At 73.1% G+C, this 57,671-nt stretch carries 49 protein-coding genes (2 of these 49 only partly in view); 17 read left to right on the top strand and 32 right to left on the bottom strand.

Annotated elements, in window-relative coordinates; translation table 11 throughout:
• From IF55_RS30090 to IF55_RS30120, 7 genes are all read left to right on the top strand, one after another.
• Positions 1-301 carry the 3' portion of a nitroreductase family protein gene (locus IF55_RS30090; protein WP_078645502.1) on the top strand. The gene continues 296 nt to the left of window position 1, outside the view, so only the last 301 of its 597 coding nucleotides appear in the window; its start codon lies beyond the left edge, outside the window; the stop codon is at positions 299-301.
• The gene (locus IF55_RS30095; protein ID WP_030877661.1) at positions 252-590 is read left to right on the top strand and encodes a DUF6092 family protein; all 339 of its coding nucleotides are present in this window, start codon (positions 252-254) and stop codon (positions 588-590) included. Before IF55_RS30090 ends, IF55_RS30095 begins: the two co-directional genes overlap by 50 nt.
• Before the next feature lie 134 nt (positions 591-724).
• A complete protein-coding gene (locus IF55_RS30100) occupies positions 725-2,197 on the top strand; it encodes a DNA-3-methyladenine glycosylase 2 family protein (protein ID WP_030877658.1) in 1,473 nt (490 codons plus the stop codon).
• 117 nt (positions 2,198-2,314) lie between these two features.
• A complete protein-coding gene (locus IF55_RS30105; RefSeq protein ID WP_030877655.1) occupies positions 2,315-2,818 on the top strand; it encodes a methylated-DNA--[protein]-cysteine S-methyltransferase in 504 nt (167 codons plus the stop codon).
• 137 nt (positions 2,819-2,955) lie between these two features.
• On the top strand, positions 2,956-4,434 hold the full coding sequence (locus tag IF55_RS30110) for an FAD-dependent oxidoreductase (protein WP_157854284.1): 1,479 nt from the start codon (positions 2,956-2,958) through the stop codon (positions 4,432-4,434).
• The gene (locus tag IF55_RS40920; RefSeq protein WP_030877649.1) at positions 4,431-5,486 is read left to right on the top strand and encodes a terpene synthase family protein; all 1,056 of its coding nucleotides are present in this window, start codon (positions 4,431-4,433) and stop codon (positions 5,484-5,486) included. The genes IF55_RS30110 and IF55_RS40920 overlap by 4 nt, the downstream gene beginning before the upstream one ends.
• 11 nt (positions 5,487-5,497) lie before the next feature.
• The gene (locus tag IF55_RS30120) at positions 5,498-6,919 is read left to right on the top strand and encodes a cytochrome P450 (RefSeq protein ID WP_063766483.1); all 1,422 of its coding nucleotides are present in this window, start codon (positions 5,498-5,500) and stop codon (positions 6,917-6,919) included.
• 49 nt (positions 6,920-6,968) lie between these two features.
• Here IF55_RS30120 and IF55_RS30125 read toward each other — a convergent pair whose 3' ends face one another.
• Positions 6,969-8,741 carry a BCCT family transporter gene (locus IF55_RS30125; protein WP_078645504.1) on the bottom strand — a complete coding sequence of 591 codons (1,773 nt, stop codon included), beginning with the start codon at positions 8,739-8,741 and terminating at the stop codon, positions 6,969-6,971.
• A 144-nt stretch (positions 8,742-8,885) separates the two neighbouring features.
• Here IF55_RS30125 and IF55_RS30130 point away from each other — a divergent pair, with 144 nt between their 5' ends.
• Positions 8,886-10,043, top strand: a complete 1,158-nt coding sequence (locus IF55_RS30130) for a glycerate kinase (RefSeq protein WP_245661510.1) — start codon at positions 8,886-8,888, stop codon at positions 10,041-10,043.
• A gap of 281 nt (positions 10,044-10,324) precedes the next feature.
• Positions 10,325-11,608 carry a glycosyltransferase 87 family protein gene (locus IF55_RS30135; RefSeq protein ID WP_078645507.1) on the top strand — a complete coding sequence of 428 codons (1,284 nt, stop codon included), beginning with the start codon at positions 10,325-10,327 and terminating at the stop codon, positions 11,606-11,608.
• 190 nt (positions 11,609-11,798) lie between these two features.
• Here the strand turns inward: IF55_RS30135 and pssA are convergent, their stop codons facing one another.
• From pssA to IF55_RS30180, 9 genes are all read right to left on the bottom strand, one after another.
• Positions 11,799-12,680 carry a CDP-diacylglycerol--serine O-phosphatidyltransferase gene (pssA, locus tag IF55_RS30140; protein ID WP_030877638.1) on the bottom strand — a complete coding sequence of 294 codons (882 nt, stop codon included), beginning with the start codon at positions 12,678-12,680 and terminating at the stop codon, positions 11,799-11,801.
• Positions 12,667-13,314 (bottom strand): phosphatidylserine decarboxylase, encoded by a 648-nt coding sequence (locus IF55_RS30145; RefSeq protein ID WP_030877636.1) that lies wholly within the window; start codon positions 13,312-13,314, stop codon positions 12,667-12,669. The genes pssA and IF55_RS30145 overlap by 14 nt, the downstream gene beginning before the upstream one ends.
• A 170-nt stretch (positions 13,315-13,484) precedes the next feature.
• Positions 13,485-14,690, bottom strand: a complete 1,206-nt coding sequence (locus IF55_RS30150) for an acyl-CoA dehydrogenase family protein (protein WP_030877634.1) — start codon at positions 14,688-14,690, stop codon at positions 13,485-13,487.
• Positions 14,691-14,692: 2 nt separating this feature from the next.
• Complete coding sequence (locus IF55_RS30155; protein ID WP_030877632.1) at positions 14,693-15,220, bottom strand: MaoC family dehydratase; 528 nt, start codon at positions 15,218-15,220, stop codon at positions 14,693-14,695.
• Positions 15,221-15,225: 5 nt separating this feature from the next.
• A complete protein-coding gene (locus IF55_RS30160; protein ID WP_030877630.1) occupies positions 15,226-16,185 on the bottom strand; it encodes an HpcH/HpaI aldolase/citrate lyase family protein in 960 nt (319 codons plus the stop codon).
• Entirely contained in the window at positions 16,182-18,194 is a 2,013-nt protein-coding gene (locus IF55_RS30165) for a protein meaA (protein ID WP_030877628.1), read from the bottom strand. The genes IF55_RS30160 and IF55_RS30165 overlap by 4 nt, the downstream gene beginning before the upstream one ends.
• A gap of 92 nt (positions 18,195-18,286) precedes the next feature.
• A complete protein-coding gene (ccrA, locus tag IF55_RS30170; RefSeq protein WP_030877625.1) occupies positions 18,287-19,624 on the bottom strand; it encodes a crotonyl-CoA carboxylase/reductase in 1,338 nt (445 codons plus the stop codon).
• A 406-nt stretch (positions 19,625-20,030) separates the two neighbouring features.
• On the bottom strand, positions 20,031-20,849 hold the full coding sequence (locus IF55_RS30175) for a TetR family transcriptional regulator (protein WP_030877622.1): 819 nt from the start codon (positions 20,847-20,849) through the stop codon (positions 20,031-20,033).
• Positions 20,850-20,961: 112 nt separating this feature from the next.
• Positions 20,962-22,839, bottom strand: coding sequence for a 3-hydroxyacyl-CoA dehydrogenase family protein (locus IF55_RS30180; protein ID WP_078645512.1), 1,878 nt, complete (start codon positions 22,837-22,839; stop codon positions 20,962-20,964).
• Positions 22,840-23,133: 294 nt separating this feature from the next.
• Here IF55_RS30180 and IF55_RS30185 point away from each other — a divergent pair, with 294 nt between their 5' ends.
• Entirely contained in the window at positions 23,134-23,769 is a 636-nt protein-coding gene (locus IF55_RS30185) for a HEAT repeat domain-containing protein (protein ID WP_030877616.1), read from the top strand.
• Here IF55_RS30185 and IF55_RS30190 read toward each other — a convergent pair.
• Genes IF55_RS30190 through IF55_RS30200 form a run of 3 tightly spaced genes read right to left on the bottom strand, consistent with a single transcriptional unit; the run spans position 23,739 to position 25,744 of the window.
• Positions 23,739-24,263, bottom strand: coding sequence for a GNAT family N-acetyltransferase (locus tag IF55_RS30190; protein ID WP_037963113.1), 525 nt, complete (start codon positions 24,261-24,263; stop codon positions 23,739-23,741). The genes IF55_RS30185 and IF55_RS30190 overlap by 31 nt on opposite strands.
• A 40-nt stretch (positions 24,264-24,303) precedes the next feature.
• On the bottom strand, positions 24,304-24,702 hold the full coding sequence (locus tag IF55_RS30195; RefSeq protein ID WP_030877612.1) for a RidA family protein: 399 nt from the start codon (positions 24,700-24,702) through the stop codon (positions 24,304-24,306).
• 13 nt (positions 24,703-24,715) lie between these two features.
• A complete protein-coding gene (locus IF55_RS30200) occupies positions 24,716-25,744 on the bottom strand; it encodes an Rv2578c family radical SAM protein (RefSeq protein WP_030877609.1) in 1,029 nt (342 codons plus the stop codon).
• A 146-nt stretch (positions 25,745-25,890) separates the two neighbouring features.
• On the opposite strand from IF55_RS30200, the gene IF55_RS30205 reads away from it, so the two are divergent.
• The 4 genes from IF55_RS30205 (at position 25,891) to IF55_RS30220 (ending at position 32,688) form a co-directional block, all read left to right on the top strand.
• A complete protein-coding gene (locus IF55_RS30205; RefSeq protein WP_030877607.1) occupies positions 25,891-26,334 on the top strand; it encodes an SRPBCC family protein in 444 nt (147 codons plus the stop codon).
• Between the two features lie 407 nt (positions 26,335-26,741).
• On the top strand, positions 26,742-29,159 hold the full coding sequence (locus tag IF55_RS30210) for an MFS transporter (RefSeq protein WP_030877604.1): 2,418 nt from the start codon (positions 26,742-26,744) through the stop codon (positions 29,157-29,159).
• Positions 29,160-29,306: 147 nt separating this feature from the next.
• A complete protein-coding gene (locus tag IF55_RS30215; RefSeq protein WP_030877601.1) occupies positions 29,307-31,754 on the top strand; it encodes a SpoIIE family protein phosphatase in 2,448 nt (815 codons plus the stop codon).
• Between the two features lie 211 nt (positions 31,755-31,965).
• Positions 31,966-32,688 (top strand): class I SAM-dependent methyltransferase, encoded by a 723-nt coding sequence (locus IF55_RS30220; RefSeq protein WP_030877599.1) that lies wholly within the window; start codon positions 31,966-31,968, stop codon positions 32,686-32,688.
• A 139-nt stretch (positions 32,689-32,827) separates the two neighbouring features.
• On the opposite strand, the gene IF55_RS30225 is transcribed toward IF55_RS30220, so the two are convergent.
• Both IF55_RS30225 and IF55_RS30230 read right to left on the bottom strand, forming a co-directional pair.
• Positions 32,828-33,754 (bottom strand): alpha/beta fold hydrolase, encoded by a 927-nt coding sequence (locus IF55_RS30225; protein WP_030877597.1) that lies wholly within the window; start codon positions 33,752-33,754, stop codon positions 32,828-32,830.
• 167 nt (positions 33,755-33,921) lie between these two features.
• Positions 33,922-34,764 carry a fumarylacetoacetate hydrolase family protein gene (locus tag IF55_RS30230; RefSeq protein WP_030877594.1) on the bottom strand — a complete coding sequence of 281 codons (843 nt, stop codon included), beginning with the start codon at positions 34,762-34,764 and terminating at the stop codon, positions 33,922-33,924.
• Between the two features lie 240 nt (positions 34,765-35,004).
• Between IF55_RS30230 and IF55_RS30235 the strand changes: the two genes are divergently transcribed.
• Complete coding sequence (locus tag IF55_RS30235) at positions 35,005-35,619, top strand: AAA family ATPase (RefSeq protein ID WP_051776101.1); 615 nt, start codon at positions 35,005-35,007, stop codon at positions 35,617-35,619.
• A gap of 93 nt (positions 35,620-35,712) precedes the next feature.
• Here the strand turns inward: IF55_RS30235 and IF55_RS39870 are convergent, their stop codons facing one another.
• From IF55_RS39870 to IF55_RS40925, 5 genes are all read right to left on the bottom strand, one after another.
• Positions 35,713-35,853, bottom strand: coding sequence for a hypothetical protein (locus IF55_RS39870; RefSeq protein ID WP_169767290.1), 141 nt, complete (start codon positions 35,851-35,853; stop codon positions 35,713-35,715).
• Between the two features lie 22 nt (positions 35,854-35,875).
• Positions 35,876-36,292 (bottom strand): glycine-rich domain-containing protein, encoded by a 417-nt coding sequence (locus IF55_RS30240; RefSeq protein ID WP_342668355.1) that lies wholly within the window; start codon positions 36,290-36,292, stop codon positions 35,876-35,878.
• A 289-nt stretch (positions 36,293-36,581) separates the two neighbouring features.
• On the bottom strand, positions 36,582-36,902 hold the full coding sequence (locus IF55_RS30245; RefSeq protein ID WP_030877585.1) for a hypothetical protein: 321 nt from the start codon (positions 36,900-36,902) through the stop codon (positions 36,582-36,584).
• A complete protein-coding gene (locus tag IF55_RS40185; protein ID WP_063764064.1) occupies positions 36,899-37,474 on the bottom strand; it encodes a DUF7848 domain-containing protein in 576 nt (191 codons plus the stop codon). The genes IF55_RS30245 and IF55_RS40185 overlap by 4 nt, the downstream gene beginning before the upstream one ends.
• Before the next feature lie 245 nt (positions 37,475-37,719).
• Positions 37,720-39,801 carry a helix-turn-helix domain-containing protein gene (locus IF55_RS40925; protein WP_245661511.1) on the bottom strand — a complete coding sequence of 694 codons (2,082 nt, stop codon included), beginning with the start codon at positions 39,799-39,801 and terminating at the stop codon, positions 37,720-37,722.
• 106 nt (positions 39,802-39,907) lie between these two features.
• Between IF55_RS40925 and IF55_RS30260 the strand changes: the two genes are divergently transcribed.
• On the top strand, positions 39,908-41,488 hold the full coding sequence (locus tag IF55_RS30260; protein WP_051776097.1) for an MDR family MFS transporter: 1,581 nt from the start codon (positions 39,908-39,910) through the stop codon (positions 41,486-41,488).
• A 69-nt stretch (positions 41,489-41,557) separates the two neighbouring features.
• On the opposite strand, the gene IF55_RS30265 is transcribed toward IF55_RS30260, so the two are convergent.
• From IF55_RS30265 to IF55_RS30320, 12 genes are all read right to left on the bottom strand, one after another.
• Complete coding sequence (locus IF55_RS30265) at positions 41,558-43,846, bottom strand: catalase (protein WP_030877572.1); 2,289 nt, start codon at positions 43,844-43,846, stop codon at positions 41,558-41,560.
• Positions 43,847-44,042: 196 nt separating this feature from the next.
• Positions 44,043-44,708, bottom strand: coding sequence for a histidine phosphatase family protein (locus IF55_RS30270; RefSeq protein WP_037963110.1), 666 nt, complete (start codon positions 44,706-44,708; stop codon positions 44,043-44,045).
• Positions 44,705-45,994 (bottom strand): cytochrome P450, encoded by a 1,290-nt coding sequence (locus IF55_RS30275; protein ID WP_030877567.1) that lies wholly within the window; start codon positions 45,992-45,994, stop codon positions 44,705-44,707. The genes IF55_RS30270 and IF55_RS30275 overlap by 4 nt, the downstream gene beginning before the upstream one ends.
• Positions 45,995-46,046: 52 nt before the next feature.
• On the bottom strand, positions 46,047-47,510 hold the full coding sequence (gene ahcY, locus IF55_RS30280; RefSeq protein WP_030877564.1) for an adenosylhomocysteinase: 1,464 nt from the start codon (positions 47,508-47,510) through the stop codon (positions 46,047-46,049).
• Between the two features lie 76 nt (positions 47,511-47,586).
• Positions 47,587-48,030 (bottom strand): NUDIX hydrolase, encoded by a 444-nt coding sequence (locus IF55_RS30285; protein WP_030877562.1) that lies wholly within the window; start codon positions 48,028-48,030, stop codon positions 47,587-47,589.
• Between the two features lie 33 nt (positions 48,031-48,063).
• Positions 48,064-49,818, bottom strand: coding sequence for a carbamoyltransferase family protein (locus IF55_RS30290; protein WP_048832753.1), 1,755 nt, complete (start codon positions 49,816-49,818; stop codon positions 48,064-48,066).
• Positions 49,818-50,804: a 2-hydroxyacid dehydrogenase gene (locus IF55_RS30295; protein ID WP_048832755.1), complete on the bottom strand. Its 987-nt coding sequence runs from the start codon at positions 50,802-50,804 to the stop codon at positions 49,818-49,820. Before IF55_RS30295 ends, IF55_RS30290 begins: the two co-directional genes overlap by 1 nt.
• Positions 50,801-52,069 (bottom strand): NAD(P)-dependent oxidoreductase, encoded by a 1,269-nt coding sequence (locus IF55_RS30300; protein ID WP_157854282.1) that lies wholly within the window; start codon positions 52,067-52,069, stop codon positions 50,801-50,803. The genes IF55_RS30295 and IF55_RS30300 overlap by 4 nt, the downstream gene beginning before the upstream one ends.
• Entirely contained in the window at positions 52,066-53,286 is a 1,221-nt protein-coding gene (locus tag IF55_RS30305) for an adenosylhomocysteinase (protein WP_030877556.1), read from the bottom strand. Before IF55_RS30305 ends, IF55_RS30300 begins: the two co-directional genes overlap by 4 nt.
• Positions 53,287-53,359: 73 nt before the next feature.
• Positions 53,360-54,418 (bottom strand): radical SAM/SPASM domain-containing protein, encoded by a 1,059-nt coding sequence (locus IF55_RS30310; RefSeq protein WP_063764065.1) that lies wholly within the window; start codon positions 54,416-54,418, stop codon positions 53,360-53,362.
• A 648-nt stretch (positions 54,419-55,066) separates the two neighbouring features.
• Positions 55,067-56,788: an LCP family protein gene (locus tag IF55_RS30315; RefSeq protein ID WP_078645521.1), complete on the bottom strand. Its 1,722-nt coding sequence runs from the start codon at positions 56,786-56,788 to the stop codon at positions 55,067-55,069.
• On the bottom strand, positions 56,781-57,326 hold the full coding sequence (locus tag IF55_RS30320; RefSeq protein WP_048832759.1) for a DUF6542 domain-containing protein: 546 nt from the start codon (positions 57,324-57,326) through the stop codon (positions 56,781-56,783). Before IF55_RS30320 ends, IF55_RS30315 begins: the two co-directional genes overlap by 8 nt.
• A 266-nt stretch (positions 57,327-57,592) precedes the next feature.
• Here IF55_RS30320 and IF55_RS30325 point away from each other — a divergent pair, with 266 nt between their 5' ends.
• Positions 57,593-57,671: the 5' portion of a hypothetical protein gene (locus IF55_RS30325; protein WP_048832761.1), read on the top strand. 269 nt of this gene lie beyond the right edge of the window; only the first 79 of its 348 coding nucleotides appear in the window; the start codon lies at positions 57,593-57,595; its stop codon lies off the right edge, out of view.

The following is a 57,671-nucleotide window of genomic DNA, read 5'->3' on the forward strand; positions in this document are numbered from 1 at the left end:
CGCCGTACGCGAGGACAGCGGACCCACGGACACCGGACTGCTGTGCCTGGCCATGGCCGTACAGAACCTGCTGCTCGCCGCGCACGCCGCCGGCCTCGGCGGCTGCCCCGTCAGCAGCTTCTCCCGTACCGCCGCGCACCGCCTGCTGGCGCTGCCGCCCCACCTCGAACCCGTCCTCCTCGTACCGGTCGGCCACCCCGCGGACCCGGTACGCCCCTCCGCCCGACGCGACCGCGACGAGGTGATCCGCCATGACGTCTGGATATCTCCCGCCCGGGACAGCACCGGACCTGACCGATGACATCGTCCTGCTGGCCGCCTACCTGCTGAGCAGCGGCCACGGGCTGCTGGACGAGCCCGCGGACTACGGCCCGGCCCGCTGCGCCGACGGCGCCCGGCGCGCCCTGGAACTGCTCGACGCGTACGGCGGCGCGGACCCGGCCCTGCTCGGAGTCCGCCGGCGGCTGGAGGACGCGATGTGCGGCTCCATGGCCGACGTGGACCTGCCGACCCTGCTCAGCACGGAGTGCGAGCACATACTGGACGTCATCACGGCCCGCCGCGCGAGCGCGCCCCGCCCGCCCGCCTGATACCCCGGCCGGGACCGGCGGCGGGACGGGCCCCGCGCCGCTCCGTCCCGTCCCGGGCCGCCGGAGCGCCGCCGCCTACGCCCATGTCGGATTTCCGCGAGCCCGCGGCCCCGGCGACGGTCATGCTGGTACGCATGCACACCGACTTCGACCGCTGCGTACGGGCCGTGCGGTCCAAGGACGCCCGCTTCGACGGATGGTTCTTCACCGCCGTCCTGACCACCCGGATCTACTGCCGGCCGAGCTGCCCGGTGGTGCCGCCGAAGGTCGAGAACATGACCTTCTACCCCAGCGCGGCAGCCGCCCAGCAGGCCGGGTTCCGGGCGTGCAAGCGGTGCCGGCCGGACGCGAGCCCGGGATCGCCGGAGTGGAACGAGCGCGCCGACCTCGTCGCCCGGGCCATGCGGCTGATCGGCGACGGAGTGGTGGACCGCGAAGGGGTGCCGGGGCTCGCCGCGCGGCTCGGCTACTCGACGCGGCAGATCGAACGGCAGTTGCTCGCGGAGCTGGGCGCCGGGCCGCAGGCGCTGGCCCGGTCCCAGCGGGCGCAGACCGGGCGGCTGCTCATCGAGACCACCGAACTCCCCATGGGCGACGTCGCGTTCGCCGCCGGGTTCTCCTCCATCCGCACCTTCAACGAGACCGTACGGGAGGTCTTCGCCCTCTCCCCGAGCGAACTGCGCGCCCGCGCCGCCCGCGGCCGGCAGCCGGCCCCGCCCGGGGTGCTCGCGCTGCGCCTGCCCTACCGGGCGCCCCTGTGCCCCGACAACCTCTTCGGCCACCTCGCCGCGACCGCCGTGCCCGGCGTGGAGGAGTGGCGCGACGGCGCGTACCGGCGCACCCTGCGCCTCCCCTACGGGCACGGCACCGTCGAACTGCGCCCCCGGCCCGGCCATATCGGCTGCCGCCTCGCCCTCACCGACCAGCGCGACCTCACCGGCGCGATCAGCCGCTGCCGGCGGCTGCTGGACCTCGACGCCGACCCCGAGGCCGTCGACGACCTGCTGCGCGCCGACGAACGCCTCGCGCCCCTCGTCGACAAGGCCCCCGGGCGGCGCGTGCCGCGCACCGTGGACGCGGACGAGTTCGCCGTACGGGCCGTGCTCGGCCAGCAGGTGTCGACCGCCGCCGCCCGTACGCTCGCCGCACGGCTCGTCACCGCGCACGGCGAGCCGGTCGAGGACCCGGCGGGCGGCCTCACCCGCCTCTTCCCCTCCGCCGAGGCGCTGGCCGCCCTCGACCCCGCCGCCCTCGCCATGCCCGCCGGCCGCCGGGCCACCGTCGTCGCCATGATCGACGCCCTCGCCTCCGGGGAGCTGGCCCTCGGCGTCGGCAGCGACTGGCCGGCGGCCCGCGCCTTCCTCGACGCCACGCCCGGCATCGGGCCCTGGACCACCGAGATCGTCGCCATGCGCGCGCTCGGCGACCCCGACGCCTTCGTCCCGACGGACCTCGGGGTCCGCCGCGCGGCGGTGGAGCTGGGCCTCCCGGCCACCCCGGCCGCCCTCACCCGGCACGCGGCGGCCTGGCGGCCCTGGCGCGCGTACGCCGTCCAGTACCTCTGGTCCGCCGACGACCACGCCATCAACCACCTCCCCGCCGGATGACCTCCCGCGCGTGAGCGCACCGCCCACCGGCCGCCTGTACCGTCGCCTCCTCGCCTCGATATCGACATCGACATCGGCCTCGACCTCGACCTCGACCTCGACCGGAAGATCCACCCCATGCGCGTACACACCCGCCTCGACAGCCCCTACGGCGCCCTCACCCTCGTCGCCGACGACGGGGTCCTGTGCGGCCTCTACATGACCGACCAGCGCCACCGCCCGCCCGAGGAGACCTTCGGCGACCCCGACGACACGCCCTTCACCGAGGTCGTGCGCCAGTTGACCGGCTATTTCGCGGGCGAGATCACCGAGTTCGAGCTGCCGCTGCACCTGGACGGCACGCCGTTCCAGCGCCGCGTCTGGAGCGAGCTCCAGCGCATCCCGTACGGCGAGACCATCTCGTACGGGCAGCTCGCCGACCGCATCGACGCGCCCGGCGCCTCCCGCGCGGTCGGCCTCGCCAACGGCAAGAACCCCATCGGCATCATCGTCCCCTGCCACCGCGTCGTGGGCTCCACCGGCAGCCTCACCGGCTACGGCGGCGGCCTCGACCGCAAGCGGCGGCTCCTCGACTTCGAGCGCGGCATCAGCGCGACGACGGAGCAGGACGCGCTGTTCTGAGGGCCTTGCGCGGCTCCGTCTCCCTCGGCGGCCGTCTACGGCCCCGGCGCGATGGGTAGGCCATCGGTGTACGTCTCCCGCCCCGGGCCGGGCTGCTCGGTCCGGGGCCCTGCCGCACGAGAGGCGGTGGCGAAGGCATGCGCGATGCCGAGGCGGTACGGCCGTCGGGGCTGTCGGGGCCATCGAGTAAGCAGCCGTCGCGTACGGGGCGCGGGCACGCCGTGGTCGTGGGGGGAGGGTACGCGGGGCTCGTCGCGGCCCGGGTCCTCGCCCGCCGCTTCGCGGCGGTGACCGTGCTCGAAGCGGACCGGATCGACCCCGGCCCCGTCCACCGCAAGGGCACCCCGCAGAGCCGCCACCCCCACGCGCTCCTCGCGCGCGGCGCGGACGTCCTCGAAGGGCTCTTCCCCGGCCTGCGGGCCGAACTCGCCGCGAACGGCGCCCCGTTGTCCGACTTCGGCCGCTTCCCCATGCTCTACCCCACGGGCTGGTCCCCGCGCGTCACGACGGGCATCCCCCTAATGACCTTCAGCCGGCCCCTGCTGGACGCCGCCGTCCGCGGCCGGGTGCTGGCCCTGCCCGGCGTCGCCCTCGCCGACCGGACCCGAGTGGAAGGGCTCGTCCTCGATGCCGCGCGCCGACGCGTCATCGGCGTCCGTACGGTCCGTACGGACGAGCGCGCTCAAGCCGGCGCGGCCCCCGCCGCCGGACCCGCCCCAGCCGACGCCGCCCCGGGGGCCGAGCGCGGTCAAGCCGACGCCGCCCCGCCGTCGCCCGGGCCGGGCCGCACCCTCCCCGCCGACCTCGTCGTCATCGCCGCCGGGCGCCACTCCCGCCTGCCCCGGTGGCTGGCCGACGCCGGGCTCCCGGCCCCCGCCGCGCTCAGCGTCGACGCCCGCCTGTCCTACGCCTCCCGCGTCTACCGCCGCGCCGCCGGGCCCGCCCCCGACTGGCAGGCGTCGTTGCAGGCGACCCTCGCGCCGACCACGCGGCGCGGCGGTACGGTCCTGGCGATCGAGGACGGGCGGTGGCTGGTCTGCCTGTTCGGCGCGGACGGCGAGATGGCGCCGACCGACCCCGACGGGTTCGCCGCGTACGCGGCCTCGCTGGCCAATCCGCACATCGGGCAGGTCGTGGCGGCGGCCCGGCCGCTCGGGCCCGTCCACCGGTACGCGGGGCTCGGCGGCCAGTGGCACCGCTACGACCGGCTCCGGCCCTGGCCCGGCGGGCTCGTCGTGCTGGGCGACGCGCTGTGCTCGCTGAACCCGCTGTACGGGCACGGGATGACCGTCGCCGCGATGCAGGCCGTACTGCTGGACCACACGCTCGACCACCCCTTCGACGGCCGTACTTGCCGCCGCTACCAACGGCGTGCCGCGCGCACCCTGCGGTTCCCCTGGCTGCTGGCGTCGAGCCTCGACCTCGGCTGGAGCACGGACCGCGTGCCCCTGTCGGCCGCCCTCGCGCGGCGGGCCCTCGGCCGGTTGCTGCGGCGCGTTCCCGACGATCCCGCCCTGTACCGGCGCTTCCTGAAGGTCCAGCACATGACGGCCTCGCCCGCCACGCTCCTCCTCCCGTCCCTCGGCCGACCGGACGGAGGGCGCGGCGTGACATGACGAACCACCCTGAGGACATCGAGCGGTTGGTCCTCCTGCCCGGCCCGGAACATCCCCTCTACGAACTCCCGCCCCGGCGGGCGGCGAACGCGCGCGCTCTCGACGAGATGGTCGTCGACTGGGCGCGGCGCTACGGCCCGGCGGACGGCCCGGCGGACGGCCCGGCGGCGCCCGAGAGGATGACGGCCGTCCGGGCGGGCGACCTCATCGCGCGCACCTACCCCGGCCTGCGCGCCGACCGCGCCGTGCCGCTCGCGGGCTGGTTCGCCTGGCTCTTCGCCATCGACGACTACTTCGACCACGGCGGCCCGCGCACCCCGGACGGCCACGCCGCCGCCACCCGGAAGGTGCTGGCGGCGCTCCCGACGGCACCGGAGACGGCCGGGCCGGGTGACGCCGATCCGGGCCCGCCGCTGGTGCGCCACATCGCGCACGTATGGCGGCGCATCGCCCCCGGGTGCGGCCTCTGCTGGCGCATGCGGTTCCTCACGCATGTGACGCACTTTCTGAGCGCCTTCCAGTACGAGGAGTTGAACCGGCGTCGGCGCCACACGCCGTCCCTCGACGGCTACGTACAACTGCGCCGCGCTTCCGGCTCCATCACCGCCTGCCTCGATCTGCTGGAGTTCGCCACGGGGTTGGAGGTGCCGCCGCTGCTCCACGAGACGGAGCAGTTGCGGACGATGGCCAACAGGGCCGCCGACGTCGTGGTCTGGGTCAACGACGTGGTGTCGCTGAAGAAGGAACTGGCCATCGGCGAGACCACCAACGGCGTCCTGGTCGTAGGGCGCGAACTCGGCCTGAGCGCACAGGAATCGGTGGACTACATCTACGCCCGCGTCGCCGACGACATCCGGGCGTTCCACGCCGCGGAGGCCGAGCTGGAGCGGATCTGCGCCCGGTGGCTCGGCGTGACGGAGGCGGAGCGCGCGGCGCTGGGCTCCCTCGCGGACGGGATGCGGTGCTGGATGCGCGGAAACCTCGACTGGTCGATACGGTCCGGACGGTACGCCGTCGCCCCCGAGGCGTCCGGGCGCGCCGCCGCCCGGTGAAGGAGGACCCGGTGAGCACGTCACCATTCACCTACGGCGCGGCCCCCGGAGCCCTTCCGGGCCTCGGCCACCTCTGGCCGCTGCTGCGCCGCCCCACCGAATTCCTGGCCGAACTGCCCGCGTACGGCGACCTCGTGGAGATCCGGCTCGGGCGGTCCCGCGCGTACGTGCCGTGCCACCCCGAACTGCTGCGGCGGGTGCTGGCCGACGACCGTACGTACGACAAGGGCGGCGCGTACTACGACCGGGCCCGCGCGATGGCCGGCAACGGCGTCGCCACCTGTCCGCACCGCGACCACCGCAGACAGCGCAGGCTCCTCCAACCAGCTTTTCAGAAAGGTCAGTTGGCCGCGTACGCGGAGGTGATGACGGAGGAGATCGCGGCGCTCACCGACTCCTGGGAGCCGGGTCGGGTCATCGACGCGTACCCCGTCCTGTACGGGCTCTCCTTGCGCACGCTCACCCGCACCCTGTTCGGCACGCGCGTCGACGAGGCGGTCGTCGACGGCATCCGGCGCTCCTTCGAGACGGCGTTCAGCGGGTTCTTCCGCCAGATGTTCATGCCCCCGGCGCTGCGCCGGGCGCCCCTGCCCGCCAACCTCCGCCACCGGCGGGCGCTGCGGCGGCTGCGCGACACCGTGGAGCGGATCGTCGCCTCCCGGCCGCGCGACGGGGCCGACCGCGGCGACCTGCTGTCGGTCATGCTGGCCGCGCGGGACGAGGACGGCGGGCCGGGGCTGTCCGACGCGGAGGTGCACGACCAGGTCGTCACGGTGCTGGCCGCCGGCACGGAGACCGTCGCCGCCACGCTCACCTGGGCCGCCGTGCTGCTGACCCGGCACCCCGCGGAACAGGAGAGGCTGCGCGCCGAGTGCGCGGCCGTCCTCGACGGGCGCCCCGCCCGCTGGGCCGACGTCCCGCGGCTGCCCCGCGCCGAGCGCGTGATCGACGAGACGGTGCGGCTGTACCCGCCGGGGTGGCTGTTCACCCGCGTGACCACCGCCGAGACGGACCTGGCCGGCCGCTCCTTGGCACCCGGTGCCACCGTGGTCGTCAGCCCGGCCCCGGTCCACCGCCACCCCGGCGTCTACCGTGACGCCCTCGCGTTCGACCCGGACCGGTGGCTTCCGGCCCGCGCCGCCGCCCTGCCCCGCGGCGCGTTCGTCGGCTTCGGGGCCGGGGCGCGCAAGTGCGTCGGCGACGCCTACGGCATGGCCGAGTGCGTGATCGCCCTCGCCACGCTCGTCAGCCGCTGGGAACTCGCCGCCGAACCCGGCGCCGACCTGCGGCCCGTACCGCTCGCCGCCTTCTACCGCCCGCGCCGCCTGTCGCTGCGGCTGACCCGCCGTACGGAGCCCGGGGGGCCGGCGAGCGGGGGCCGGGGAGCAGCGAGCGGGGGCCGGGGGACAACGAGCGGGGGCCGCGACGACTGACGGCCAGGGGCGGCCCCTATGAGACCGGGACGGCCAGGGGCGGCGGGCCCTATGAGCCCGGCGGGCGGCCCGTGCCGTCGTCCCGGTCCCGGGCGCTCTCCGCCACCCGGCGCAGCCGCGGGTGGCGCACCGGCCCCTGCTCGGAGACGGCATCGCCGACCATGGCCCGTACCGCGTCGCGCATCCCGTGCAGCGCGTGGTGGCGGGCCGGGCCCGCGCCCGGGTCGTCGCGCAGCTCCTTGATCAGCGACCAGCACAGCGCGAGCATCACCAGCACGAACGGCAGGGCCACCAGGATCGTCGCCGACTGGAGCGAGTCCAGGCCGCCCGCCACCAGCAGGACGGCCGCCACCGCCGCCATCAGCACGCCCCAGCCCACCACCAGCCAGGTCCGCGGGTGCAGCGCGCCCCGGCTGGTGAGCGAGCCCATCACCAGCGAGGCGGAGTCGGCGCTGGTGATGAAGTACGTCATGACCAGCGCCATCGCGATCCACGAGGTGACCGTGGCGATGGGCAGCGCCTCCAGGAGTCCGAACATCGATGCCTCCGCGCCCTCCTTGACGGTCGCGGTCAGATCGGCCGCGCCCGTCATGTCCAGGCGCATCGCGCTGCCGCCCATCACGCAGAACCAGACCACCGTCGCCCCGCTGGGCACCAGCAGCACACCGACCAGGAACTCGCGGATCGTACGGCCGTGGGAGATGCGGGCGATGAAGGTGCCCACGAACGGGGCCCAGGACAGCCACCACGCCCAGTAGAAGATGGTCCAGGCGCCGAGCCACTCCGGGTCCGTGAACGCGCCGGTGCGGCTCGCCAGCGTCACCAGGTCGTGCAGATAGCCGCCGGCGCTCGCCGGGATGGTGTTGAGGATGAAGACGGTGGGGCCGAGCACGAAGACGAAGAGCATCAGGCACGCGGCGAGCACGATGTTGATCGTGGACAGCCACTTGACGCCCTTGTGCAGGCCGGAGAAGGCGGAGAGCACGAAGGCGGCCGACAGCGCGCCGATGATGATGAGTTCGAGGGTCTTGGAGTCCTCGGCCCCGGTGGTGATGTTCAGGCCCTTCGACACCTGGAGGGCGCCCAGCCCCAGGCTGGTCGCCGTGCCGAAGACGGTGGCGAAGACGGCGAGCAGGTCGATGACGCGGCCCGGCCAGCCCGCCGCGCGCCGCTCGCCGAGCAGCGGCACGAAGGCGGCGCTGACCCGGTTGCCGCGGCCCTTGCGGAAGCCCGCGTAGGCGAGGGCGAGCCCGGCCATGCCGTAGATCGCCCAGGGGTGCAGGGTCCAGTGGAAGAACGAGTACTCCAGGGCCGTACGGGCGGCGGCGCCGTGGCCCGCGGTGACGCCGCTGCCCGGGGGCGGGGCGGCGAAGTGCTGGAGCGGCTCGCCGACCCCGTAGAACATCAGGCCGATGCCCATGCCCGCGCTGAACATCATGGCGATCCAGGCGAGGTTGCCGAACTCCGGGCGGTCCTCGTCCCGGCCCAGCCGGATGCGGCCGAACCGGCTCAGCGCGATCACCACGGCGAGGACCAGGAACACGTCGGCCGCGATCACGAACAGCCACGCGAAGTTCGACAGCACCCAGCCCAGGGCGGCCGAGGACGCGTGGTGGAAGGAGTGCTTGCCGAACGCCGCCCAGGCGACCACCCCCAGCACCGCGGCGCCGCCGATGGCGACGACCATCAGATCCGGGCGCTGGTCGTGCGGCGGCCCGGACCGGGAACCAGGCTGCGAACCGGACTGCGAACCGGACTGGGAACCGGCCGGGGTGCCGGATGAGGCCGCAGGATCGTTCGGCTGTGGGGTGTCGGTGCTCATGTCGCCCCACTATGGCCGGATTGACCGGTTTTTCCGGGGCTGGCGCGCCGCCGGGGGCGATGGGCAACGCGCGACCATGGCGGGTAGGGTCGCTGCGGCGCGAGCGCCTGTGCGAAGGCCGGGCCGGAAAGCAAGGGGAGCAAGGTGGCGGACGTTTCCACGACAGAGCCGACGCGCGTGCTGATCGCCGCGGACAAATTCAAGGGCTCGCTGACGGCCGTTCAGGTCGCCGAGCACGTCGCGGCGGGGCTGCGCCGGGCCGCGCCCGGCGTCGGGGTCGAGGCCCTGCCGGTCGCCGACGGCGGCGACGGCACCGTGGAGGCGGCGCTGGCGGCCGGGTTCGAGGCCCGCGAGGCCGAGGTGACCGGCCCGCTGGGGGCGCCCGTCACGGCCACGTTCGCGCTGAGCGCGGACGGCACCGCCGTGGTGGAGATGGCCGAGGCGTCGGGGCTGCGGCACCTGCCGGCCGGCGTCTTCACGCCCCTCACCGCCACCACGTACGGCACCGGCGAACTGCTCCGCGCCGCCCTCGACGCGGGCGCGCGCACCATCGTCTTCGGCGTCGGCGGCAGCGCCAGCACGGACGGCGGGGCCGGGATGCTGGCCGCGCTCGGCGCGAGCTTCCTCGACGACGACGGCGACCCCGTGCCGCACGGCGGCGGCCCGCTGACCGAGCTGACCTCGGCGGACCTCTCCGGCCTCGACCCGCGCCTCGCGGACGTCCCGGTCATCCTCGCCAGCGACGTCGACAACCCGCTGACCGGCCCGAAGGGCGCCGCCGCGGTGTACGGCCCGCAGAAGGGCGCCAGCGACGAGGACGTCACGACGCTGGACAACGCGCTCACGCACTACGTCGACGTGCTGGAGCGGGCGATCGGCCCGCGGGCCGTCGAGTGCGCCCAGTCGCCGGGGGCCGGGGCCGCGGGCGGCATCGGTTACGGCGCGCTCCTCGGCCTCGGCGCCACATTCCGGCCGGGCATCGAGGTGATGCTGGAGGTGCTGGACTTCGGGGCGGCGCTGGCGCGGGCCGGGCTCGTCATCACGGGGGAGGGGGCGCTGGACCAGCAGACCCTGCACGGCAAGGCCCCCGCCGGGGTCGCCGCGGCCGCCCGCGCGGCCGGGGTGGAGACCGTGGCGGTCTGCGGGCGGCTGGACCTGCCGCGCGAGACGCTCGCCGCCGCGGGCATCGGGCGCGCGTACCCCCTGCTGGAGCTGGAGCCGGACCCGGGGCGCTGCATGGCGGAGGCGGGCGCGCTGCTGGAGCGCGCGGCCGAGGCGATCGCCCGCGACTGCCTGAACTGAGCCTCCGGGCCGCTCCACAGCGCCTTCCGCCGCGCCGAGCCGTGGTGCGAGTGGTGAGGGAGAGGGCTCGGGCGGGAGCGACGCGGGGGAGGGCCGGGGCGGGAGTTCCGGCTATACACCACAGTTATAGGTGTTCTGTATAGTCCTCGTATGATCTCCCGCCACCCCCATTTCGGCATGCCCGAAAACGGCTCGTCCTCCATATCCGCGTCGCCGAGCTGCTGCGCTGAAACGTTCCTGCTGGGCTGTGGCCGAGCGGCGAGCCGGGGAGCCGCGCTCTGATGGCGGAGACGATCCAGCGGCGCCGGCCGACCGGCATCGGCGCCGTACCCGATCCGTCGCGCGCCGGCCGGCGGTGGGACTGGCCGCTGCTGCTCGGCTGCGCGGTCGTCGCGCTCGCGGTCGGGCTCTCCTCGCCCCCGCACACCTCGCAGCGGGTCTGGGGCATCACGGCCGCCGCCGGCTACGGCTGCGCGGCCGTGGTCGCGGCCCTCTCCGCCAAGCGCTGGGGACGCAACGCCGCGGTGGTGGCGCTGATCGGCGCGTTCGTCGTGCCGCTGGTGTACCTGACGGTGATCGGCCGGGCGCAGATGGAGGTCGGCGTCGTGGAGCGCGGCGCCGACCTGCTGTTCTCCTCCGGCACCCCCTACAACTCCGACCCGCACGCCGTGCCCGACTTCAATCCGTACCTGCCGGGCATGGCGATCTTCGGCATACCGCGCGTGCTGTTCGGCGACACGTTCGTGGGCAGTGCCCGGCTGTGGTTCCTCATCGGCTTCCTCGCCGCCGTGATCGGCGCCCTGCGCGTGGCGTTGAAGGGCACCGGCGGTACGGGCGCCACCCCGGCCGGCACGTCCGGCCCCACCGGCCTGCTGTGGCTGGTCGCCTGCCCCGTCGTCGCGCTGCCCCTGACGATCGGCGGCGTCGACCCGCCGGTCATCGGCCTGGTCTGCCTGGCCCTGGCCTTCACCCACCGGGACCGGCCCGGGCTCGCGGGCCTGGCGCTCGGCGTGGCCGCCGCGCTGAAGTGGACCGCCTGGCCGGCCGTGCCCGTCGTGATCGCCCTCCTGTGGGTCTGCCGCGGCCGGCGCGACGCGCTCCGGTGCGCGGCCGGGGCCGCGGGGCTCGCGGTGCTCACCGTCGTACCGGTGGCGCTGGTGGACACCGGGGCGTTCTACCAGAACGTGGTCCTCTACCCGCTGGGCCTCGGCCCCACCCAGTCCTCCGCCGAGAGCCCCCTGCTCGGGCATCTGATCGTCTCGGTGGTGCCGCAGGGCAAGGCGGTCGCCGTCGCGCTCATCCTGATCAGCGCCCTGGCCGTGGGGGCGTCGCTGCTGCTGCGCCCGGTACGCGACGTGGTCGCCGCCGCCGATCGCTTGGCGCTCGGCCTCATCCTGGCCATCGTCCTGTCGCCCGCCACCCGCATCGGCTACGCCATCTACCCCGTGGTCCTCCTGCTGTGGCCCCGCTTCATGGTCGCCCTCTCCCGCCACGCCGCTCCGCTGCCGACCGCCCGGGCGGCCTCCGACCCCCTCCCGGCCCCGGCCGCCGCGACGACCGACTGACCCCTCCGAGCCCCCGGCCGTACACCGCGGGGCCCGGGCCCAGGCCCGTACGCGACAGCCCACACACGAGGCCGGGGCGCGCCCCCCGGCTCCGGTAAGACCGCGGCCAGCGGGCGCGGCGCGGCAGCGCGGCGACGAACGTGAAAGGCCCCGAGCGGGAAGCTCGGGGCCTTTCACGTGGTGCTGGGGGCTACGGCAATTGCGTGGCGCGGGCTTCGCGCCGGTTGTCGCGGAAGGTGTTGACGCGGCGGGCCGTGGCGAAGAGGGGGATGACCGCGCCGAGGACGACCTGGAGGGCGCAGCCGGTCTGCAGGAGCAGCTCGCCGCCGGGGGCGTCGAAGGCCCAGGCGGCCAGCAGGCCCATGCTCAGGACGATCCAGGAGAGCATCGCCACCGCGAGCCGGCCGCGCGGCTTCGGGTACTCGACGCGGCTGACCATCAGCCACGCGACCCCGATGATCGCGAGCAGCGTCGGCATGAACGGCAGCTCCAGCAGGACGATGGAGACGACCGTCAGCGCCCCGAAGGGGGACGGCATCCCTTGGAAGATGCCGTCGCGCAGTTGCACGCACGAGAAGCGCGCGAGCCGCAGCACGACGGCCAGCAGCACCACGATGGCGGCGACCGCCGAGACCCGCTGGTGGGCGTCGTCGGCGACCAGTCCCCAGACCACCACGAAGTACGCGGGGGCCAGCCCGAAGCTGATCAGGTCGGAGAGGTTGTCCAGCTCGGCGCCCATCGCCGAGCTGCGGAGCTTGCGCGCCACGAGCCCGTCGAAGAGGTCGAAGACCGAGGCGAGCAGCATCAGTATCACCGCGGTGGCCGCGCTGTGCCGGGCCATGCCGCCGTCCTCGTTGCCCGTCAGGTGCGGGATGAGGACGCCGGTGGTGGTGAAGTAGACGGCCATGAAGCCGCAGATGGCGTTGCCGAGGGTGAGGGTGTCGGCTATCGAGAGCCGGGTGGACAGCGGGATGTCCGCGACGTCGGCCTCCACCGGGTCGTGTGCGGCGTCGGGGTCGTGGCCGGCCTCCGGGACCCAGGCCGCCTGTGTGTCGGGATCAATCACGGTCAAGGCGAGTCACCCCCGCCGTGGTCGCCTGGCCGACCTCGACCGCGGCCTCGATGCCCTCGGGGAGGTAGACGTCGACGCGCGAGCCGAAGCGGATCAGCCCGATCCGGTCGCCCTGCTCGACCTTGGTGCTCTGCGGCACGTACGGCACGATGCGGCGGGCGACGGCGCCGGCGATCTGGACCATCTCGATGTCACCGAGTTCGGTGTCGAAGTGCCAGACGACGCGCTCGTTGTTCTCGCTCTCCTTGTTGAACGCCGGTACGTAGCCGCCGGGGATGTGCTTGACGGAGCGCACCGTGCCGCTCATGGGGGCGCGGTTGACGTGGACGTTCAGGGGGCTCATGAAGATCGCCACGCGGGTGCGCCCGTCCTTCCACGGCATGATGCTCTGCACCACACCGTCGGCGGGGGACAGGACGCGGCCCTCGGGGATCTCCCGCTCGGGGTCACGGAAGAACCACAGCATTCCCGCCGCGAGCGCGGTGGTGGGTACGGCCAGCGCCGCCCAGCGTCCGGAGCGGCGGGCACGGGTGAGGCTGATCGCGGCCGTGGCGACGGTCGGGACGAGCCACGGCGAGGCCCCGCGCGCGAGGCGGACCCGGCCGCGAGGTGCAGAGGATTGGCTGTGGGGCATGGATGACCTTCGTAGCGGAGGATGCCGCGTAACAGAACGGGGGACGGCGGCTTTCCGGGGATGCTATCGGTTGCGAGCGGCAACTGGGCAAGCGCCAGGGCCAGTCGGTGGCCGAACTCCGATGACAGGGTGTGATCTACTTCTCGTAGAAAACACCCAATAAAGGACATTTATCCCTGGAATCGGTACTCTTCAAGTAGCCGGCGGCCAATGATCATTTTCTGGATCTCGGCGGTACCTTCACCGATGAGCAGCATCGGGGCCTCGCGGTAGAGGCGCTCGATCTCGTACTCCTTGGAGAAGCCGTAGCCGCCATGGATACGGAAGGCGTCCTCGACCACCTCCTTGCAGTACTCGGAGGCCAGGTATTTGGCCATGCCGGCTTCGAGGTCGTTGCGCTGTCCCGAGTCTTTCTTGCGTGCCGCGTTCACCATCATCGCATGGGCCGCTTCGACCTTTGTGCCCATATCGGCCAATTTGAACTGGATGGCCTGATGCTCGGCGATCGGTTTACCGAAGGTATGCCGCTGCTGGGCGTAGGAAGCGCCCAACTCGAAGGCACGCTGCGCCACTCCGCATCCACGCGCCGCTACATTCACCCGGCCGACCTCGACGCCGTCCATCATCTGGTAGAAGCCCCGGCCCGTCGCCCCGCCGAGCACGCGATCGGCCGGAACCCGCAGCCCGTCCATGATCAGCTCGGTGGTGTCGACGCCCTTGTAGCCCATCTTCTCGATCTTCCCCGGAATGGTGAGGCCCGGCTTGACCTCGCCGAACCCCGGTTCCTTCTCGACCAGGAAGGTGGTCATCGACTTGTGCCGGGCGGTGCCCTCCGGGTGCCCCTCATCCGTACGGCACAAAACCGCCACGAGCGAGGACGAACCGCCGTTGGTGAGCCACATCTTCTGCCCGGTGAGGAGATAACCGTCGCCGTCCCGCACGCCCTTCGACGTGATCGCCGACACATCCGAACCCAGCGCCGGCTCGGACATCGAGAAGGCGCCGCGGATTTCCCCCGCCGCCATCCTCGGCAGGAAATAGTCCTTCTGCTCGTCGGTGCCGTGCTGCTTGAGCAGGTAGGCGACGATGAAGTGGGTGTTCACGATCCCCGAGACGCTCATCCAGCCGCGGGAGAGCTCCTCCACACAGAGCGCGTAGGTGAGAAGCGACTCACCGAGCCCGCCGTACTCCTCCGGAATCATCAGGCCGAACAACCCCAGTTCCGTGAGGCCCTCGACGATCCGCGCCGGATATTCGTCGCGGTGCTCCAGTTCGGTCGCCACCGGCAGGATCTCTTTGTCGACGAAGTCACGTACGGTGGAGAGGATTTCCCGCTGGACATCGGTGAGGGAATCGGTCTGCGCGAGGCGTCCCATGGCTACTTCTCCACCTTCTTCGCCGACGGTGTCCGGGGCTCGGGGCGGCCGGGCTGTTCCCCGCCGCGCTCCTTGACATACGTCTCGGTGGGCACCATCACCTTGCGCCGGAAAACGCAGACGACCGTGCCGTCCTGCTTGTAACCCCGCGTCTCCACGTACACGATCCCGCGGTCGGACTTGGATTTTGACGGAATTTTGTCGAGCACCGTCGTCTCGCCGTACACGGTGTCCCCGTGGAACGTCGGCGCGACGTGCCGCAGCGACTCGACCTCCAGGTTGGCGATCGCCTTGCCCGAGACGTCCGGCACGGACATGCCCAGCAGCAGCGAATAGATGTAGTTGCCCACGACCACGTTCCGTCCGAAGTCCGTCGTGTGCTCCGCGTAATGGGCGTCCATATGGAGCGGGTGGTGGTTCATCGTGAGCAGACAGAAGAGGTGGTCGTCGTACTCGGTGACGGTCTTCCCCGGCCAGTGCCGGTAGACGTCGCCGACCGTGAACTCCTCGTACATGCGGCCGAACTGCATCGCGCTCACGCCTCCGGTGCCTCGAACTCGGTGGTGCGCCGCATCCCCGCGGCGCGGCCCTTGCCCGCGACGACCAGCGCCATCTTCCGGCTCGCCTCGTCGATCATCTCGTCGCCGAGCATCGCGGACCCCTTCTTGCCGCCCGCCTCCGAGGTGTGCCACTCATAGGCGTCGAGGATCATCTCCGCGTGGTCGTAGTCCTCCTGCGAGGGCGAGAAGACCTCGTTGGCCGCCTCGACCTGGCCGGGGTGCAGCACCCACTTGCCGTCGTAGCCCAGCGCCGCCGCGCGCCCCGCGACCTCGCGGAAGGCGTCCACGTCGCGGATCTGGAGGTACGGCCCGTCGATGGCCTGGAGGCCGTGCGTACGGGCCGCCATCAGGATGCGCATCAGGATGTAGTGGTACGCGTCGGCCCCGTAGCCGGGCGGCTGCTGCCCCACGACCAGCGTCTTCATGGTGATGGAGGCCATGAAGTCGGCCGGGCCGAAGACGATGGTCTCCAGCCGCGGCGAGGACCCGGCGATGTCGTCGACGTTCACCAGCCCCTTGGCGTTCTCGATCTGCGCCTCGATGCCGATCCGGCCGACCTCGAACCCCATCGTCTTCTCGATCTGGGTGAGCAGCAGGTCGAGCGCCTGGACCTGGGTGGCGTCCTGCACCTTCGGCAGCATCACGCAGTCGAGGTTGTGGCCCGCGCCCTCGACGACGGTCACCACGTCGCGGTAAGTCCACTCGGTGGTCCAGTCGTTGACCCGCACCACCCGGGTCTTGCCCGTCCAGTCGCCCTTGTTGAGCGCGTCCACGATGGTGTGCCGGGCGCCCTCCTTGGCGAGCGGCGCGCACGCGTCCTCCAGGTCCAGGAAGACCTGGTCGGCGGCGAGGCCCTGGGCCTTCTCCAGGAAGCGCGGGTTGCTGCCGGGCACGGCCAGGCAGGAGCGGCGCGGGCGCAGGCGGTTGACGGTCATGCGGGGACCTCCAGGGGGTCGAGCCTGTTCGCTTTCCGGATCTCTTCGACGATACGGCCGATGATCTCCGTGATCCCGAAATCCTTCGGGGTGAAGACCGCCGCGACGCCGGCCGCCCGCAGGGCGTCGGCGTCGGCGGCGGGGATGATGCCGCCGACGACCACGGGCAGGTCGCCGGCGCCGCCGCGGCGCAGCCGCGCCAGCACGTCCGGTACCAGCTCGGCGTGCGAGCCGGAGAGGATGGACAGGCCGACGCAGTGCACGTCCTCGGCGACGGCCGCCGAGACGATCTGCTCCGGGGTGAGCCGGATGCCCTGGTAGACCACCTCGAACCCGGCGTCGCGGGCCCGTACGGCGATCTGCTCGGCGCCGTTGGAGTGCCCGTCCAGGCCGGGCTTGCCGACCAGCAGCCGCAGCCGGCCGCAGCCCAGCTCCTCGGCGGTACGGGCCGCCCGCGCCCGTACGTCCGCGAGCGGGGTGCCCGGCTCGGCGGCGACCGCCACGGGGGCGCCGCCGACGCCCGTAGGCGCGCGGAACTCGCCGAAGACGTCCCGCAGCGCCCAGGACCACTCGCCGGTCGTCACGCCCGCGCGGGCGCATTCGAGGGTGGCGGCGAAGAGGTTGTCGGCGCCGGCCGCGGTCTTCTTGAGCGCGGCCAGCGCGTCCTGCGCGCGGGCCTCGTCGCGCTCGTCGCGCCAGGCGCCCAGCGCGGCCACCACGCGGGCCTCGTTGGCCGGGTCGACGGTCATGACGGCGGCGCCGAGGTCGGCGGTGAGCGGGCTGGGCTCGGTGGCCTCGTAGCTGTTGACGCCGACGATCAGCTCCTCGCCGGTCTCGATCCGGGCCCGCCGCTCGGCGTGCGAGGAGACGAGCCGCGACTTGAGGTAGCCGGACTCCACGGCCGCCATCGCGCCGCCCATCTCCTGGATGCGGCCGATCTCCGCCCGGCACTCGGTGACCAGCGCCGCGACCTTGGCCTCGATGACGTGGGAGCCGGCGAAGATGTCCTCGTACTCCAGCAGGTCGCTCTCGTGGGCCAGGACCTGCTGGATGCGCAGCGACCACTGCTGGTCCCAGGGGCGGGGCAGGCCCAGCGCCTCGTTCCAGGCGGGGAGCTGCACGGCGCGGGCGCGGGCGTCCTTGGAGAGGGTGACGGCCAGCATCTCCAGGACGATGCGCTGGACGTTGTTCTCCGGCTGCGCCTCGGTCAGGCCCAGCGAGTTGACCTGGACGCCGTAGCGGAAGCGGCGCTGTTTGGGGTTCTCGATGCCGTACCGCTCGCGGGTGATCTCGTCCCAGACGCGGCCGAAGGCGCGCATCTTGCACATCTCCTCGATGAAGCGGACGCCCGCGTTCACGAAGAACGAGATGCGGGCGACCACGTCGCCGAACCGCTCCGGGGCCACCTGCCCGGAGTCGCGTACCGCGTCGAGCACCGCGATGGCCGTCGACATCGCGTACGCGATCTCCTGTACGGGCGTGGCCCCGGCCTCCTGGAGGTGGTAGCTGCAGATGTTGATCGGGTTCCACTTGGGGATGCGGGCCACCGTGTACGCGATCATGTCGGTGGTCAGCCGGAGCGAGGGGCCGGGCGGGAAGACGTGCGTCCCGCGCGAGAGGTACTCCTTGACGATGTCGTTCTGCGTGGTGCCGGACAGCTCGGCGATGTCCGCGCCCTGCTCCTCGGCCACCACCTGATACAGCGCCAGCAGCCACATCGCGGTCGCGTTGATCGTCATCGAGGTGTTCATCCGCTCCAGGGGGATGTCCTGGAACAGCCGGCGCATGTCGCCGAGGTGGGACACGGGGACCCCGACCCGGCCGACCTCGCCGCGGGCGAGGATGTGGTCGGGGTCGTAGCCGGTCTGCGTCGGGAGGTCGAAGGCGACCGACAGGCCGGTCTGTCCCTTGGCGAGGTTGCGCCGGTACAGCTCGTTGGACGCCTCGGCGGTGGAGTGCCCGGCGTACGTCCGCATCAGCCACGGACGATCCTTGTGACGCTCGGTCATGTACGTCTCTCAGCCGTCTCGTTCGGATCGCTTGGGTCGCTTGGGTCGCTTCGCTCGTTCGGATATCTCGGGCGTTCGGACATCTCGACCGGTCAGGCGTCGCGGAAGCGGTTGATGGCGTCGAGGTGGCGCTCGCGCAGCTCCGGGTCGCGGACGCCCATGCCCTCCTCGGGCGCGAGCGCGAGCACGCCGACCTTGCCCTGGTGCAGGTTGCGGTGCACGTCGTACGCCGCCTGCCCGGTCTCCTCCAGCGGGTACGTCCGGGAGAGCGTCGGGTGGATCTTCCCCTTGGCGATCAGCCGGTTGGCCTCCCACGCCTCGCGGTAGTTGGCGAAGTGGGAGCCGACGATCCGCTTGAGCGACATCCACAGATAGCGGTTGTCGTACTCGTGGGTGTAGCCCGAGGTGGAGGCGCAGGTGACGATGGTGCCGCCCTTGCGCGTGACGTACACGGAGGCGCCGAAGGTCTCGCGGCCCGGGTGCTCGAAGACGATGTCCACGTCCTCGCCGCCCGTCAGCTCCCGGATGCGCTTGCCGAACCGCTTCCACTCGCGGGGGTCCTGGTGGTGCTCGTCCTTCCAGAACGCGTACCCCTCGGCGGTGCGGTCGATGATCGCCTCCGCGCCCATCCGGCGGCAGATCTCCGCCTTGCGCGGGCTGGAGACGACGCAGATCGGGTTGGCGCCGCCGGCCAGCGCGAACTGCGTGGCATAGCTGCCGAGCCCGCCGCTCGCGCCCCAGATCAGCACGTTGTCGCCCTGCTTCATGCCCGCGCCGTTGCGCGAGACGAGCTGCCGGTAGGCGGTCGAGTTGACCAGCCCGGGGGAGGCGGCCTCCTCCCAACTGAGGTGCCGGGGCTTGGGCATGAGCTGGTTGGACTTGACGAGCGCGATCTCCGCCAGGCCGCCGAAGTTGGTCTCGAAGCCCCAGATGCGCTGCTCGGGGTCGAGCATCGTGTCGTTGTGGCCGTCGGAGGACTCCAGCTCCACGGAGAGGCAGTGCGCGACGACCTCGTCGCCGGGGCGCCAGGTGTTGACGCCGGGTCCGGTGCGCAGCACGACGCCGGCCAGGTCGGAGCCGATGACGTGGTACGGCAGGTCGTGCCGCTTGGCGAGCGGCGAGAGCCGCCCGTAGCGCTCCAGGAACCCGAAGGTGGACAGGGGCTCGAAGATCGAGGTCCAGACGGAGTTGTAGTTCACCGAGCTGGCCATGACGGCGACCAGGGCCTCGCCGGGGCCGAGCTCGGGCGTGGGCACGTCCTCGACGTGCAGGGACTTGCGGGGGTCCTTGTCCCGGGTGGCGAGGCCGGCGAACATCTCGGCCTCGTCCTTGTGCACGGTCACCGCGCGGTACGACTCGGGGATGGACAGGGCGGCGAAGTCTTCGCTCGCGCTGTCCGGCGCGACGATGGCGTCCAGGAGCTGGTTCATGGCTTGCCTCCGGCGAAGCGCGTCTAGGGAACGGCTTGAGGGGACGTCGGGGGTGGTGCAGAGGCGGTGCCGTCGGTTCGGCGGGGTGCTGGTGCTCGGCGGTGCGCCCGGTCGGGCGCGGGGGTGCCTGTGACGCAGGCGTCCGGGCGCACAGAGTGCTTGTGGGGACAGCCGGCACACGACGGTTGTGTCTGCGCGCCGGCCGCCCGGACACTCTCAAGGTATGACACCGGGTGTCATGCGACAAGACACTCAGTGCCAATAATTTCTCTCAGATGTCACCGGGGCGGCACGTATGAGCGAAGCGCGGAGGTGGCGGAGGCGAGGCGGGCCCGGAAACGGCGGCGCCCGCCGCGGTGAGCGGCGGGCGCGAAAGAGTCCGGAAGGGGGCGGGCGGGCGCGCGGGTCACTTCCGCTTGAGGGCCTTCTCGATGGTGCGCATGACCTCCTCCAGCGGCGCGTCCGTGCGCGCCACCGTCACCAGCACCTCGCCGTTCGTACGGACCGCGGCCGTCGGCGGCCGCTCCCCGTCGGGCCGGGCCCCGATGCCCGTGCCGAACGTCTCCCGGACGATCCCGAAGGCGTGGTCGAGCTGCGCCTCCACGTCCCCGACCCCGCCCGCGCGCAGCCACCGGCGCAGCACATGGTTGTGGGCGGTCACCACGGCGGAGGCGGCGACCTCGGCCAGCAGCGGGTCGTCGTCGCCGACGTGGTGCGCGCCCTCGTCGAAATGGCCCAGCAGATAGCGGGTGAAGAGCCGTTCGTAACGGGCCACCGAGGCGATCTCGCGCTCCCTCAGGGCGGGCACCTCGCGGGTCAGCCGGTAGCGCTCGACGGAGACGGCCGGGGAGGCCGCGTACATCCGCATGACCTCCTTGATGCCCCGGCACACGGTGTCCAGCGGGTTCTCGTGCGCGGGAGCGGCGTCCAGCACCGCCGCCGCCCGCACCAGGGTGTCGTCGTGGTCGGGGAAGATCGCCTCTTCCTTGGAGCGGAAGTGGCGGAAGAACGTCCGGCGGGCGACGCCCGCGGCGGCCGCGATCTCGTCGACGGTCGTGGCCTCGTAGCCCTTCGTGGCGAACAACTCCATGGCGGCCGCGGCCAATTTGCGGCGCATGGCGAGCCGCTGGGCCGCGGCGCGGCGGCTGCTCGCGCTCTCCGAGCCGTCAGCGGTCTCATGATTCGTCGATCGCAGCGTACGAGCGGACTTAACGGGCTGGGACATGTGGGGAACGTAACACGCGGCCGTATGCGAGTGCCGGGGCGGACTGCCGACCGGTTCGAGCAGCCCGCCCCACCCGCCTTCCCCGCCGGTGGACCCGCCGTGCGCACCGCCGTCAGCGGCGGGCATACTCGCGGAAGCCGCGCCCCGTCTTGCGCCCCAGGCACCCCGCCGCGACCAGGTGCTCCAGCAGCGGCGCGGGGGCGAGCCCCGGGTCCCGGAACGCGCGGTGCAGGACCTTCTCGATGGCCAGCGAGACATCGAGGCCCACCACGTCGAGGAGTTCGAAGGGCCCCATCGGATAGCCGCCGCCGAGCTTCATGGCGGCGTCGATGTCGTCCAGCGTCGCGTAGTGCTCCTCCACCATCTTGATCGCGTTGTTGAGGTACGGGAACAGCAGCGCGTTGACGATGAACCCCGCCCGGTCCCCGCAGTCCACCGGGTGCTTGCGCACCCGCGCGCACACCTCGCGGACGGTGGCGTGGGCGTCGTCGGCGGTCAGGACCGTACGCACCACCTCGACGAGCCTCATCGCCGGGGCCGGGTTGAAGAAGTGCATGCCGACCACGTCCGCCGGCCGGGACGTGGCGCGGGCGCAGGCGATCACGGGCAGCGAGGAGGTCGTCGTCGCCAGCACCGCGCCGGGCCGGCAGACCTTGTCGAGCGCCCCGAACACCTCCTGCTTGACCGTCAGCTCCTCGGCGACCGCCTCGACGGCGAGGTCCACGCCCGCGAGGTCGTCGAGGACCGCGGAGGGCGCGATCGCGGCCAGCGCCGCGTCCCGTGCCGCGGGGGTCAGCCGGCCCTTGTCGACCGAGCGGCCGAGGGACTTCGCGACCCGGGCCCGCGCCGCCTCGGCCTTCTCCGGCGTGCGGGCCACGAGCGTCACGGGGTAGCCGGCCTTGGCGAAGACCTCGGCGATGCCGGCGGCCATGGTGCCCGAGCCGATGACGCCCACGGACCGCACGGCGCGGCCGGCCGCGGTCGCGGCGGCCGGGGAGGGGACGGGGGAGGCCGCGTCCGGGACGGTGCGGGTGCCGCCCGGCGCGTCGTACGTGTAGAACCCGCGCCCGGACTTGCGGCCGGTCAGCCCGGCCTCCGCGAGCTGCCCCAGGATCGGCGCGGGCGCGTGCAGCCGGTCGTGGGAGGCGCTGTACATCGCCTCCAGGACCGTACGGGCCGTGTCCACGCCGATCAGGTCGAGCAGCGCCAGCGGGCCCATCGGCAGGCCGCAGCCCAGCTTCATGGCCGCGTCGATGTCCTCGCGGGAGGCGTACCGGGACTCGCACATGGCGGCCGCCTGGTTGAGGTAGCCGAACAGCAGCCCGTCCGCGACGAAGCCGGGCCGGTCGCCGACGGCCACGGGCTCCTTGCCCAGCTCGCGGGCGAGCGCCGTGACGGCGGCGACGGCGGCGGGCGCGGTCAGCACGCTGGAGACCACCTCGACCAGCTTCATGGCGGGCGCCGGGTTGAAGAAGTGCAGGCCCACAACGCGCTCCGGGCGGGCCGAGTCGGCCGCGAGCCGGGTCACCGAGAGCGCGTTGGTGCCGGTGGCCAGGATGGTGTCCGGCCGGACCAGGGCGTCGAGAGCGGTGAAGACCTCGTGCTTGAGCGCGTACTCCTCCGGTACGACCTCGATGACGAGATCGGCGTCGGCGGCGCTACGCAGATCGGCGCAGGTACGGAAGCGGGAGAGCAGGTCCCGGCGTGCGGGTTCGGTGAAACGCTCGCGCTCGACGGCACGGGCGGTGGAGGCTTCGAGGGACGCCACGGCTCGCGCGGCCGCCGCGTCGCTGACGTCGATCCCGACGACCTCACGGCCGGCCCGGGCGAGGACCTCGGCGATGCCGCAGCCCATCGTGCCGAGGCCGACGACGGCGACCTTGCGCAGCGGACGAGCGGCGCCGGGCGCGGCGGGTACGCCGGCGGTGGCGGTCACGGCGGAGGCGACGGCGGTGAGAGAGGAGGGATCAGGGGTGGACAGACGGTCCATCGCGAGACTCCAGGGAGAGTTCCCCGACAGCAGGGGGGAAGTGACGACTGAGGAGATTCCGGGTACGCGCAAAGTGCGCCCGGACAAAGGGAGTTGAGCGATCGGCGGGGCCCTGTCCCGGGGCCGTGCCGTACTGGGGTGCCGAACCGACTGCACGCCGTGGCGGCCGCGTCACCAGGCCGCCCGAGCAGGAGTGCTGCTCTCCTTCGGAGGTTAACTCACGGGTAACCGAGGCCGCCAGTGGTCGGCACGCGAATTACGCTGTGGCACGGGCCACTCGGGGAGGAGCGGGAAATGGAAGAGGAATTCCGTGCGCTGCTGGAACGAGTATGGGGACAACTGGGCTCCCCGTCGGAGGTGAGGGCCTACCAGGGCGTGCTCGACCTGCTCCGCGACCACCGCCCCGCCGAGCACCGGGAAGACCTGGCGCGGATACTCGTCGAGCCCGGACGCCCGCTGTGGGCACGGGAGATCGCCGCCTACGCGCTGGGCGTGCGCGGCGACCGGCGCGCCTTCGAGCCGCTGGTCATGCTCCTCAACTACCGCGACCCGGTGAGCTGCGCCTGCGCCGCCCGCGCCCTCGCCCGTCTCCGCGACCCCCGCACGGCGCGCGCCGCCGCCGCCCTCGCCACCAACGAGCTGCGCACCGCCTACGCCCTGTACCCCATCCGGCTGCTCACCGAGCTGCGCGCGCCCGAGTCCGTACCCGCCCTGCTGTCCACCCTGAACCGGCTGCTGGCCGCGCCCGACCACTACTGGCCGATCGCGCGCGCCTGCGTCGAGGGGCTGGGCGTCCTCGGCGACCGCAGCGCCGTGGAGTCCCTGAACGCGGCCCGCCGCCACGAACGGCTGCGCCCCGCCGCCGACGAGGCCCTGGCCCAGCTCTCCGGCACGGCCACTCAGAACGTCCGCCCCACCTCCAGCGCGTAACGCACCTCCGGCACGGGCACCCCCGCCACCTCGTACTCCTCCTCACCCCCGTCCGCCGCGAAGCCGGCGCGCTCGTAGAAGCGGCGGGCGCGGGCGTTCTCCTTCACCACCCACAGCCGCAGCCGCGAGAATCCCCGCTCGGCGGCGCCCGCGACCGCGGCGGCGGTCAGGGCGCGCCCCACGCCGGTCCCGATCACCTCGGGCCGCACGTAGAGCGCGTACAACTCCCCGTCGCCGGGGGCCGCGCCCTGGTCCCGCGACGCCCCGAAGCTCGCCCAGCCCACTACGGCGCCGGCGTCCTCCGCCACCAGGCTGGTCACCTCGGAGCCGGCGCGGGCGAAGAACTCCCGCCGCCGCGCCGCGTCCTCGCACGCGCTCAGCCCGTCGAGATACGCCCGCGGCATGATCCCGGCGTAGGCGAACCGCCGGCCCCGCACCCGGACCTCCGACACCGCGTCGATGTCCGCCGCCGTCATCTCCCGTACGCGCACCATGCCGGCACGCTAGGAGTTCGCGCCGCCCGCCGCCAGGGAATTACTCGCCCACCAGCGCGAACGCCTCGACCTCCAGCAGCAGGTCCGGCCGGGCCAGCGCCGCGACCTGGACGGCGGAGGAGGCCGGCGGGCGGGCCGTGTCGATGACCTCGTCGCGGGCGGCGCGCAGCGCGGGGAGGATGGCCATGTCCGTGACGAAGTAGGTCAGCTTCATGACATCGGCGAAGGTCGCGCCCGCTTCGGCGAGGCAGCGGCCGAGGTTGGCGAAGACCTGGCGGGCCTGGGCCTCGGGGTCGGCCGGGCCGACGAGCGCGCCGTCGGCGTCGAGGGCGATCTGGCCGGAGACGGCGATGAAGCGGCCGGTGCCCCAGACGACGTGGCTGTAGCCGTTGCCGGGCGCGAGGCCGTCGGGGGTGGGGGAGTGGTGGAGCTGCGTCATGCGGGTGCCCCCTTCAGAGCAAGGTCAACTGGGTGTGTTCGGGGGCGAGCGTAGGCGACGCGGGCGGTTCGGGGACACGGCGGTGGGCGCCGGGTGCGTACGGGCCGATGCCGGCCTCGGCCGCGTACTCGTGCACCAGGCGGGTGATCCGGCGCTGGTACCACTTCGGGGCGTACGCGCCGCCCGCGTACATCGACTCGTACCGGCGGACCAGATGCGGATGGTGCTCGGCCAGCCAGGCCATGAACCACTCGCGGGCACCGGGCCGCAGATGCAGCGCGAGCGGGGTGACGGACGTCGCGCCGGCCGCCGCCACGGCCCGCACGGTGGCGCGGAGCTGCTGCGGAGAGTCGCCGAGGAAGGGGATGACGGGCGCCATCAGCACCCCGCACGCGATGCCGTGGCCGGTGAGCGTACGGACGGCCGCGAGCCGCCGCTCGGGCGCGGGCGTGCCGGGCTCGACGGTGCGCCACAGGGCGGCGTCGAGGAAGCCGACGGAGACGGAGACGCCCACGTCGGTGACGTCGGCCGCCCGCCGCAGCCGCTCCAGATCGCGGAGGATCAGCGTCCCCTTGGTGAGGATCGAGAACGGGTTGGCGCGCTCGGTGAGCGCGTCGATGATCCCCGGCATCAGCCGGTAGCGGCCCTCCGCGCGCTGGTAGCAGTCGACGTTGGTGCCCATGGCGATGTGCTCGCCGCGCCACTTGGCGGCCGCCAGCTCGCGCCGGAGCAGCTCCGGCGCGTTGACCTTGACGACGATCTGGGAGTCGAACCCGGTGCCCGTGTCGAGGTCGAGATAGCTGTGGGTCTTGCGCGCGAAGCAGTACACGCACGCGTGCGAGCAGCCCCGGTAGGGGTTCACCGTCCATTCGAACGGCATGCGGGACGCTCCCGGCACCCGGTTCACGATCGAGCGGGCCCGTATCTCGTGGAAGGTGATGCCGCGGAATTCCGGGGTGTCGAACGTGCGGGTCACCGAGTCCGTACCGAACAGCGCCGGAGCGGCGCGCTCGCCGTCCCGGCTCAGGTTGGTCCAGCGCATGGCGCCTCCTCGTATCGTCCTCTTTCGAATTAGAACATACGTTCGCTACGGGCGGGGCGACCCTGGATTTGGGCGGGTGTGGCGATGGTGGTTGGCTGTGGCGCAGAGGCCGGGTACGGCACGGACACGACGTCGGAGGAAGAGTCATGGGCCAGGTCGAGGCCACCACGGAGCGGATCATCGCGGCGGACCCGGAGGAGGTGTTCGACGCGCTCGCCGACTACACCGGCACCCGCGCCAAGCTGCTGCCCGAGCACTTCAGCGAGTACGAGGTGCGCGAGGGCGGCGACGGCAAGGGCACGCTCGTCCACTGGAAGCTCCAGGCCACCAGCAAGCGGGTCCGCGACTGCCTGCTGGAGGTGGACGAGCCCACCGACGGACAGCTCGTCGAGAAGGACCGCAACTCCTCCATGGTCACCACCTGGACCGTCACCCCCTCCGGCGACGGCAGGTCCCGCGTCGTCGCCACCACCACCTGGACCGGCGCGGGCGGCATCGGCGGCTTCTTCGAGCGCACCTTCGCCCCCAAGGGCCTCGGCCGGATCTACGACGCCATCCTGGCCCGGCTCGCCGACGAGGTGGAGAAGTAGCCCCTCGGCGAGGAGCCGGGGAACGGGCCCGGCCGGAGCCCGCCGGGAGACGCCCCGCGCGGGCTCAGAGCCTGTGTCATATCCCTGGCCGGGCGCCCGACGCCTGGCACGCACGCTCGCGGCGTTGCCGAAATGTCCTAGTAGCTCCGCTACGAGGACCTTCCGGCGCCTTGCGATCGCACGCACCAGACGCCGTGCGCTGATCCGACCAGGGATATGACACAGGCTCTCACCGATTCGAGTGGTTTTCATAGCGGCGCCGCGAACCGCCGCCGCCGCTCCTACCGGCCCGAAGGCCCGCCGAACGCCCCTCCCCGGCGAATCGTCGCGCTTGCCCGCGCTTGCTCAAGGTTGTCGTGAAATGCGACAACAGGGCGGCGGAGCAGGCGCGATGAGGGGAGCAGCACGTGGGCGGGACCATCTGGGCAGCGGAGGACGAACACCTCCTCGCAGCCGACACCGGGCTCGCGCGCCCGGCCGCCGAACCCCGCCCCCCGGCGCCGGGCGTGCCGCCGCGGTCCCGGCCGGCCCGCGCCGCCCTCTTCGCCGCCCTGCTGCTCACCGCGGCGCTCGTCGCGCTCGACCAGAGCCTCGTCGCCGCCGCGCTGCCGCACCTCGCCCACGACCTGCCCGGCGGCTCCGCCCTTTCCTGGGCCGTCCCCTGGGCCGTCACCGCGCACCTCCTCGCGTGCGCCGCGGTGCTGCCGCCGGCCGGCGCGCTCGGCGACCTGCTCGGCCGCAAACGCGTCATCGTCCTCGCACTCGCCGTCTTCGCCGCCGCCGCGGCGCTGAGCGGCTGGTCCCGGACCGCGCCCCAGCTCATCGGCTTCCGCGCCCTCCAGGGCATCGGCGTCGGCGCCCTCCTCGCCACGGTCCCCGCCCTCCTGGCCGACCTGGTGCCGCCGCGTCGCCGCGGCCGCTGGTACGGGCTGCTCGGCGCCCTCGCCGGAACCGCCCTCGTCGCCGGGCCCGCCCTCGGCCAGTACGTCGCCGAACACGCCTCCTGGCGCTGGTGCTTCGCCCTCCACGCCCCCCTCGGCCTCCTCGCCCTCACCGTCATCGCCCTCACCCTCGACCTGCCCAGGCCCGCCCGGCGGCCGAAGCCCAACCTCCTCGGCGCGCCGCTGCTCGCCACCGCCTCCGCCTGCCTGATCCTGCTCGCCGCCCGGGGCGGCACCGAACACGCCTGGACCTCCCGCGTCACCCTCGGCCTCGGCGCGGGCGCCCTCGGCACCCTGCTGCTGTTCGCCGTCACCGAGCACCACGCCGCCCAGCCGCTGCTCCCCCCGCGCCTCCTGCGCGACCCCGCCTTCGCCGCGGCCGGACTCCTCAGCGCCCTCCTCGGCGCCGCGCTCGTCGCCGCCGGCGCCCTCCCGGCCTACCTCCAGACCGCCCACCACACGGCCCCCGTCGACGCCGCGAAACCGCTGCTGCCGCTGCTCGGCGCCATCGCCGTCGCCGCCCTCGCCGCCGGCCCCATCGCCGACCGCACCGGCCGCCACCGGCCCGTCGCCGCCCTCGGCGCCGCCCTCCTCGCCACCGGCGCCTACCTGCTCTCCACCCTCGGCCCGCACACCTCGCCCACCGCCCTCGGCCTCCGCACGGCCGTACTCGGCCTCGGCATCGGGCTGCTGCTGCCGGTCCTGACCCTCGCCGCCCAGCACGCCGCGCGCCACGCCGACCTCGGCGCCGCCACCGCCGCCGTCCACCACCTGCGGCTGCTCGGCGGCTGCCTCGGCGCCGCCCTCGCCGCCTCGGCGCTCACCGGCCGCCTCACCGACCCGCCCCGCGGCGCCGGGCTGCCGCCCCTCGACTCCATCACCCCGCGGCTGCTGCACACCCTCCCCACCGACGTGCGCGACGGCTTCCTCCACGCGTACGCCGATGCCGTACCGCGGACCTTCCTCCTGCTCGTACCCGTGCTCGCCCTCGGCTTCCTGCTCGCCTTCCTGCTCAAGGGCCGGCCGCCGCTGCTCGAAGCCCCGCCCGCCGCACCCGGCGTCCCGGCCGGCGCCGTCCCCGCGCCCCGCCCCGTCGTCGCGCCGCCGGAGCCCGCCCCGCTGCTCACCGGCGTCACCATCACCGGCGCCGTCCGCTGCCACGACGGGACCGCCGTGCCGCGCGCCGCCCTCACCCTCATCGACGCCATGGGACGGCAGATCGGGCGCGGCAGCGGCGACGCGGAGGGCCGGTACGCGCTCGCCGTGCCCGGCCCCGGCTCGTACGTCCTGGTCGCCGTCGCCGGCCGGCACCAGCCGCGGGCGGTGACCGTCACCGTCGCCGACCGCCCCGTCACCCTCGACCTCGTACTGGGCGGCGCCGGGCGGCTGATGGGCACGGTGCTCACCGCCGACGGCTCGCCCGCACCGGAGGCGCTGGTCACCCTCACCGACGCGTACGGCGAGACCGTCGCCACCACCCGCGGCGACCGGCAGGGCCGCTACGTCCTGCCCGAACTGCCCGCCGGCGAGTACACCTTGGCCGCCGGGGCGCCCGGCTTCCGCCCCGCCGCGCTCCCCGTCACCCTCCAGCCCTCCCGCGAACTGCGCCAGGACATCGAGCTGGCGGGCGGCGCCGTGCTCCGCGGGACCGTACGGGCGGGCGGCGGACGGCTGGTGGAGGAGGCCAGGGTCACGCTCCTCGACGCGGCCGGCAACGTCGTCGGGTCCGCCATGACCGGCGGCGACGGCGTCTTCCGGTTCATCGGCCTGCCCGCCGGCGAGTACACCGTCATCGCGGCCGGATACCCGCCCGTCGCCACGGTGTTGCAGGTCACGGGCGGCGGCCGCACCGACAGCGAACTCCAACTCGGGTACGGGGACTGACGCCCGGCCGCCGGACGGAGCACAGGGGGCACCGGGCACGCCGGGCGCACCACCTATTCGTCCATTGCGCCACGCGGCGGCCCTCGGAGGCTTACCGTGGTAATGGTGGCGCAGATCGTGCGTACGTGTACGAAGGAGCAACCGCCCATGGACCGTACCGCGTCAGGCTCCGCCCTCGACGAGACGGCGGCGGACGTCCCGGGACGCATCCCGCTCGCGGTGATCGTCGTGGACGCCGCACGCCTGGTGACGCACTGGAGCACGGGCGCGCGCAAGCTCTTCGGCCACACCCGCGAGGAGGCGCTGGGCCGGCCCGCCGCCGATCTGCTGCCCGTGGCGGGCGCGTTCACGGACACCGACTGGCCCGACCCCGACGCGTACGACAGCCTCGGCCAGGACCTCGACGCCTCCCTCGGCGGCGAGACGTCCTACCCCACCGCCGGCCGCGCCCGCATGACCGACTCCGGGCGCGGGGCCGTGGACGTCGTGTGGTGGGCCTACCCGCTGGTCGGCCCCGGCGCCGAACGCCTCCTCGTACTGGCCGCCGACGCCGCCCAGTTGCACAGCACCGAGCACGAGCGCGTCGCGCCCGGCTTCGGCCTGCACACGGACTTCGCGGACGCCCCGCGGCTCGCCGAGCGGCTGCCCGACATCCTGCCCAACATGGGCCCCGCCGCGAGCAGCCGCATCGTCTCCCAGGTCCTCGAACTCGGCTATCCCGTCCTGGAGATCAGCCAGCAGGAGCGGGTGCCCGTCACCCCGGACTGGGGCATGCCCAAATACGTCGAGCGCCGCCGCCGCCTCGCGCGCGAGCGCGGGCGCGGGCGCGGGGACAGCACGGCGGGCGCACGGCCGGCGGGCTCCCCGGCCCCCGCGGACGAGACCGACCTCGAATACGCCGCCGTACGCGAACACCTGGAATTCCTCAACGACGTCAGCGGCCGGATCGGCAGCTCCCTGGACCTCGCCCGTACGATCCGCGAGGTCACCAGCGCCGCCGTGCCCCGCTTCACCGACTTCGCCGGCACCCACCTGCGGGCCGCGGTCCTCGCCGGCGAGGGGTTCCCGGACGGGCCGCCCGACGTCACCACCGTCTGGCACCGGGTCTGGGTCGAGCACAACGACGAGCCCGGCCGCTGGGACGACACCGTGCCCGTCGGCGAGGCCATCGCCTTCCCCGCCGACACCCCGTTCTTCCGCTGCATGGTCACCGGCGAGCCGGTGCTGATCCCGCGCATCAGCGAGGAGATGGGCACCCGCATCTCCGAACGGTTCGAGAAGCGCGACCTGCGCCCCCTGATCACCGGCCGGTCGATGCTCGTCGTCCCCCTCAAGGCGCGCAACGTGGTGCTCGGCTTCATGGTCCTCATGCGCCGCGACGGCCGCGAGCCCTTCACCGACATGGACCGCACCACCGGCGCCGAACTCGCCGCCCGCGCCGGCCTCGTCCTCGACAACGCCCGCATGTACACCTACCAGGAGAACGTGGCCGAAACCCTCCAGGACTCCATGCTGCCGCAGGTCGCGCCGCGCATGGCGGGCTGCGACGCCGCCACCCGCTACCTGCCGGGCACCCTGCTCGGCCGGGTCGGCGGCGACTGGTTCGACAGCATCAAACTCTCCGGCTCCCGCACCGCCTTCGTCGTCGGCGACGTGATGGGCCACGGCCTCAACTCCGCCGCCATGATGGGCCAGTTGCGCACCGCCGTGCAGACCATGGCCGCCCTCGACCTGCCGCCCGCCCAGCTCATGCGCAACCTCGACGACCTCGCGCAGCGCCTCGGCGAGCACTACCTCGCCACCTGCCTGTACGCGGTCTACGACCCCATCCGCTCCGAACTGCTCATCTCCAACGCGGGCCACATCCCGCCCGTGCTCGTACGGGCCGCCGACGGCCGCAGCGAACTGCTGGAGCTGCCGACCGGCGCGCCCGTCGGCGTCGGCGGGGTGCCCTTCGAGACGGCGAAGGTGCGCGTCGAACCCGGCGACCGGCTCGTCCTGTGCACCGACGGCCTGGTCGAGGTGCGCGGCGCGGACATCGGGGACGGCCTCGCCGCCCTGTGCGAGTCCGCCGCCCACCCGGCGGCCTCCATGGACGACGCCTGCGACACGATCATCCGCGCCCTGAACACGCGCGGCGGACGCAAGGACGACGTGGCGCTGCTGATGGCCCGGCTCAACGGCATCCCCGCCGGCGACGTCGCCGAGTGGGAGCTGGCCACCGACCCGCGCGAGGCCGGCCGCGCCCGTCGGCTGGTGCGCGGGCAACTGCGCGACTGGGGCCTCGACGAGGCCGTGGAGACCGCCGAACTCCTCGTCAGCGAGGTCGTCACCAACGCCCTGCGGTACGCCCACGCCCCGCGCGTCGGCCTCCGGCTGGTCCGCAGCGACGCCCTGCTCTGCGAGGTCACCGACGACGACCAGAGCCTCCCGGCGCTGCTGACCGCGGGCCGCGACGACGAGTTCGGGCGCGGGCTGCACGTGGTGAGCAAGCTCGCGCGGGAGTGGGGCGCGAGCCGGCTGGCGCGGGGCAAGACGGTCTGGTTCGAGCAGTCGCTGGGACGCGGCGGAGGACCGGAGTCCGGGCGGCGCTGACGACGGTACGTACGTAGACCGGTCGTCGGCGTTCGGGCGCTGTCGACGGTTCGTACACCGGTCGTCGGCGGCCGCAGGCCCGGTGGAAGTGGGAACACCAGGTGAAAGAAGGCGCCGGGCCCTTGCCCGGCGCCGTGGCACGGCGGTACTCAAGATCTCGACGGCGGAGCCGTCGGAGCCATCTGAGCCATCGGACCTGGGGAGCGCGGCCATGAGCGTGTCGGACCGGTACAAGAACGCCTGGGAAAGCTATTGGAGCGATGTCTCCGACACCCCCGGCGAGGCGATGTGGGACGCCGATCCCGAGCTGAGCGCAGTGCCGCACCTGGCGCTGCTGGAGCCCTACACGGACCGTTCGCGGCCGGTCGTCGACCTCGGCTGCGGCAACGGCACCCAGACCCGCTATCTCGCCACCCGCTACCCCCGCGCCGTCGGCGTGGACCTCTCGCACGCCGCCGTCGCGCACGCCCGGCGCGCGGACCCCGCCCGTACGGCCGAGTTCGAACAGCTCAACCTCGCGGACGCGGCGGCGGTGCGGGCGCTGCACGAGCGGCTGGGCGACGCCGATGTCTATATGCGCGCGGTGATCCACCAGAGCGATCCCCCGGACCGGGCCCCGGTCGCGGCGGCCGTCGCCACCCTCATCGGCCGGACCGGGCGCGCCTTCGTCGCCGAGCTGACCCACGCCTCCCGGACGGTGATCGGCGAGGTCGCCAAGGCCCCGGGCGGCCCGCCGCCGAAGCTGGAAGCCGTCCTCGCGCACGGCCTGCGCCCGGCCGAGGCCGAGGACCGCGAGGTCGCCGACCTGCTGGAGGGCGCGGGCCTGGAGATCCTCGCCCAGGGCGGCACGACGCTCCCCCAGACGGAGTTCCACCCGGACGGCAGGCGCATCGACCTGCCGGCGGAGTGGTTCGTGGCGCGGGGGAGGGGGTGAGGGGGAGCTTTCGTCGTACGGGCACGGGGGCTGTACGGGCGTACGGCACGTACGGGCGTACGGGCGTATGAGCCCGGCGCTGTGAGCCGGCTGCTGTGAGCCGGCGCGAGCCGATCGCCCCCATGCGCTTCGGCCGGCCTCAATCGTTGTCGGCGATGAAACCGGCTATGGCGGTGGCGACGGCGTCCGGTTGCTCGTCCGGGATGAAGTGGCCCGCGTCCGGCACGACGATCCCGGTGGCGTTGTCGGCCCAGGGCCGGATGGAAGCCGCCATGTCGGGGATGGAGCCGTCGCTGCTGGACACCCCGAGCACCGGCAGCGTCAGGCGGCGCTGGTCAAGGGCCTCGTGGTTCTTCCGCGCCGACGCGGCGGCGTCCCGGTAGTAGGCCAGGGAGGCGCGGATTCCGCCGTCGGCGGCGAAGGCCGCGGCGTAGTGCTCGATCTCGGCGTCGTCGAAGGCGTCGGGGGCGAGGGCCTTGGCCGCGAGGAACCAGCCGACGTACTCGCGTTCACGGCCTGTGAGCAGGGTTTCGGGCAGTTCGGGCACGAGGTGGAAGGCGAAGTGCCACGTCTTCCACGCCGCCTCGGGGTCGGTCGGGACGGCGTCGGGGAGGGTGATGCCGGGGATGCCGGCGTCGAGCAGTACGAGGCCGCGCAGCCGGTTCTCGTACTTCAGGGCGAGGGAGAAGGCGACCCAGGCGCCGATGTCGTGGGCGGCCAGCCAGTACGTCGACACGTCGAGCGCGCGCACCGCGGCGTGGACGTACGCGGCGACCGTGTGCGTGTCGTAGGTGCCGTACGGGCGCTCGGAGTGGCCCTGGCCCGGCAGGTCGACCGCGATGACGCGGAACCGCTCGGCCAGGCCGGGCATCACCTTCCGCCATGCCCACCAGGTCTGCGGAAAACCGGCGAGCAGCACGACGGCCGGCCCGTCCGGCCGGCCGCCCTCGACGGCGTGCAGCCGGACCCCGTCGGCGTCGACCCAGCGGTGGGCGAACCCGGCGAGGTCGTGCAGGGGCAGGCCGCCGACCGGGTTCTCGGGGGCCGGGGGTTCCGGGGCGTTCATGGCTTTCCTCCATCGATGTCGGGCGTGCCTCTGAACCACACGCTAGCCATCTTGGATCGGTCAGTCAAAGATGAAGGTATGCGAGCGCGTGGCCTGTGGCGCCGTACGCCGTACGGGCGCGGGCTGCCGTGGTGTGCGGCGGCCCGCGCCCGGGTGGGTGGCGTCCGTCAGGCGGTGAAGCGCTGGCGCAGTTCGCCGATGCCCTCGATGGTGGTGACGAGCTCGTCGCCGGGGGCGAGCCACCGCTGGGGGGTGCGGCCGAGGCCGACGCCGGCGGGGGTGCCGGTGAAGATGGCGTCGCCGGGCAGCAGCGGCAGGACGGCGGAGAGCCGGGAGACGAGGGCGGGGGCGGAGAAGATGAGGTCGCGGGTGTGGCCCTTCTGGACCTCTTCGCCATTGATGGAGCAGCGCAGTTCGAGATCGTCCCGGTTGTCGAACTCGTCGGTGGTGACGAGCGAGGGGCCCAGGGGCGCGAAGCCCGGGAAGGACTTGCCGAGGCTGAACTGCGGTGCGGGTCCGGCGAGTTGGCTGATCCGCTCGGAGAGGTCCTGACCGGCCGTCAGCCCGGCGACGTAATCCCAGGCGTCGGATTCGGCGACATCGCGGGCCTCGCGGCCGATGACGGCGACCAACTCCACCTCCCAGTCCGTGTGGCCGCCCGGCGGCAGGGCGACCTCGGTGACGGGCCCCGAGATGCTGGTGGCGAACTTGGTGAAGACCGGCGGCAGCCCCTCGGGCGCCTCGAACCCCGACTCGGCGGCGTGGTCCCGGTAGTTGAGGCCGATGGCCAGCACCTGGCGCGGCGCGGGCACCGGGGAGCCCAGCTCCTCGGGCGAGAAGGGGGCGCCGCCGGTGAGGTCGGCCGTCGCGGCCCACTCCCGGAACTCGGCCCAGCGCCCGTACACGGCCTGCGGGTCGGCGGCGAACCGCCCGCCGCTCACCCGCTCCACGTCGACGGCCTTCCCCTCGTGCAGCAGGACGAGGCGACCGGAGAGGTTGGCGATACGCACGGAACGGCTCCTTGGGGGCGGGGCGCGACGGGCGGACCGCCGGCCGGATCGTTAATCATCATGATGATTAGGGCGATACTCGCTCCGCCGGGCCCTGGAGTCAAGGGGCGACGGCGTGGGGGGGGAGGACACCGCAGGTGGCGGCCGAGGGCAGTGTCTAATAGGCGGCGGCTGCCCGATGCCGCGGTGGACACGGTCGCGGGCGGGGCGGATGAGGAACGAGCAGAGGTGAGGTCATAGGTGTACGCGATAGCCGGCGACGGGCAGGGCCCGCTGGTGACGCTGCTCGGCGGCGCGTCGGGCAGCGGAAAGACGCGGCTGGCCTATCCGCTCGCCCAGCGGCTCGGGGCGCCGGTCGTGGAGATCGACGACATCGTCGAGGCCGTACAGGCCATGACCACCCCCGACCAGCAGCCCGTCCTCCACCACTGGACGACCCACCCCGAGGACGCCGACCTGCCCGTCGAGCGCGTCGTCGAACTCCAGCTCGCCATCTGCGCCGCCGTGCGCCCGGCCGTGGAGGCCGTCATCGCCAACCACCTCCGCACCCGCGTCCCCGTCGTCATCGAAGGCGACTACCTCCTGCCCGCCCTCGCCGCCCAGCGCACCTTCGCCGGCGTCGAGGCCCGCCCCGGCGAGGTGCGCGCCGCGTTCGTCCGCGAAAGCGACGTCGACCAGCTCGTACGCAACTACCAGGACCGCGAACCCGAAGACGGCCCCCAACCGCACCGCGCCCGCGTCAGCGCCCACTACGGCGACGCGCTCGCCCTCCGGGCGACGGCCCTCGGCCTCCCGGTCATCGACGCCCGCCCCTGGCCAACGGCCGGCGAGCGCCTGGCGGCCGGCCTCGCCTGACGGGCCCCTCGCCGGGGTGGCCGGGCCCCGCCCGTACGCCTGGCTGGGCCGCGCCCGTACGCCTCGGAGGCGCACGGACGCGGCCGTCTCTCTTCAGCCCTCGTCGGGCTCTTCGACGCCAGGGACGACGAAACCGCGTACGGGCGGTTTGTCGCCTGCCTGTGCGGCCTGTTCCTGGGCCGCGCGCCACGCCTCGGCGAGGGCGGCGTATCGAGGGTCGATCCACTCAGCCATGGGCCTCCAATCGGCCCTCAAACTATGCCAGCGCCGGGCCCGTCACTTCCTGGCTGCACGGTGGCTGTGGCGTCGGCATGGGGCGGATGGTGCATTCCGTGGAATGCTGACAGTTCGCGGCTACGGGCACGAGCGGAGTGCCTGTGGGCGGTCCCCACAGGGCCTCGTCCACGTCGTATCCGCAGGCGCGGATCTTCTCGCGCGTCCGGTCCAGTACGGTCGGGTCGTAGTGCATCGGGTCCCACCCGGGGAAGTGATGCACGAACCCGGCCCCCAGCGACGCGCACAGGTCCGCGTACACCTTCGTGTGCAGGATGAGGCCGTGCCAGCCCTCATCCACGACCCGCGAGGGCGCGAGCCCCGCCCCCGGGAACCGGGTACAGGCGACGACGAACTTCAGCCCCTCGTCCACGATCCGGCCCGCTGTCCCGACTGCCATACCGGGGTTGTTTCCCCTGACGGTCGCGGCGACCGCGGCCCACTGCTCTTTGGTGAGTTGGTCCCTTACCGTGTTCACGTGCGACCTCACTTGGTGTGTCGTACCTGATGAGCCCCCCGGCCGTGTCCGCGTCCAGGCGTGCGGCCGGGGCGGCTCCGCTTCCCGCTCGTTCCTCCTCTCGGGCGTGTCGGGTGCCTGGCGGTTCATCCGGCGGTGTTCGTGCCGGCCGTGCGCGTGGGCGCACGATGTTGCGGCGCACCCGAAGTCGCATGAGCGCGGCGCGTCGTCATCACGGCTGCGCCTGTAGCGGCACGGGGTGGCCCTGGGCGCGGTGGCGCTTCAGGAGTACGCGACAGTCGAGGGCCGCGCTCGGGTCGCGATTCCGCTCCGCCTCGGCGAGCTTCTTGGTCAGGGACTGGCAGTACACACAGGTAGGGGAGTTCTTCGCCGTCATGCCTGGGCCTTTCTGGCCGCCAAGGCTCTGCCTCGGGCCGTACGGGGGAGTTGGGCGGGTCATTTCCGTGCCGACGGCTACGAGATGCACCAGCAGCACGATGGAGGTTCCGGCGGCCCCGACGAACAACGCGGTGAAGATTCGGCCACCGGTCATGTGGTGACACCGCCGCCCGCCGGGCCCGACGGGTCGGTCGTGTCGTGCGACGCCGGCCGCGTCACCATGTTGCCTTTGATCAGCCGCCCGTCGAATTTCTCCGGCGGCTCCAACGTCACGTAATCGCCGAAGTTTCGGCGGTACCGCTTGTGCCCCGTCGCCTGGGCATGCTTGCGCATCCACTCGGCGGCTGCGCTCGGGTCGATAGCCATGGCGGATTCCGCGCCGCATTCGATGTCGTCCCCGGACACGCAAGTGACCGAGAACTCCGTGTGCGTGAACGGGTCCAACTCGACGGTGTGGGGTACGTACCGGAAAATGCGACGGCTCATCAACGCGCCCTGCCTTTCGGCCCCGCTCTGATTCAGGCGAACGGCGGTGTCCGGCTTCCCCCGCCCCGCACGGCACTCCGCACTCCGGCACGGTGGAAACGCGGGCGACCCGAACGGAATGGCCGGCTTGCCGCGCAGCCCGTACGAGTCGCCGAAGATCCCCGAAAGCGTGCCGTTCACCTCACGCTCGACCACCCGACGAGACAGCGCCGCGCGCGTCTCGCGCGCCTCGCCCCTCATGCGCGCCGCCGTCGGCTTCGCGCCGGGCGGCTCCGGGTGCGTGCCTGTATCGCGCGTGCCCCGTCGCATTCGGCCGGCAGCGGCCAATACGAGTTGGCGTCAGCGGGGAATGGGGATCTCGACGCAACGGCGTCTCTGGGCATCGCGAGGGCCTCTCCAACTAGCGTTGTCTGTCACGCTGGCAGGGAGAGGCCCCGATGTCTGTGGCATTTTCACGATGCGTGAGCGCTAAATACCCCGCGTAATCACATGGTCAGGCCGACCACCCCGGCGAGTTCGCGCATCTCGGGCGTAAGCGTGCGGCGGCCACGCACCACGGTGTCGAGAATGTCGCGTGCGTAGCGCTGCTGCGGCAGCCACTGGGGTGCGTCGTGCCGGACGCGCTGCAGCAGCTCAACGGCCGCCGGGTAGTCGCGGGTACGGGCGTGCGCGTCGGCCACATCCAGCAGGTGGCGATTGCGGTTGCTCCACTTGGGCGAGACCCCTCCGAGCGGTACTCGTTCCGCGAGGCGGAGCACCCGGTCCGGCTGGTCGAGGACGGAGGCGATCTCGGCCGTCTTCATCGCGACCGTGGTGGGGCCGAACGAGCGGATCGCGTCGCGGCTGCTCCGCTGCTCCTTGCCCACCGCTACGGCCGCGGCGCGCGCCAGTTTCATCGCGTCGGCCGCCGCCGAGGTCTTGTTGTTCCGCACTGCCGCAGCGGCCACCATCAGCAAGAGGCTCCCCCAGGCGTTCAGCTCCTCGGGCGTGGCTCGGGACATGCGCGGTTCCGTCTCGTCGGCCCAGCGCACCGCCAGTTCGTACGCTTCGCCCAGCCGCCCCTGCCGCAGCTTGAGCCAGCACAGGGTGTCCACACTGGCAGCCGACTCCAAGCGGTCCGACGCGTCCGACATCGCGCGCCCCAGGGCCAGTTCGGCGGCGTCGAACTGGCGGTTGTGGACCATCACCATGCCGACCAGTTGCAGCGCACGCACGCGTACAGCACGTCCCTCCGGGCCGAGCGCGTCGGCGTCGCGGACGAGGGCCGGGGTGAGCTGGGCCAGCGTCGCGTACTCGCCCGCCGTCACGAGCGCTTGCGCGGCGGTCACCGCGTCGCCCACCCCCTCGGCGCTGGGGGCATCGGCCTCGGTCGCGTCGCCCTCGACCGGCGGCGGGGCGGCCAGGGCCGCGCGTACGGCCGTCCATTGAGTCTCGGTCGTCGTGCCCGCCTTCTCCGGCCGGGGATCTCCCGCCAGATGCATCGTGGGGACACGCAGCGCGTGGGCCAGTTTTCGCCACGTTTCGAGGCGGGCGCCGTCCCGCTCTCCTTGCTCAAGTTTCGTGATCACGGATTTCGAGACTCCCGACGCGTGTTGGGGCAGCCACTCGGGCGAGCTGTCGCGGATGGCCAGCAGGCGCTCGACCGCCGCGCCGTAGTCGCGGGTCTTGGCGTAGGCGTCGGCCACGTCGAGGTAGTGGCGGTTGCGGTTGTTGCTGGTCGGCCGCAGGCCCCCGGTGGGCACGCGCTCGGCGAGGCGCAACACGACGTCCGGGCGGTCGACCACGGCGGCGTTCTCGGCGCGCTTCAAGGCGACGGTCACGGGGCCGAAGGTGCGCAGGTGGTCGTTCTCCGGGGCGTACTCCCGCCCGACGGCCACCGCGGCCGACCGCGCGAAGCGCAGGGCGTCCTCGGCCTCGCCCGGCGCGTTGTCGCGTACCGCTGCCGCCGATACGCGCAGCAGCAGCCACCCCCACGTGCTGAGTTCGGCGGGCGTCGCGCGGGAGATCCGGGGTTCGGTCTCGTCGGCCCAGTGTGTCGCCAACTCGCGGGCCTCGCCCAGCCTTCCCTGCCGCAGCCGCAGCCAGCACAGCGTGTTGACGGTGGCCGCCGCCTGGAGGCGGTCCCCGGCGTCGTCCAGGGCGCGGGTCAGGGCCGTCTCCGCCGCCGCGAACTGGCGCGTCTGCGTCAGCAGCCACCCGACGAGTTGCAGAGTCCGTACGCGCACGGCCCGGCCCTCCGGGCCGAGTGCGTCGGCGTCGCGTACCAGCGCCGGGGCGACCACCGCCAGCGCGGCGAACGCGTCGCTCTGGAACAGCGGCTGGGCCGCCGCCAACGCGTCCGTCACGCCGCCGACGGTGGGCAGGTCCTCCTCCTCCTCGGAGGAGACCGGCGGGGCCGCGACGGCGGCGCGTACGGCCGCCCAGCGATCCTCCGTGTCCGGGTCCGCCCCGTCGCCGTCCTGGTGGCCCGCCAGGTACATCGTCGGGACGCGCAGCGCGTGGGCCAGTTTTCGCCACGTTTCGAGGCGGGCGCCGTCCCGCTCTCCTTGCTCAAGTTTCGTGATCACGGATTTCGAGACTCCCGACGCGGCTGAGCGGCGATCAATTCGTGTAGGGGCCATTACTGTTGGGCGGGAACTTCTCGTAGTCGGCCGATGGGCGGAGGGCGTCTCCATGATGGCAGCGAGCGGCGATTCCGGCAGCGCGGCGGGGGCGGGTCCGGGGGACCCGGAGCGGTTGGACCGGCGCGTGGGGCTGGCCTGCGGGCTGCTCATCCTCGGGGCGTTTCTGGCGCTGCTGGACACGACGATCGTCAGCGTCGGCATGGACAGGATCGGGGAGCACCTGCACTCGCCGCTGTCGACGATCCAGTGGATCGGCGCCGGGTACATGCTGGCGATGGCCGTGGCCATTCCCCTTTCGGGGTGGGCGGTCGACAGGTTCGGCGGGCGGCGGATGTGGATGGGGACGCTCGCGCTGTTCCTCGTCGCGTCCGGGCTGTCCGGTCTCGCCTGGTCCGCGCCGAGCCTCATCGTCTTCCGCATCGTGCAGGGCTTCGCGGGCGGGCTCATCGAACCCGTCGCGCAGACGATGATCGCCCGGACCGCCGGGCCGCGACGCGTCGGCCGGGTGATGAGCCTGGTGCAGATCCCGATGATGCTGGCCCCCGTGTTCGGGCCGGTGATCGGCGGTTCCGTCATGGAACTGGCGGGCTGGCGCTGGCTGTTCTTCCTCAACCTGCCGATCGGGGCCGCCGCCCTGCTGCTGGCCCGGCGCGTCCTGCCCAAGGACCGGCCCGCCGCCCGGCCCGCCGACGGCGGTTTCGACTCGCTCGGCTTCGCCCTGCTCTCCCCGGGGCTCGGGCTCCTCGTCTACGGGCTCTCCCAGGCCGGTACGGGCGCGCGGCCCGGTTCCGCGACCGTCCTCGTACCCGTCGTCCTCGGTGCCCTCCTGCTCCTCGGGTACGCGGCGCACGCCCTGCGCACCAAGGGCGCGCCCCTCATCGACCTGCGGCTCTTCGCCAACGGCAAGTTCGCCCGGTGCACGGTCATGCTGTTCATGCTCGGCTTCACCGTCAACAGCGGGCTGTTCATGATCCCCCTGTACGACCAGATCGTCCGCGGCGAGGGGCCCGTGCACGCCGGGCTCATGGTCGCCCCCCAAGGGCTGGGCGCCGCCCTCGTCCTGCCGTTCGTCAGCCGCCTCACCGAACGCTTCGGCGCCCGCGGCGTCGTCCCCTTCGGCATGGCCCTGGCCTGCGTCGGCACCTTCGCCTACACCCAGATCGACGCCGGCACCGGCCCCGGATGGCTGGCCTTCTGGCTGTTCGTACGCGGCGTCGGCACCGGCGCCACCTTCGGGCCCGCCCTCGGCGCCGCCTACCAGGCCATCGGCGACGCGGTGGCGGCGCGGGCCACCAGCGCGCTGTACGTACTGCTGCAACTCGGCGGCGCCGTCGGCACCGGCGGGCTCGCCCTGCTCTTCCAGAACCGCATCGCCGCCGCGATCCCCGGCGCCAGTGGGACGCCCAGCGCCGCCGACGATCCCAGTCTCGCCGCGCCCCTCGCCCACGCCTTCGGCGAGGCGTTCTGGGCGGGCGTGGTGGTCTGCGCCGCCGCCGTCGTCGTCGGGCTCTTCCTGCCGGGGCGCTACCGCGGCGGGGAGGGCGACGCCGGGCCGCGGGACGCCGGCCAGGACTCCCTGCCGGAGCCGGGCCCGGCGGCGGATGTGCCCGCCCCGCCGCCCTCGCACTGAGCACCGGCTACTGCGGCGGGGGCGCGGGAGCCCCGGCCTCAGCCCCGGCCCCCTACACCCCCACGCTCCTCAAGCCGACGGCGCGAAGCGGTCCCACGCCCGGTGCCTGCCGAGGAAGCCCGTCACGGTCCGCAGCACCTCGGACGGGTCCGTGCCGACCGCCACCCCGGCGGCGTCCGAGGAGAGGCCGGCCGCGTCCAGGGCGCGGCCCCCTTCGGACCAGGCACCGAGTGCCTTCCCGTGCCGGTACGCCTCCGTGACCAGCAGCAGCACGCGCGGGTCCACGGCGGCGGCCGACGGCCCGCCGTCGCCGGCCTTGGCGTCGCGGGCGCCCTGGGCGTCCGCGGCCGGGGCCGGCGCGCCGGCCAGCAGGATCGCGTCGAACTCGATGGAACGGGCGGTGGCGAAGGTGCGCTGCACGCTCACCGCGTCCCCGTCGCCGCCATCGCCCAGCGTGCCGCCGGACGCCGCGATCACCAGTGGGACCATCCCGGAGTCGAGGATCGTACGGCGCACCGTGCGTACCGCGTCCAGCGCGTCGGCGGCCCCGTCCGTGACGATACCGATGATCCGCCCGTCGACCGGCCACTCGCGGCCGATCTGGGACAGGGCGGGGCTCGGCTCGACCGTCGCCAGCGGCACGCTCGGCTCCGGCGCCGGCAGCCCCAGGCCGGTCGCGACCTGCGCGCACAGCTCCGGGTCGATGTTGGCGAGCGACCGCAGGCCCCGCTCCTTGACCGCGGTCTCCCAGCATTTGCCCAGCTCGAAGGTGTAGGCGGCGATGATGTGCGCCTGCTCGGTGGGGGTCATACTGAGCCAGAACTGCCGGGCCTGACTGAAGTGGTCGTCGAAGGACGCCGCCGCGTCGCGCACCTTGCGGGCCGCGGGCACCTCGACCGGCACCTCGATGTAGGCGCCGGTCTCGGCGCCGGCCAGGAAGGGGCAGCCGCCGTCGAGGGAATTGGGCCGGTACGGGGCCACGCCGCGGTGCACCGCGGTCTGGTGCATGCCGTCGCGCAGCATGTCGTTGACGGGCGCGTGCGTCCGGTTGATCGGCAACTGCGTGAAGTTCGGGCCGCCCAGCCGGGTGATCTGCGTGTCGACGTACGAGAAGAGCCGCCCCTGCATCAGCGCGTCGTTCGTGACGTCGATGCCGGGCACCAGGTGGCCGACGTGGAAGGCGACCTGCTCCGTCTCGGCGAAGAAGTTCGAGGGGTTGGCGTTGAGGGTCATCAGGCCGATCGGCCGGACGGGCGCCAACTCCTCGGGCACGATCTTCGTGGGGTCCAGCAGGTCGATGCCCTCGAACATCTCGTCCGGCGTGTCCGGGAAGGTCTGCACGCCCAGCTCCCACTGCGGGAACGCCCCGGCCTCGATCGCGTCGGCGAGGTCGCGCCGGTGGAAGTCGGGGTCCACACCCCCGGTGATCTGCGCTTCCTCCCACATCTGCGAGTGCACGCCGAGCTTGGGCTTCCAGTGGAACTTCACCAGCGTGGTCTCGCCCTCGCCGTTCACGAGGCGGAAGGTGTGGACGCCGAAGCCCTCCATCATCCGGTACGAGCGCGGGATGCCGCGGTCCGACATGTTCCAGAGGGTGTGGTGGGTGGCCTCCGTGTGCAGGGTGACGAAGTCCCAGAACGTGTCATGGGCGCTCTGCGCCTGCGGGATCTCGCGGTCCGGGTGCGGCTTGCCCGCGTGGATGATGTCGGGGAACTTGATGGCGTCCTGGATGAAGAACACCGGGATGTTGTTGCCGACCAGGTCGAAGACGCCCTCGTCGGTGTAGAACTTCGTGGCGAAGCCGCGCGTGTCCCGGACCGTGTCGGCGGAGCCGCGCGAGCCCAGGACCGTCGAGAAGCGGACGAACACCGGCGTCTCGGCCCCTTCCGCCAGGAACGCCGCCTTGGTGATCCCCGACGCGGAGCCGTAGGCCTGGAACACGCCGTGCGCGGCGGCCCCGCGCGCGTGCACCACCCGCTCCGGAATCCGCTCGTGGTCGAAATGGGTGATCTTCTCCCGCAGGTGGTGGTCCTGGAGCAGCACCGGGCCGCGGGGGCCCGCCTTCAGCGAGTGGTCGGTCTCGTACAGGCGTGTGCCATTGGCGGTGGTGAGATACGCGTCGGCCTGCGCGATCCGGCTCTGCCGCGCCCCGGTGGCCTGCCCGGTCGGGCTGTACGTGTCCGGGCCCTGCTGGTCGTGCTTGGGCGGCAGCGGTTCACGGGGCTCCGTCGGCTCCTCGACCGGCGGCGCCTCGGGGCCCGGCGCGCCGGGGATCTCGTTGCCGGGGCGCAGGGCTTCCCGGGCCTTGTCCACGACCCGTTCGGCGGCGGCCGACAGCGGATTCTTCTTCTCGCTCATTGAGTCTCGACCTCTCGACGGGGCATTGCCGCGCGTGGGGGAGAGCAGCACGCGGGTACCGGCGATCTTGCGGAGCGACGGGTACCCCACCTCGCGGAAGACGACACACCCACTGAGCCATCCGGAGCCACGCGTCCCTCGGAGAGGCCGCGACTACCTGCGGAGAGGGGGAGCGGGGCGGCACGGGGCCCCGGCCTCAGCGTTCTCCGCGCAAATGGCTCACATCGTTGTGGCACAGCAGGGTCCACCCCGGCGAACCACCCGGCGGCGGCCACGGCAGGGGGCGGCGGGCCCAGTGGGTCAGGCAGGCCGGCCCCGAGGTGAACGACGTGTGGGCGCGTACCTCGGCCGGCAGGTCGAGCAGGAGCTGGCTGACCGCGGTGATCGTCTCGCCGTGCCCCACGATCAGCACCCGCCGCCCCGCGTGCCGCTCCACGAGCCGGTCGACCGCGGCCCGCACCCGGGCCAGGTACGCGCCCCAGCTCTCGCCGCCCGGCGCCAGCGGCCGGCCGGGATGGAGGACGGGCGTGCCGCCGAAGGCGGCGACCACCTCCCGCCAGGGGCGGCCGTCGCCCGTGCCGCAGTCCGCCTCGCGCAGGCCGGGCTCGACGACGGCGGGCAGGCCCAGGGCGGCGGAGACGATACGGGCGCTCTCCCGGGTCCGGGGCAGCGGCGAGGTGTAGAGGGCGTCCACGGGATGTCGGGCGTGGTCAGCGCGCAGCCTCCGCGCCAGCCGCCGCACCTGCTCGCGGCCCCTCTCGGTGAGGCCCCCGCAGCCCGCGGGGCCGCCGACCGTGCCCGTACGGCTGCTCACCGACTCGCCGTGGCGCACCAGCAGCAGCTCGGTGCCGGCGTGCGTCAACGGCCGCTCCCCGCGACGGGGACCTCGGGCACCGACCGGAGCGCCGCCGCCAGGCCCGGCCCGCGCCGCTCGCCCTTCGTGAACGTCGCGGGCAGCGAGGCGAACCCGTTGACCTGTCCCACCGACGGGTAGTCGACGGCCTCGGCCCCGATCACCTCGTAGTCCGGCAGCCGCTCCAGGACGGCGCCGAGCATGGTCTGGAACATCAGCCGGGCGAAGTGCGCGCCCAGGCAGCGGTGGATGCCCGCCCCGAACGCGAGGTGCCGGGCCGCCGCCCGGTCGATCCGCAGCAGTTCGGGGGAGTCCACGGCCGCGGGGTCGTGGTTGGCGGCGGCCCAGGAGATCAGCACCCGGTCGCCGGCCCGCAGCGGGCAGCCGTTCAGCTCGGTGTCGCGGGTCACCGTGCGGGCGTTGAAGTGGATGGGGGAGAAGTAGCGCAGGAATTCATCGGTCGCGCTGTCCAGGAGCGCCGGGTCGCCGGCGACCCGGCGGCGCTCGTCCGGGTGCCGGGCGAGCCAGTCCAGGGCGCGGCCGAGCAGCGCGGTGGTGCTGTCCGCGCCGCCGAAGAACAGCAACTGGCAGACGCTGACGGCCTCTTCGTCGGTGAGCCCCGCTTCCTCGGCCGTCAGATAGCTGATCAGATCGGCGCGCGGCGCGCGCCGCCGGTCCGCCACCACGTCCCGGAGCAGGTCGAGGACCTCCTCCAGCAGCCGCCCGGCCTCGGTGTGCTCCGGGCTGCCCGGCGTGCTGGAGACCAGCGTGTGGAAGGGGTGCGTCAGCTCCCGCCAGTCCTCGGCGGGCAGCCCGAGCCAGGCGACGACGAAGCAGGCGGGCAGCGGGAACCCGAGGTCGCCGACCAGGTCGATCCGCCCGGACTCGATCCGCTCGTCGATCAGCGCGGCGGCGAGGCCGGTCAGCCACGGCCGCCACGCCTCGCTCGCGGTGTGCGAGAACCGCGGGCTCAGCAGCCGCCGGTAGCGGAAGAACTCGGGCGGGTCCACCTCCTGCGGAATGCTGCGGGTCCCGGACGAGAAGGGCACGCCGACGCCCCGGAACCCGCCGCGCTCGCCCGTCGGGTCGTGGTCGGAGGAGTACGTGGCGTCGTCGCCGGCCACGGCGGTGACGGCGGCCTCGCTGGAGACCACCCAGAACCCGCCGTGCCGCTCGGAGCGGGCCACGGGGCAGCGCTCCCGCAACTCGCGGTAGATCTCCGGCCACCGCTGCCCGTACTCGGCCGAACCGAAGTCGAAGTCGGTCCCGTATCCCGGCTGCTGGCTTCCGCGCACTCTTCCCACCTCGGTTCGGCCTGTGGCGTGTCCGCCCGGATCAGTACGCGGATCAGTAGCGGTAGTGCTCCGGCTTGTACGGGCCGCGGACCGGCACCCCGATGTACTCGGCCTGATCGTCCGTCAGCTCCGTCAACTCGCCGCCCAGCGCCCGTACGTGAATGCGCGCCACCTTCTCGTCCAGCTCCTTCGGCAGCCGGTAGACCTGGCGCTCGTACCGCTCGCGCGCCGAGTACAGCTCCACCTGCGCGATGACCTGGTTGGCGAACGAGCAGGACATCACGAACGACGGGTGCCCGGTGGCGTTGCCCAGGTTCACCAGCCGGCCCTCCGCCAGCACGATGATCGAGTGCCCGTCGGCGAACACCCACTCATCCACCTGCGGCTTGACGTTGGCGCGCCGGATGCCGGGGAGCCGCGCCAGGCCCGCCATGTCCAGCTCGTTGTCGAAGTGGCCGATGTTGGCGAGGATCGTCTGGTGCTTCATCCGCGACATGTGCTCGACGCGCACCACGTCCTTGTTGCCGGTCGTGGTGATGACGATGTCCGCGCGCCCCACCACGCTGTCCAGCGTCGCCACCTCGTACCCGTCCATCTGCGCCTGGAGCGCGCAGATCGGGTCGATCTCCGTGACGATCACCCGCGCGCCCTGGCCGCGCAGCGACTCGGCCGCGCCCTTGCCCACGTCGCCGTAGCCGCAGACGACCGCGACCTTCCCGCCGATCAGCACGTCCGTACCGCGGTTGATGCCGTCGACGAGCGAGTGGCGGATGCCGTAGCGGTTGTCGAACTTCGACTTCGTCACCGAGTCGTTCACGTTGATCGCCGGGAACAGCAGCTCGCCCGTGTTCGCCAGGTGGTAGAGCCGGTGCACGCCGGTCGTCGTCTCCTCGCTCACCCCGAGGATCTCGCTCGCCACGCCGCTCCAGTTGGCGCCCTCGGCCGACAGCGACGCGCGGAGCTGCCCGAGGAAGGCCGCCCACTCCTCGGAGTCGCCCGCGACGGGGTCGGGCACCCGCCCCGCCTTCTCGAACTCCACCGCCTTGTGCACCAGCAGCGTCGCGTCGCCGCCGTCGTCCACGATCGCGGTGGGCCCCTGGCCGCCGGGCCACAGCAGCATCCGCTCGGTGCACCACCAGTACTCCGGCAGACTCTCGCCCTTCCACGCGAACACCGGCACGCCGCGCGGCGCCTCCGGCGTCCCGTCCGGGCCCACCACCGCGGCCGCCGCCGCGTGGTCCTGGGTGGAGAAGATGTTGCAGGACGCCCAGCGCACCTCGGCGCCCAGCGCCACCAGCGTCTCGATGAGCACGGCCGTCTGGACCGTCATGTGCAGGGAGCCGGATATCCGCGCGCCCTGGAGCGGGCGGGTCTCGGCGTACTCCCGGCGCAGCTCCATCAGGCCCGGCATCTCGTGCTCGGCCAGCCGGATCTCGTGCCGGCCGAACTCGGCCAGCGACAGATCGGCGACGGCGAAGTCCAGGCCGTTGAGGTGGTGCAACCGCTCGGCGGTCATCGGTTCGCTTCCTCTCGCGATGAATCAGCAGTAATCGATGGGAAATTGACGGCGACTCATAAAGCTTCGCGGATGGTCATCCGCCGGGTGGCGGCGGCTGCGGCTCCGGCCAGTCCAGGCTCTCGAACCACACCCCCGCGCGGTAGTTGGCGACGGCGGTACGGACGTACGGCACTACATCGGCGGGCAGCGCGCGCACCGGGCTCCACAGCAGCTCCGAACACTTGGCGGGCTCGGCGTTGACCGGCGTGCCCGCCCAGTTCCGGCACGCCGTGAAGAAGTCGACCCGGCTGCCGTCCGCCCGCCGGTGCACGACCGACACGACGTCCACGGCCTCCGGCGGCACCACCACCCCCACCTCCTCACGGGCCTCCCTGACAGCGCCCCCGCGCACACTCTCGTCGTCCTCCAGATGCCCGCCGACCAGGCTCAGCCAGCCGTCCCGGTAGCCGGTGCCGCGCCGCCGGGACAGCAGCACGTCGCCGCCGCGCAGCAGCAGAATCCAGACGGCGGCGATCAACGGGCATCAGCACCTGTACGGGCCTCCGCGCCCTCACCCGCCGAGCGAGGCATGATCCACCTCGGCCTCCGCCGCCGCCCCCGCGGCGGGCCCGGCCGCGAGACGCGACACGACGCCGGCCGGCCCGCCCGGCAGCAGGGACGGGTCCTTCGCGGCGAGCCACGGGCCGAGCACCAGCAGGTCGAGTTCGCTGTTGAGGAAGGTGCGGACGGCGTCGGCGGGGGAGTTCACGATGGGCTCGCCCGCCAGGTTGAAGGAGGTGTTGAGCACCACCGGCACGCCCGTCAGCTCCTCGAAGCGGCGGATCAGCGACCAGTAGCGGGGGCTGTGCTCGCGGTCCACCGTCTGCGGGCGCGCCGTGCCGTCGACGTGCACGATGGCCGGGACGCGGGAGCGCACCTCGGGCCGTACGAGCGCGGAGACGTTCATGAACGGGGAGCGGTGCGGGGCGTCGAAGTACGTGTCGAACCGCTCGGCGAGGACGCTCGGCGCGAGCGGCCGCCAGATCTCACGCCCCTTGATCCGGTTGAGCCGGGAGACGATCTCGCGGCTGCGCGGGTCGGCGAGCACGCTGCGCGCGCCGAGCGCCCGGGGCCCGATCTCCGCGCGCCCCGAGCACCAGCCGACGATCCGGCCCTCCGTCATGGCGGTCGCCACATGGCCGATCAGCTCGGCCTCCGGGACCCGCACGACGTGCAGCCCGTCCGCCCGCAGCGCCTCGGCGATCTGCGCGTCATCGGGGCCCGGCCCCCAGTAGGCGTGGTCGATGCGGGTGGGCGTGAACGCCCCGCCCGTCGTCCGGGCGTGCTCGTGCGCGACCTGGAGCGCGGCCCCGAGGCTGACGCCCGGGTCGTGGGCGACGGGCAGGAAGTAGTACTCGTCGAAGAGGCCGCTGGCGGCGATCCGCGAGTTGGCCGAGCAGTTCTGCGCGACACCGCCGGCCACCACCAGCCGCCCGCTGTTCGTCGCGTCGCGGGCGTGCCGGGCGAGGTCGAGCAGCGCCTTCTCCAGTGCGGCCTGCGCGGAGGCCGCGAAGTTGGCGTACACCATCTGCTCCGCGCGCTGCCCGTCGAGGTACGGGAACGTGGTCCGCCGCCACCAGGACAGCAGCGCCTCGCGCATCTCGGTGCGGGTGTTCGCGGTGTGCTCGACCCGCAGATCGGGCGCCATCGCGGGGCCGCCGCCCTCGGTGACCAACGGCATCGGGTCCTGCGCCCGGCCGTACGCGGCCAGCCCCATCAGCTTGCCCTCGCCGCGGGAGTTCGCGGTCTCCAGCCCCGCGTACTGGGTCGCGGCCCGGTAGAAGTGCCCGAGGGAGGCGTTGACGGGGTAGCTCGCGAGCGTCCGGATGCCGTCGCCGTCGCCGTACGCGATCGAGCTGGACTCCCGCTCGCCCTGACCGTCCACCACCACGATGGCCGCCTCGTCGAAGCCGCTGGACCACAGGGCGCTGGCCGCGTGCGACAGGTGGTGGGCCACCGGGATCGCCTTCGGCCGCAGCGGGCGGTCGAACTCGGCGGGCAGGGCGTTGTCCAGCTCCAGATAGGGCGCGGCGGGCAGCGCCGGCTCGAAGCGCTCGATGTCCCAGCCCGTGGCGATGGCCGCGACATCGGAGGCGCGGGCGCCGGCCTGCCGCAGACAGGACCGTACGGCCTCGATCGGCATCTCCAGCCGGGCCCGCTTGCGGCGGCTGAACCGCTCCTGCTCGGCCATGGCCAGCAGCCTGCCGTCCTCCAGCAGCGCGGCGGACGGGTCGTGGAAGCCGAAGTTGATTCCCAGGACGAGCATCAGCGAGCACCCCGCGCCATGGGCTCGATGAGGTCCCGCAACGGTTGGCCTGCCTCCAGGCGGACGATGTTGGCGCAGGCGGAGCGGAAGTACATCTCGGCTACCTCCCGGGTGCGACCGGCGATATGGGGTGTCAGGAGCAGGTTCGGGGCCCCGTCGAGCGGGGAGGCGGGGGCCAGGGGCTCGGCGGCGAACACGTCGAGGGCGGCCCCGGCGAGGCGGCCGGAGCGCAGGGCCGTGGCCAGGGCGGCCTCGTTGACGAGGCCGCCGCGCGAGGTGTTGACGAAGTAGCGGCCAGGCCGCATGAGCGCGAACTCCCGCGCGCCGAAACGGTAGTCGGCGGCGTCGGCCCGTACGTGCAGGCTCACCACGTCCGCGGCGGGCAGCAACTCCTCCAACGGGCGGTATTCGGCCCCGATTCGGCGCTCGTGGTCCGGGTCGAGGCGGGTGCGGGAGAAGTAGCCGACCTCGGCGCCGAAGGCCGCCAGCAGCCGGGCCGCCGCCGTGCCGACCCGGCCCATGCCCACCAGCGCCACCGATGCCCCGGCCAACTGACGGGTCGCCGCGTCGAACCGGTTGGAGGACCGCCACTCGCCGGAGCGTACGAACGCGTCGGCGTCGGGCAGCCGACGCAGCAGCGCCAGCGCCGCCATGACAGTGTGTTCGGCGGTGGCCGCCGCGGCGAACCCGGACTTGTTGTGCGCCACGGGCACACCGTGCGCCGCCGCCGCGGCCAGCTCACCGGAGATGTCGTACTGCCCGCGACCCAGCCGCTGCACCAGCCGGACCCGGTGCAGCAGCGCGAAGTCCGCCTCGGTCAGCGGCTCCTGATCCACCATGATGACGTCGCACCGGCCGAACTTGGCCTTCCGGTCCGTTTCGTCGTCCGCCCGCGAGTACTCCAAGTGGAAGCGGGGGGCGGCGAGTTCGGCGGCGAGGACGCGTTGGCCGAGCGCGCTGATGGCACCGCGGACGAGGACGTTCACGAAGCCTCCCGGTCCGAGGTCGAGATCGATGCCGCCGAGGGTGAGGCCGAGGCTGAAGCCGCTTCCGTACTCGGGTCCGGCTTCGAGGCGGCCCGGTCCGGGGCGGGCGGCCAGTCGTAACCCAGCGCGGCGAGCTTGCGCCGGGCCACCTCCGCCTCGACCTCGGCGGGCACCGGCAGCAGCCGCGCCGGCAGCGGGTCGCGTTCGGGTGCCGACGCCGCCGCCGACGCCGATGCCGACGCCGGGCCCGGGCGCTCCGCGAGGTGCGTCAGGCACAGGGCGTGCAGCGCCAGGGAGATGTCCATCATCTCCGGCGGGTTGATCCCCGCGTAGACGTGGTTGCCGCCCGGCCCCTCCAGGAGGGTGAGCCGCTTGCCGTCCAGGACGTACTCGACCCGGCCGGGCGCGGTCGTACGGGCGGTGGCGGCGGTGGCGAGCGCGGCCCGGTCGATCTCCTCGGGGGAGTGGCCGATCCCGCCGACGACCGCGCCGTCCTTGAGGGCGCGCAGCCGCTCCAGGGGGAGTACCCCGCGCGCGTCGGTGACGGTGATGACGACATCGGCGGCGGGCAGCGCGCTGTCCAGCGGCACCAGCCGGTGGCCCGCGTAGACGGCCCGCAGCGCGGCCACCGGGGAGACCTCGGCGACCTCGACGCGGCAGTGGCAGCCCCGCGCGTAGTCGGCGACCGCGCGTCCGGTGACGCCGTAGCCCACCACCAGCACGCTCTTGCCCGCGAGTTGGACTCCCGCGTCGAGCACGCCGAGGAGCGCGGCCTGGCCCGTGCCGTGCGCCGTCTCGACCGCGGACTTGAGGGCGGCGGAGGCGACGGAGAACAGCGGGAACGGCAGCGCGCCGCCCGCCGCCGTCACCTTCTTCACCGCGTTCTGGGAGTGCGCCGTCCCGCCGAGCACCGCCGGCGCGCCGTCCGTCCGGCTCCACAGCAGGGCGAGTTCGCCGTTGTCGACGACCAGGTCCGGGCCGAAGTCCAGCACCTCGCGGACGCCGGAGTCCGACTCCTGCAAGGGGGTGTCCAGCACCCGCGCGCCGAGCGCGGCCATCTCGCGGCCCGCCGCGGGGTCGAAGGTGGTGGACTTGGACGACACCACGACGACGTGGGCGCCGCCCGCGCGGAGGACCCGCACGAGCCGCGCCGCCTCGCCGGTGACGTTGAGGGCGGCGGCCACCCTGCGGCCCGCGAGCGGGCGCCGCCGCTCGAAGTCCCGTGCCAGGGAGGCCAGTACGGGCATGGGTGCGGTGTCCGTCATCCGACGTATCCCAACGCCCTGAGCTTGGCGCGGGCCACGTCCTCGGTCAGCTCCTCGGGGGCCACCGACAGCCCCGGCGGCAGCGTGCCGCGCCGCTCCCACAGCCGTACGGCGCACAGGGCGTGCAGCGACAGTGAGAGGTCCATCATCTCGCTGGAATTGCCGCCCCCGCAGACGTGGTTGAACTGCACGCCGCCGCCCAGCAAGTACACGGACTTGTCGGGTAGTTGGTACTCGTCGAGGCCGGTGGAGACCGACAGGACCCTCTTCGCCGCGGCGGCCAGCGCGGGCACGTCGATGGCGTCCGGGTAGTGCCCGATGTTGCCGAGCACCACCCCGTCGCGCAGCAGGTCCAGGTCGTGGCCGCCGATGACGCCGTGCGTGCCGGTGGCCACGATGACGATGTCGGCGTTGCTCAGCGCGTTGGTCAGCGAGTCGATGCCGTGCCCGGCGGCGGCCGCCCGCAGGCAGGCGACGGCCGAGGTGTCCACCACCGTCACCCGGGCCCGGAGCGACGAGATGTAGGAGGCGATGCCACGCCCCGCCGTCCCGTACCCGATGACCGCCACGTTCTTGCCGCTGAGCTGCGCGCCGGTGGCCCCGATGACCGCGGCGGCGGTGGACTGCCCGGTGCCCATGGGCGTCTCGATCGTGTTCTTGAGCGGATTGTCCACCAGCGACAGGACGGGCACCGCGAGCGGTGTGCCCGCGGCGGCCAGCGCCTCGACGGTCTGGGTGCCGCTGCGCGAGTGCACGGTGGCGCCCACCAACTCGGCCGCCGACTCCGGGCGTTCGGCGCAGGCCACGAGGAGCGCGGAGTTGTCGATCAGCAACTGCGGCCGGAAGTCCGCGAGTTGACCGGCGAGACGGTCCGGGCCGGCCGCCGGGTCCGGGGCGAGGACCCGGATCGTACGGTGCCGCTCCAGCTCGGCCACCGCGCCCGCGTCCACGGTCCGGGGGTTCGACGGGTGCAGCAGTATGTGCGCCCCGGCGTCCTTCAGGGCGACCAGCAGATGGGCGCTCTCGGGGCTGATGTGCAGGGCCGCGGCGATCCGGACGTCGCGCAGCGGCTTCTCGGGCCGGAACCTCCGGCGCAGCCCGGCCATCACCGGCATCTGCCGCCAGGCCAGCTTGATCCGCGCGCGCTCGGCGGCCTGGGTCCGTACCGCGGGGGCCGGACGGCCGGCCACCGCCTCCTCGGGTGGGGCTACGGCCATGTCTGTGCTCTCTCCTCTTCCCGGGCGCCGGGGCGCACCCCGGCGCCCGAAGGCAGGTCCGGTCCGCTCGGCGTCACGCCTGGGACTTCCACAGCCGGCACATCGAGACCAGCCCCTCGGGGTTCTGCGGCTTGCCGTTCTTGGCCAGCACCTCCTCGGCGGGGCAGCCGCTCAGCCAGGGCTCGTCCTTGGCCTGGAAGGTGGCCTGCGTGAACAGCTCGAACTCGTTGTGCTGGCGGTTCAGCCGCAGCCCGCGGTCGGTCATCGTGGCGAAGTGCATCGGCTCGTCGAACAGCACCGAGCAGACGTAGCAGCGGCCGTCCGGGAAGATGGACAGCCGGTCGAGGGAGCAGCCGACGCAGCCCCGGTACCCCTCGTCGATGTACCGCTCCAGCTTCTGCGGGCCCGCGTAGGTCGGCGGGTACCAGATCGACGTCCGGTAGTTGTCCTTGATCGACTCCAGGTACTCGTAGAAGTCGATCCAGCGCTGCGGGGAGAGCGACCACTCGTCGGCGTTGGCGATCCCGCGCCCCTCCTCGGAGAAGACGTGGAAGTTGACCATCTTGACGCCGAGTTCGTCGGCGAGCGAGAGGAGCGGCGCCGCGTCGTCGATGTTGAGCTGGGAGATCGTGCAGATCAGCCGCACGTCGTAGCCCGCGGCGATGGTCTCGCGGATGCACGGGACCGTCTTGTCGAACATGCCCTCGCCGCGGATCGCGTCATGGGTGGCGGGGCTCGCGCCGTCCAGGCTGAACGAGATGTAGTGCAGCTTCGCCGGGTCGATCTTGTCGATGGTGCGCTCCAGCAGACCATTGGAGTTGATCATGATCTGCTTGTAGCCCAGCTCCTCGGCGTAGTCGACCATGCGGGGCAGGTCGGGGTGGAGCGTGGGCTCGCCGCCGAGGAAGGTGATGTACTCGCCGCCCAGGGTGCGGCAGTAGTCCATGATGTTGCTCGCGCGCTCGAACGTCAGCGACAGTCCGCGCTCCAGCCGGTCGCCCATGTAGCAGTGCCCGCAGCGCAGTTGGCACTTCTCGGTGACGTACAGATAGATGTTGTGGAACCGCTTGTAGTGGACGCGCGAGCGGTCGCGGGAGCTGGTCACGCTCTCCACGGGAACAAAGGTAGCCATTGTGCACTCCCCGTTCGGAAGGGTTTCCGGGCAGGTGCGGCGCGGCGGCGACGGGGCGCGGGGCCCGGCCGGCGGCGCGTGGACGTTGGCACATGCGTGGTGCTCCGCGCGGCGGACGTCAGCGGATCGATCGTCGGCCGGGAAGCGGATTCTCGACCGGATCTGGCGCTCGACACGGCAATCGGGCCGGTGTTCACCGCCGCACGCCATTGAACGTAAGGCGGGTGATCCAGGGGACGTGAGTGTTATTCCAGCCGCGCCCCGAGGCGCCCGGGGGCCCCGGGACGCGTGTAATCGTCACCGAAGCGGCGCGCGGAGGGGTGTTCCCCGGCGCGTGTCAGGGGTGCGCGCCGGGCGCGCCCCTGACGTCGTGAGCAGCGGGAGCGCCGACCGGGCGGGCCCGGAAACGCCGCCGCGACCGGGGGAGCGGGGCCCCGGCCGCGGCGGTGTCCGAAAGGTGACGCTGGGCGTAGGTTAGGTAACGCTTAGTTCTTGCCGTTCAGCGCCGTTCAGCGCCGTTCAGTGTCGTTCAGTGTCTTTCAGTGCCGTCCAGCGCCGGTCGTACGGGCGTCGGTTCGCTTACGGGCATCGACGCCCGTACGGTCACCGGCTCGTGTACGGGCGCGGGCACCCGCTCGCGTACGGCCGTCAGTTGACGCACGGTACGCCGCCCGCCTTCACCGCCGGCCCCGACGTGTCGTCGTCATCGTCCGACGAGGACTTCCCCGAGCCGCTGCTCGACGTGTCGCCGCTCGACCCGCCCCCGCTCGACGTGTCGCCGCCCGACTTGGCGGGCGACTCGGCCGGGAGCTTGTAGTCCTTGCCGAGGGTGATGACGACGTGGCCCGCCGGCACGGACGCGCTCGCCACGGGCGCCGCCGTCTTCAGCCGGTCCGCTATCTGCTGCGCGGCCTTGTCCGCGCCGCTGCCGTACGCGATCGTGGTGCGCGCCTGCGCGGGGGCGTCGCCCGCCACCCCCTCGGTGTAGCCGAGCTTGACCAGGGCCTTGAGTTCGGCCTCGGCGGCGCCGTTGCCCCCGTTGCCGTTGCGGACGTCGACGGTGCCGGGGGCTGCTTTCTCGTCCTTCTTGTCCTTCTGGTCCTTCTTGCCGTCGGAGGAATCCTTGGTGTCGGCGGTGGCGAACGCCTTTTGGACGATCTTCCGCACCTGCTCCGGGTCGACCAGGTTGACCGACTCCTTGTTGCGGGTGCCGAACCCGGTGATCGGCAGGGTGTGGAAGACGACGTTCCCGCCGGTGAGGTTGGGCGCCTGCTGGGCGAAGTCGAGCACGTCCCAGGACTGGTCGAGGACGAGGTCCTTCTTGACGACGTCGAAGAGCCCCTGCAACTTGCCCAGGTCGCTCCACGCGCCCTGGCTCTTCAGCTCATGGGTGACGGAGGAGATGAACGCCTGCTGGCGGCGGGTGCGGTCGAGGTCGCCGTTGAGCAGCCCGTGCCGCTGGCGCACGAAGGCCAGCGACTGCTTGGCGTCGAGCTTCTGCACCCCGGCCGGGAAGTCGGCCCCGGAGTAGTGGTCCTTCACGGGGTGCTTGAGGCAGACCGTGATCGGCTGGAGCACCTTGGCTATGTCGTAGAAGCCGAGCAGATTGACCTCGGCGAAGTGGTCGATCGGCACGTCCAGGAACTTCTGCACCGTGGCCAGCGTCGCCTGCCGCCCGGCCTCCCGGCTCTTGCCCTCCAGCTTCGCGCCCTTCATCCCCTGGGCGGCGAACTTGTCGTGGGCCCCGGTGTAGGCGTTGGAGTACGCCTCCTTGATCTTGAAGTGGCCCTGTACGGAGCCGTCGCCGTTGAAGGTCTGCACATAGTCGTCGCGGGGCACCGAGAACGCCTGGACCTTGCCGCCGTCCTTCGGTATGTGCATCAGGATCAGCGTGTTGGTGTTGTAGTAGCCGATCTCGCTCGACCCCGCGTGCAACTGGTCCTGCACGAACTCCTTGGGCAGGTCGTTGCCGTCCATGTCCTTGCGCGAGTCGAGGCCGATCAGCAGCAGGTTGACCGAGCTGTCGAGGTGTTTGGGCGCGTTCTTCTTGATGGAGTCCAGCGCGTTCGACGTCGTCATGCCGTCGGTCAGCGAGCGGTACGCGTACCAGGTGACGCCGCAGGTGACGAGTACCACGGCGGAGGCGGCCCAGACCATGGCGCGCAGCGCCAGCACCGCCCGCGGCGGCCGCCCGCCCGTACCGCCGCCCGCCCCGCGGGCCCGGGAGCGCCGGCCGCGGCCGCCGTGCTTGGTGGGGCCGTACGACCCGTTGGGCCCGTGCGACTCGTCGGGTCCATACGGCCCGTTGTATCCGTACGACCCGTTGGGTCCGTTCGGCCCCGACTGCCGGGGTCCGCGTTCGTCAGCCATTTCCGCGCCTCCCGCGCCCGAGGCCCCCAATGCCGCGCAGGGCCAGTACCGCGAGTACCGCGCACTCCGCCGCTGCCATCGCCGGGAAACCGGCGACGGCCCAGCGCACCATGCTGGTGGCGAGCGTCTTGGCGCCCGCCGAACCGCCGCCGAGCAGCCCCGCGCCCGCCGTCACCGCGAACACCACCAGCGGGGGCAGCGGCACCACCCACCACAGGGCGTGCCGCCGGGCCGCCAGGACGGTCGACCAGGCCGCGCCCAGCGTGGCCCCGGCCGCCATGGTCCACCCCGGGCCGGAGCCGATCACGCTGTCCACGGCGGCGCCCAGCAGCGGGGGCACCACCAGGGCGACGGCCACGGCGCCCCGCGCGCCGCGCCGGGCGGGGGCGCTGCCCGCCCGCCGGGAACCGCGCGGGCCGACCGCTTCGGGGGAGGCGGGCTCCGGCGCGGCGGGCCACTCCCGCGGCGGATACGGGGCGCCGTGGGCGCCGCGGCGGGATGGTCCGCCGCCTGCTGCCCATGTCTGTTGCTCTTGCATTCGTCCGCTTTCACCAGTTTGTTCGGCGGTCCACCGGCTTTCCCCCGCCAGCACGTTTCGGCCCTGCCTGTGCTCTTCGAGCAGTGAGACGGTTGGGTCACCGCGTGAGTTGCCTGGTCACGCAAGCTCGCAAGCGTCTGTGACCGGGGCCACATGGGTCGGCGGCGGGTTGGGTCGCTAATATAGTTGCAAGATTGCGCAATTGGGCAAGTTGTGATGCGGGCCCGCCGCCGATCCGCGAGGCGGCCCGGCCGAGGGAAGGGGCAGTGGAGTTGTCGCAGGAGCAGCAACCGCCGACCGGAAGCGCCAACCTGCGCATCGGGGCGGCCGTGGCCCGCGTCGAGG

It is taken from the genome of Streptomyces varsoviensis (genome assembly GCF_000718635.1).
Taxonomy (GTDB): Bacteria; Actinomycetota; Actinomycetes; order Streptomycetales; family Streptomycetaceae; genus Streptomyces; species Streptomyces varsoviensis.

Coding starts and splice junctions, on each gene's coding strand:
- IF55_RS30095 (WP_030877661.1), top strand. CDS start 252: ATGACGTCTGGATATCTCCCGCCCGGGACAGCACCGGACCTGACCGAT.
- IF55_RS30100 (WP_030877658.1), top strand. CDS start 725: ATGCACACCGACTTCGACCGCTGCGTACGGGCCGTGCGGTCCAAGGAC.
- IF55_RS30105 (WP_030877655.1), top strand. CDS start 2,315: ATGCGCGTACACACCCGCCTCGACAGCCCCTACGGCGCCCTCACCCTC.
- IF55_RS30110 (WP_157854284.1), top strand. CDS start 2,956: ATGCGCGATGCCGAGGCGGTACGGCCGTCGGGGCTGTCGGGGCCATCG.
- IF55_RS40920 (WP_030877649.1), top strand. CDS start 4,431: ATGACGAACCACCCTGAGGACATCGAGCGGTTGGTCCTCCTGCCCGGC.
- IF55_RS30125 (WP_078645504.1), bottom strand. CDS start 8,741: ATGAGCACCGACACCCCACAGCCGAACGATCCTGCGGCCTCATCCGGC.
- IF55_RS30135 (WP_078645507.1), top strand. CDS start 10,325: ATGGCGGAGACGATCCAGCGGCGCCGGCCGACCGGCATCGGCGCCGTA.
- IF55_RS30145 (WP_030877636.1), bottom strand. CDS start 13,314: ATGCCCCACAGCCAATCCTCTGCACCTCGCGGCCGGGTCCGCCTCGCG.
- IF55_RS30150 (WP_030877634.1), bottom strand. CDS start 14,690: ATGGGACGCCTCGCGCAGACCGATTCCCTCACCGATGTCCAGCGGGAA.
- IF55_RS30155 (WP_030877632.1), bottom strand. CDS start 15,220: ATGCAGTTCGGCCGCATGTACGAGGAGTTCACGGTCGGCGACGTCTAC.
- IF55_RS30160 (WP_030877630.1), bottom strand. CDS start 16,185: ATGACCGTCAACCGCCTGCGCCCGCGCCGCTCCTGCCTGGCCGTGCCC.
- IF55_RS30165 (WP_030877628.1), bottom strand. CDS start 18,194: ATGACCGAGCGTCACAAGGATCGTCCGTGGCTGATGCGGACGTACGCC.
- ccrA (WP_030877625.1), bottom strand. CDS start 19,624: ATGAACCAGCTCCTGGACGCCATCGTCGCGCCGGACAGCGCGAGCGAA.
- IF55_RS30175 (WP_030877622.1), bottom strand. CDS start 20,849: ATGTCCCAGCCCGTTAAGTCCGCTCGTACGCTGCGATCGACGAATCAT.
- IF55_RS30180 (WP_078645512.1), bottom strand. CDS start 22,839: ATGGACCGTCTGTCCACCCCTGATCCCTCCTCTCTCACCGCCGTCGCC.
- IF55_RS30185 (WP_030877616.1), top strand. CDS start 23,134: ATGGAAGAGGAATTCCGTGCGCTGCTGGAACGAGTATGGGGACAACTG.
- IF55_RS30190 (WP_037963113.1), bottom strand. CDS start 24,263: ATGGTGCGCGTACGGGAGATGACGGCGGCGGACATCGACGCGGTGTCG.
- IF55_RS30195 (WP_030877612.1), bottom strand. CDS start 24,702: ATGACGCAGCTCCACCACTCCCCCACCCCCGACGGCCTCGCGCCCGGC.
- IF55_RS30200 (WP_030877609.1), bottom strand. CDS start 25,744: ATGCGCTGGACCAACCTGAGCCGGGACGGCGAGCGCGCCGCTCCGGCG.
- IF55_RS30205 (WP_030877607.1), top strand. CDS start 25,891: ATGGGCCAGGTCGAGGCCACCACGGAGCGGATCATCGCGGCGGACCCG.
- IF55_RS30215 (WP_030877601.1), top strand. CDS start 29,307: ATGGACCGTACCGCGTCAGGCTCCGCCCTCGACGAGACGGCGGCGGAC.
- IF55_RS30220 (WP_030877599.1), top strand. CDS start 31,966: ATGAGCGTGTCGGACCGGTACAAGAACGCCTGGGAAAGCTATTGGAGC.
- IF55_RS30225 (WP_030877597.1), bottom strand. CDS start 33,754: ATGAACGCCCCGGAACCCCCGGCCCCCGAGAACCCGGTCGGCGGCCTG.
- IF55_RS39870 (WP_169767290.1), bottom strand. CDS start 35,853: ATGGCTGAGTGGATCGACCCTCGATACGCCGCCCTCGCCGAGGCGTGG.
- IF55_RS30240 (WP_342668355.1), bottom strand. CDS start 36,292: ATGGCAGTCGGGACAGCGGGCCGGATCGTGGACGAGGGGCTGAAGTTC.
- IF55_RS30245 (WP_030877585.1), bottom strand. CDS start 36,902: ATGACCGGTGGCCGAATCTTCACCGCGTTGTTCGTCGGGGCCGCCGGA.
- IF55_RS40185 (WP_063764064.1), bottom strand. CDS start 37,474: ATGAGGGGCGAGGCGCGCGAGACGCGCGCGGCGCTGTCTCGTCGGGTG.
- IF55_RS30260 (WP_051776097.1), top strand. CDS start 39,908: ATGATGGCAGCGAGCGGCGATTCCGGCAGCGCGGCGGGGGCGGGTCCG.
- IF55_RS30265 (WP_030877572.1), bottom strand. CDS start 43,846: ATGAGCGAGAAGAAGAATCCGCTGTCGGCCGCCGCCGAACGGGTCGTG.
- ahcY (WP_030877564.1), bottom strand. CDS start 47,510: ATGACCGCCGAGCGGTTGCACCACCTCAACGGCCTGGACTTCGCCGTC.
- IF55_RS30290 (WP_048832753.1), bottom strand. CDS start 49,818: ATGCTCGTCCTGGGAATCAACTTCGGCTTCCACGACCCGTCCGCCGCG.
- IF55_RS30300 (WP_157854282.1), bottom strand. CDS start 52,069: ATGACGGACACCGCACCCATGCCCGTACTGGCCTCCCTGGCACGGGAC.
- IF55_RS30305 (WP_030877556.1), bottom strand. CDS start 53,286: ATGGCCGTAGCCCCACCCGAGGAGGCGGTGGCCGGCCGTCCGGCCCCC.
- IF55_RS30310 (WP_063764065.1), bottom strand. CDS start 54,418: ATGGCTACCTTTGTTCCCGTGGAGAGCGTGACCAGCTCCCGCGACCGC.
- IF55_RS30315 (WP_078645521.1), bottom strand. CDS start 56,788: ATGGCTGACGAACGCGGACCCCGGCAGTCGGGGCCGAACGGACCCAAC.
- IF55_RS30320 (WP_048832759.1), bottom strand. CDS start 57,326: ATGCAAGAGCAACAGACATGGGCAGCAGGCGGCGGACCATCCCGCCGC.